Genomic DNA, 51,330 nt, shown 5'->3' with positions numbered 1-51,330 from the left:
CCGCGCCGGCGGCACCGCCGCGGCCGGGACGCCCGCGCGCTGCAGCCCGAATTCGAACCGTTCCAGCAGATTGGCGGCATGGCGCAGCAGATCGGCCTGCCTCTCGCCCTGAACCGTGGCCAGACGGTCGGCATAGGCCAGGACCGGCTCGGCCAGGCGGGCGATCAGCGCCGCATCCGAGACCGGCGCCGCCACTAAAGCCGTCCTTCCGCCTTCCAGGCGCGCAGGGTTTCCTCGCCCACCTCGAAATGCATCGAATCCTCGCGGTTATAGGCCGCGCCCCAGAACCAGCCTTCATCGTTGAAATATTCGGCCAGGATCAGCAGGCCGAACTGGGTGCCGCCATCGGCGAAACCGTCAAGCTGACCCTCCAGCGTCAGGTCGATCGCCGTGCCCCAGGAATGGTTGGAAATCGAGGTGGTCGAGCCGCGGATGTTGCGCACGCACAGCGCGCCCGCGGTGCCGACCTTGGCATAAATGTCGGGATCGCTTGCCTTAAGCCGGTCCAGCACCCGCTGCAGACTGTCCAGCGCAGGCTTCAGCATGGTCACGGTGATCGGGCCGACGCTTCGCTGTTCCAGCAGCGCCTTCAGTTGGGCATTGGTCATGCCCTGGCAGTCCTGCGAATAGCTGTCGCGCGGATTTCCCAGCAACTCCAGCATGGTGCGGTTGCGCGGCTGGGTGATGTCCTTGTTGAAGCGGGTCTTGGCCAGCTTCATCTGCTCGGTCAGGTCTTCGGTCGCGGGGTTTTCGAAATCCTCGTCGGGCAGCAGGGCCGAGGGATCAACCGGCGTCAGAGCCTCGGCGCCGCCGGCATCGGTGCCGCCAGGCGGCGGCTCGGGCGAGGGAAGGGCGGGGGCGCGATTGGCCAGCAGGCTCAGATCCTCGCGCAGGCGCTGCAGATCCTGGGCCTGGCCCTCGGCGCGGGCGGTTTCCTCGGCCAGGGCGGTTTCCAGCGCTTTCGCCCGGTCTTCCAGCCGCTGCAGCCGCAATTCGGCGGCGCTGTCGGCCGTGTCGATCAGCACGGTCACCACGGCAAAGGCGATGGCGGCCACGACCGTGCCGATGGCGACGATGACGGGCCCGATCAGCGTGCCGCGTGCCATTGCCTAGCCCGCCACCAGATCGACCACGATGACCGAGACATTGTCGGGCGCGCCTTCATCCAGCGCGCGGCGGATCAGCGCGGTGCAGGCATCCAGCGCATCGCCGCCCTGCGCCAGGATCGTCTCGATCACCGTCTCGTAGACGCAGCGCGGCAGCCCGTCGGAGCACAGCATCAGCCGGTCGCCGATCATCAGCGGCACGGCGGCATGATCGACCTCGATCTCGGGTGCTGCGCCGACGGCGCGGGTGATCACGCTGGCCTCGGGGTGGCTTTCGGCATCCGCCGCGGCCAACTCGCCCCGGTCGACCATGCCCTGCACCACGGTGTGGTCATGGCTGAGCATGCGCAGCCTGTGCCCGCGCAGCAGATAGGCGCGGCTGTCGCCCGCCCAGGCCACATGCGCGACGCCCTGGTCGATGAACAGCGCGCAGACCGTGGCACCCATGACGCGGGCGCCCCTTTCGCGGGCGGCGATGCGCACGGTGGTGTTCGCCCGCTCGATCGCGTCTTCCAGCGCCTCGGGCGGATCGGTGCCATCGGCAATCGCGGCCAGGGCGTCGATGGTGATGTCGGCCGCGTCGGCCCCCCCTTCATGCCCGCCCATCCCGTCGGCCACCGCCCACAGAATGCCCGAGGGATCGGCGAGGATCGCGTCCTCGTTCTGGGCCCGCACCCGGCCCCGATGCGTCAACCCTGCGCCTTTCGGAAGGGGCAGGGGCCCGGCGCCGGGCCGGGGCAGGATGGTGACGGGCTGGATCATCGCGGCGCCGGCCTGTCAGAGCAGGGCGCCCGGCGCAGGCCCGGCCGCGGCCGGGGCGTAAGGAAAACGTGATCCATGGCAAATGGCCCGGGGCAATGGCTGTGATTGAAAACAGGGTCAGGCTAGCATAGGATCACAAGGCGTTTAACAACAAATTTTGGACCAAAGTCATGCGTCATCTTCTGCTTTCCGCTGCGGTGGTAGGCCTGGTCGCGACTGTTCAGGTCGCGTGGGCCGAGTCTCTGACAGACGAAGAAATCCTCGAACGTTTCCTGATCCAGCGCGACGCCTATACGGCGGTGAAGACCGGCAAGGGCAAGACCCGCGGTCTGACCATCGTGACCATCGAAGACCTGGACCCCTCGGGCGCGCTGAAGGGCAAGTCGGCCGAGGTCGCCGATGCGGGCGGCACCGATGCGGGGGCAGGCACGGGCACCGGAACGGGCACGGGCGAAACCGGGCCGGTCGTCGCCAGTGACGGGCCGGTGCTGGACACGCCCTCGACCGATGACGCGGGCGGTGTCGTCGTCGCGGGAACTGAGGCCGATCCGGCCAAGGCCGGCGACGGGCCGGATGTGATCCTGGCCGCCAATGCGGAGTCGCCCATCGACCCCGGCCAGGTCGGGCTTCTGCCCGAAGATCTGCAGGTGAATGTGCGCATCAGCTTCGACTACGATTCCGCCCTGATCAAAGCCGACCAGATGCAGGTGATCGCGCAGATGTGCCGGGTGATCGAGGCCAGCGACATCAAGCTGTTCCGCATCATGGGCCATACCGATTCCGCCGGCTCGGACGCCTATAACGAACGGCTGTCGCTGCTGCGGGCCGAAGAGGTGAAGCGCAAGCTGGAAGACTGCGGCATCGCGCCCGACCGGCTGCAGGCCATGGGTCTGGGCGAGCGGTTCCTGTATGACAAGGACGATCCCCAGGGCCGCGAAAACCGCCGCGTGGAATTCCAGGCGATGAGCTGAGCGATCGGGGGGCGCCCCCGATCTGCCGCCGCCCGCCCGGGCGCGGCCTTGCGCCCCAAGGCGCAGACCCGAACCGGCGGCAAGGCGCATTTGCGCCCGTGGTTCGGCTTGATTTTCAAGGAAATCTTCGCGGTGATCCCGGCCTCGGCCTGTCACCGCTTTGTCTGGAGCGGGCGATGAGATTCGAACTCACGACCCTAACCTTGGCAAGGTTATGCTCTACCCCTGAGCTACGCCCGCACTCCGTGGCGCAGTAGATATCGCGGCGCGCAGGGGGATGCAAGAGCCGATATTGAAGGAAAATCAACAAGATGGGGCGAGGTGCGAAAAGCAGAAAGGGCGCCCCTTGGGCGCCCTCTGGCAGGTCCGACTGGAGCGGGCGATGAGATTCGAACTCACGACCCTAACCTTGGCAAGGTTATGCTCTACCCCTGAGCTACGCCCGCACCGGTTGGACAGGCGGTGATCTAGTAAAGCGCGGGCCGGGGCGCAAGGGGAAAACGACAACCGCCGGAATTTTTACCGCGCCCCCGGGGGAGGCGCGATTTTTCGGCGAAAAATCGGCTCACTCCAGCTCGACCAGCAGGTCCTTGGCTTCGATCTGGGTGCCGGGGGTCACATGCACGGCCTTGACGGTGGCGTCGCGGTCGGCATGCAGCCCGGTTTCCATCTTCATCGCCTCGATGGTCAGCAGCAGATCGCCCGCCCGCACCTTCTGACCGGGCTTGACCGTGACACTGGCCACAGCCCCCGGCATCGGCGCGCCCACATGCAGCGGGTTGCCCTCGGCCGCCTTGGGCCGGGCCGCCGTCTTGGCCTTCACCGCGCGGTTTGCGACCCGGATCACCCGGGGCTGGCCGTTCAGCTCGAAGAAGACCTTCACCTCGCCGTCTTCCGTCGTCTCGCCCACCGCCTGCAGCCGCACTTCCAGCGTCTTGCCGGGGTCGATCTCGGCGGTGATCTCTTCGCCCGGCTCCATCCCGTAGAAGAAGGTGCGGGTCGGCAGCACGCGCACCGGGCCATATTGGCGGTGGCGTCCCATGTAGTCGAGGAAGACCTTGGGATACATCAGATATCCGTTCAGATCCTCGTCATCGACCTTGAAGCCGTTCAACTCGTCCGACAGTTTCTTGCGCGTGGCTTCGATGTCGACGGGGGCAGCCAGCAGGCCGGGGCGGTCGGTGAAGGGCGTCTCGCCCTTCAGCACCTTGGCCTGGATCCCCTTGGGCCAGCCGCCATGCGGTTGGCCGAGATTGCCCTTCATCATGTCGACGACCGAATCCGGGAAGGCCACATCGGTCTTGGGATCCTCGACCTGGGCCCGGGTCAGCCCCTGCGCCACCATCATCAGCGCCATGTCGCCCACCACCTTGGACGAGGGTGTGACCTTCACAATATCGCCGAACATCTGGTTCACATCGGCATAGGTCTGCGCCACTTCCTGCCAGCGGTCCTCCAGCCCCAGGCTGCGGGCCTGGGCCTTCAGATTGGTGAACTGGCCGCCGGGCATTTCGTGCAGGTAGACTTCCGAGGCCGGCGCCTGCAGCCCGCTTTCGAAGGCGGCATATTGCGCGCGGACATGTTCCCAATAGCCCGAGATTTCGCGGATCGCGGCCATGTCCAGCCCGGTGTCGCGTTCGGTATGGCGAAGCGACTCGACGATGGAGCCGAGGCAGGCCTGCGAAGTGCCGCCCGAGAAGGCATCCATCGCGGCATCGACCGCATCCACGCCCGCATCGCAGGCGGCCAGAACCGTGGCCGCGGCGGCGCCCGAAGTGTCATGGGTGTGGAAATGGATCGGCAGGCCGACTTCCTGCTTCAGCGTGCGGATCAGCTGGCGGGCGGCGGCGGGTTTCAGCAGGCCCGCCATGTCCTTCAGCCCCAGGATATGGCTGCCGGCCGCCTTCAGCTCTTGCGCGCGGGCGACGTAATATTGCAGGTCGTATTTCGACCGGGCCGGATCCAGCAGATCGCCGGTATAGCAGACCGTGCCTTCCAGAACCTTGCCCGTCTCCAGCACCGCATCCATGGCGACGCGCATGTTTTCAACCCAGTTCAGGCTGTCGAACACGCGGAACACGTCGACCCCGGTCTGGGCGGCCTGTTTGACGAAGGCCTGCACCACATTGTCGGGGTAATTGGTGTAGCCCACACCATTCGCCCCGCGCAGCAGCATCTGGGTCATCAGGTTGGGCATGGCGGCGCGCAGATCGCGCAGGCGCTGCCAGGGGCATTCCTGCAAGAAGCGATAGGCCACGTCGAAGGTGGCGCCGCCCCAGCATTCGACGCTGAACAGCTGCGGCAGGTTGGCCGCATAGGCGGGTGCCACCTGGATCATGTCGATCGAGCGCATGCGCGTGGCCAAAAGCGATTGATGGCCGTCGCGCATCGTGGTGTCGGTGACCAGAAGCTTCTTCTGCGCCTTCATCCAGTCGGCAACCGCCTGCGGCCCGTGCTGTTCCAGCAGGTTGCGCGTGCCCATCGCCGGCTCGGCCCGCGGCTTCGGCACTTTGGGCGGCTTCACCTCGGCCGGAGGCTTCACCCGGCCCGTGGTCTCGGGATGCCCGTTCACCGTGATATCGGCGATATAGGTCAGGATCTTGGTCGCCCGGTCGCGCCGCTTCTTGAAATGGAACAGCTCGGGCGTCGTGTCGATGAACTTCGTCGTGTAGCTGTAATCCAGGAAAGTGGGGTGTTTCAGCAGGTTGATGACGAATTCGATATTCGTGGCCAAGCCGCGGATGCGAAACTCGCGCAGGGCGCGGTCCATCCGGCTGATCGCCTTTTCCGGGGTCTGGGCATGGGCCGTGACCTTGACCAGAAGCGAATCGTAATAGCGGGTGATCACGCCCCCCGCATAGGCCGTGCCGCCATCGAGGCGAATGCCATTGCCGGTGGCAGAGCGATAGGCGGTCAGGCGGCCGTAATCGGGGATGAAGTTGTTCAGCGGGTCTTCGGTCGTCACACGGCATTGCAGGGCGTGACCGTTCAGCTTCACCTCGTCCTGGCTGGCAACGCCGGTCGCCTCGGGCAGGGTCTTGCCTTCCTCGATCAGGATCTGGGCCTGGACGATGTCGATCCCGGTCACCTCCTCGGTGACGGTATGTTCGACCTGCACCCGGGGGTTCACCTCGATGAAGTAGAACTTGCCCTCGTCCATATCCATCAGGAATTCGACGGTGCCGGCGCATTCGTAATTGACGTGCTGGCAGATGCGCTTGGCCATGGCGCAGACGTCTTCGCGCTGTTCCTGCGTCAGATAAGGCGCGGGGGCGCGTTCGACGACCTTCTGGTTCCTACGCTGCACCGTGCAGTCGCGTTCCCACAGGTGCCAGACATTGCCCTGCCGGTCGCCCAGGATCTGCACTTCCACATGGCGGGCGCGCTGGATCATCTTTTCCAGATAGCCCTCGCCATTGCCGAAGGCGGCCTCGGCCTCGCGCCGGCCTTCGCGGACCTTGGCCTCCAACTCGTCTTCGGACAGGATCGGCCGCATCCCGCGCCCGCCGCCACCCCATGAGGCTTTCAGCATCAAGGGATAGCCGATCGTGGCGGCTTCGGCCTTGATCGCGGCGAAATCCTCGCCCAGCACTTCGGTCGCCGGAATGACCGGCACGCCCGCGGCGATGGCGACCTTGCGCGCGCTGGCCTTGTCGCCCAAAGCGCGCATCGTCTCGGCCCGGGGGCCGATGAAGGTGATGCCGGCATTGTCGCAGGCTTCGACGAAATCGGGGTTTTCCGACAGCAGCCCGTAGCCCGGATGGATCGCATCGGCGCCGGCCATCTTGGCCACGCGGATGATTTCCGGGATCGACAGATAGGCGCCCACCGGCGACAGGCCGGTGCCGATCAGATAGGCTTCGTCCGCCTTGAATCTGTGCAGCGACAGCTTGTCTTCCTCGGCGTAGACGGCGACCGTCTTCTTGCCCATTTCATTGGCGGCGCGCATCACGCGGATGGCGATCTCGCCCCGGTTTGCGACCAGGATCTTCTTGAATTCGGGCATCGGACAGGTCCCCTCGTGGATGCAGACAGGCAGGCGCTGCCGGGGGTCAGCTTAGCGGTGCTGCAATGCAGCGCAAGCCATGCGCCGTCATCAATCTGCAAAGTTTGCGAAATATTCAGGCAGACTTTGCACGTGCAAAGGCGGCAGAAAAAGGCGCGCGACCCGGGGGCCGCGCGCCTGCCAGAGACCCCGGCGGGAGCGGCCGGTCCTCTGGTCGGGGCCGCTCTGCCGGCCCCGTGTCGCTTGGCGCGCCCGCGCTTGGGCGGCCTATTCGCCCTGCGGCGCCAGACGGTTGACCAGCAGCACCTCTTCCAGAATGAAGGTCAGCGCCAGCCCGGTCAGGCACAGGCCCAGGCTGATCCAGAACACCGGATGCAGGCTGAGGCTGACCGCCTGGCCAATCGCCTCGCGCGCGGGCGCGTCCAGTCGGGCCAGCATCTGCGGGCCCATCTCGGCCACATCGACCGCCCCTTGCCCGGCCGCGGCCATCGCCGCCCCCACGCCACCCGCGAAGATCGCCCCGTACAGCGCCACCGCGACCGATCCGCCGACCTGGCGGAACATCAGCCCCGCCGCGGTGGCCGTGCCGATCTGCTGGCGCGGCACCGTGTTCTGCACCGCGGTCGTCACCACCGGGAAGATCGTGCCCATGCCGCTGCCCAGCAGGAACAGCGCCAGCCACAGCAGGGGCGAGGGCGTCTCGGGCGTCAGCTGGGTCAGGATCAGCAGCCCCAGCGCCGCCAGGGTCAGGCCGATCTGCGGCAGGATCCGGTATTTGCCGGTCCGCCCCATATAGCGGCCCGAGATGGTCGACAGGGTCAGGATGCCGGCGGTCATCGGGATCATCTCCCAGCCCGACTGGGTGGGCGTGGCGCCCTTGGCGATCTGCAGATAGACCGGAATGAAGGTCAGCGTGCCGAACATCATCGCGCCGGCGACAAAGCCGATGGCCGAGGTGACGTTGAACACATTGCTGCGAAACAGCGACAGCGGCAGAACCGGCTCGGCCGCCCGCGCCTCGACCCAGAGAAACAGCAGCAGCGCCGCCGCCGTCAGCCCGATCAGCCCCAGCGCCAGCGGGCTGCCCCAGGAAAAGCTGCGCCCGCCCAGCGAGGTGACCAGCACCAAGGCCCCCAGCCCCAACGCCAGCAGCGCCGCTCCGGCATAGTCGATCCGGTGGTCGACCCGCGCGGTCTGGGCGTGGAAGAACAGGATGAAGCCCGCAAGCGCCAGAAGCCCGAAGGGCAGGTTGATGTAGAAGATCCAGTGCCAGCTGGCGACCTCGACGAACCAGCCGCCGATCAGCGGGCCGATGACCGAGGACACGCCGAAGACGCCGGCGAAGACGCCCTGGATCTTGCCGCGGTCCTGGGGCGGGATCACGTCGGCGATGATTGACAAAGCCAGCACGAACAACCCGCCGCCGCCCAGGCCCTGCACCGCGCGGGCGCCGATCAGAAAGCCCATCGACTGCGCCATCCCGCACAGGACCGAGCCCAGCAGGAAGATCGAGACCGAGACGATCACCATGGTGCGCCGGCCGTACAGGTCGCCCAGCTTGCCATAGATCGGCGCGACCACGGTCGAGGCCAGGATATAGGCGGTGACGACCCAGCTGAGATGCTCCAGCCCGCCCAGATCGGCGACGATCGTGGGCAGGGCGGTGGCGACGATGGTCTGGTCCAGCGCGGCCAGCAGCAGAAGCACCGCGACCGAGGCGATGACGACGCGGGTCGAGCTGGCCCCCTGAACGGCGGCGGGGGGCGCGGCCTCGGAGGCCTGTTGGGGCGGCCGAGCGGAAGATGGCTGGGACATGAAGACCTGCAAGGGATGAGGGCTTGCACGGCAAAAGCCGCGCGCGGGCTGCGGCGAGACATGCCGTCACGCAAGATATATGTCAACCGCATATATTTGTGGTAAGCAAATAATTGACATGCGCAGGGCTTTGCCGCATGTCGGCTGCATGACCGATCCGACGTCCGTTCCCCAGCCCGTCCTTCAACATCGGGCCGAAGCCGCCCGTGCCCTGGCCGATGCCGGCTTTGCGCCCGAGGCGATCGAGGCCCTGCTGGCCTTCGATGCCGAACATTTCCTTTATGTCCGGCGGGTGATGAAGGGCGACATCCCGCAATCGCTGATGCGCGAGCTGGGGGCCGGCATCGAAGTGTCGCAGTTTCATGCGATGTCGGCGATCCTGCGCATCCGCTCGGGCTATGGGCGGGGGGCGCCGGCCGAGCCGACGGTGGGGCTTCTGGCCGAAGAGCTGTGCGTCGATCCTTCGCGCGCCAGCCGCATCGCCGCCGATCTGGTCGAACGCGGCCTGATCACCCGCGGCGTCAGCCAGGAAGACGGCCGCCGCTCGATCCTGGTGCCGACCAAGGCGGCAACGGCGCTGATGCAGGATTTCCTGCGGGTGAAATGGCAGCGCAATCTGCGGATCTTCCAGGATTGGAGCGCCGAAGACATTGCCGCTTTCGCCCGGCTGTTTGCGCGTTACAATGAAGGGGTGGGCCGGAATTACCCGCTTTAGGCGGGGTGTGCCCCCCGCCGCGTCGTTCCGACGCCCCGTCCCGAAAGGCCGACCGATGACGATCACCCATGCGGACGAGTTGGATGGCCTGAAGGCGATCGGCCGGATCGTGGCGCGCACGATGCACAGCATGGCCGCCGCGATGGAGCCGGGCATGACCACGCGCGAGCTGGACGGGATCGGTCGTGCGCTGCTTGACCGCGAAGGCGCGATCCCGGCGCCCGAGGCGACCTATGGCTTCCCCGGCGCCACCTGCATCAGCGTGAACGAAGAAATCGCCCATGGCATTCCGGGCGAGCGGGTGCTGGCCGATGGCGATCTGGTGAATATCGACGTCTCGGCCTCGAAAGACGGCTTCTTTGCCGATACCGGCGCCACGTTCCGGCTGGGCAAGGTGACGCCCGCGCTGGACCGGCTGTGCCGCGACGGCAAGCGCGCGACCCAGATCGGCATCGCCCAGGTCGGCGCGGGCCGCCCGCTGGCCGGGATCGGCGCCGCGATCGGGCGGTTCGCCCAGGCGCGCGGCTATACGCTGATCCGCAACCTTGCCAGCCATGGCGTGGGCCGCGCCCTGCATGAAGAGCCGGGTGAAATCGCCACCTGGCCGACAAGGGGCGACCGGCGGCAGATCCATCGCGGTCTGGTGCTGACGGTCGAACCCTTCCTGTCGCAAGGCGGGCTTTGGGCGCGCGATGGCGCCGATGACTGGACGCTTTACGCCCAGCCAGCCGCGCCGGTGGTGCAATACGAACATACCGTCGTCGCGACCGAGCGCGGGGCGCTGGTGGTGACGCTGCCCTGATCCGGGCCCGGCGGCGCCTGGGCCGCGTCCCGGCGCGCTGCGGTGGCGAAATCCTGAACAATCCGAGAACAGCGCTTTTCACTTCCGCCCCGGGCGGCTAGACTTGCGCCCCATGAGCGCCTGGGACGACCCCGATTCCGAATCCACCGCCTTCGAGGCGGCCGTACCACTGTCGCAACGCGCCCTGGCGGCGCGGCCTGCGCCCTATCTTGACGACCTGAACCCTGCCCAACGCGCCGCGGTCGAGGCGCTGGATGGTCCGGTCCTGATGCTGGCCGGGGCAGGGACGGGCAAGACCAAGGCGCTGACGGCGCGGATCGTGCATCTGCTGGCGCTGGGCAAGGCGCGGTCGAATGAGATTCTGGCCGTGACCTTCACCAACAAGGCCGCGCGCGAGATGAAGGATCGCGTCGCCCGCATGCTGGGCGGCGGGGGCGAGGGCCTGCCCTGGATGGGCACCTTCCACTCGCTTTCGGTCAAGATCCTGCGCCGCCATGCCGAGCTGGCCGGGCTGAAGCCGAATTTCACCATTCTCGACACCGATGACCAGCTGCGTCTGCTGAAACAGCTGATCCAGGCCCGCAACATCGACGACAAGCGCTGGCCGCCGCGCCTGCTGGCCGGGTTGATCGACGGCTGGAAGAACCGCGCGCTGACGCCCGACCGCGTGCCCTCGGCCGAGGGCAGCGCCTATAACAACATCGGGACCGAGCTTTACGCCGAATATCAGGACCGGCTGCGCAGCCTGAACGCCACCGATTTCGGCGATCTGCTGCTGCATTGCGTGACGATCTTCAAGGCGCATCCCGATGTTCTGGCCCAGTATCAGCGCTGGTTCCGCTATATCCTGGTCGACGAATACCAGGACACCAATGTCTGCCAGTATCTGTGGCTGCGGCTTCTGGCCCAGGCGCACCGGAACATCTGCTGCGTGGGCGATGACGACCAGTCGATCTATGGTTGGCGGGGCGCCGAAGTGGGCAATATTCTTCGCTTCGAAAAAGATTTCCCTGGCGCACAAGTTATCCGGCTGGAACAGAATTACCGCTCGACCCCGCATATCCTGGCCGCGGCCTCGGGGGTGATCTCGGCCAATGCCGGGCGTCTGGGCAAGACGCTGTGGACCGAGGCCAAGGCGGGCGAGAAGGTGCGGCTGATCGGCCATTGGGATGGCGAGGAAGAGGCGCGCTGGATCGGCGAGGAAATCGAGGCGATCCAGCGCGGCACCCGCGGCTGGGCGCCGGTGGGGCTGAACGGCCAGGCGATCCTGGTTCGCGCCAGCCACCAGATGCGCGCCTTCGAAGACCGCTTTCTGACCATCGGCCTGCCCTATCGGGTGATCGGCGGCCCGCGCTTCTACGAACGCCAGGAAATCCGCGATGCGATGGCCTATTTCCGGCTTGCCGTCTCGCCCGACGATGACCTGGCCTTCGAGCGGGTGGTGAATGTGCCCAAACGCGGCCTGGGCGACAAGGCGGTGCAGCGGATCCAGCTGGAGGCGCGGCAGAACGGGCTGACGCTGGTTGATAGCGCGCGGTCTCTGTTGGCCTCGGGCGGGTTGGGCGGGCGCGGGGCCAACCAGCTGCGCGGCTTCTGCGACGGGGTCGAACGCTGGCATGACGCGATCCGCAATGCGCGGCCGCCTTTGGCCGATCAGCTGATCGAGCCTTTGCTGCCCGACACGCCCCCCGCCAATGATCTGACCCATGTCCGGCTGGCCGAGGTGATCCTTGAGGAATCGGGCTATGTCTCGATGTGGCAGAACGACAAGACGCCCGAGGCCGAGGGGCGGCTGGAAAACCTGAAGGAACTGGTCAAGGCGCTGGAACAGTTCGACAGCCTGCAGGGCTTTCTGGAACATGTCAGCCTGATCATGGACAATGACAGCGAGGATGCGACCGAGAAGGTCAGCATCATGACCCTTCACGCGGCCAAAGGGCTGGAATTTCCGGTGGTCTTCCTGCCGGGCTGGGAAGACGGGCTGTTCCCCAGCCAGCGCAGCATGGACGAATCCGGGCTGAAGGGCATCGAAGAGGAGCGCCGCCTCGCCTATGTCGGCATCACCCGCGCAGAATGGCTGTGCACGATTTCCTTCGCCTCAAATCGCCGGGTCTATGGCCAGTGGCAAAGCCAGCTGCCCAGCCGCTTCATTGACGAACTGCCCGCCGATCATGTCGAGGTGCTGACCCCGCCGGGCCTGATGGGCGGCGGCTATGGCGCGGCGGCGCCGGCCTTTGGCGGGATGGGCTCCAGCCTGGAAGACCGCGCGACGCGGGCCGATGTCTATAACTCGCCCGGTTGGCGGCGCCTTCAGGATCGCCAGGCCAGCCGTCCGGTCAGCCCCCCGCGTGAGGCCAGATCGGTGACGATCGACCTGGAAGCCGACAGCGCCTATACGGTGGGCGAGCGGGTCTTCCATGTGAAATTCGGTTATGGGCGGGTGACCGGGATCGAAGGCGACAAGCTGGACATCCGCTTCGACAAGGCGGGCGAGAAGAAGATCGTCGCGCGCTTCGTGATGCCCGCCGATATGGGCGACGAGATCCCGTTCTAAGCCGCGGCGCCGGGATTTTCGAAAATCCCGGCCAATTTTCTTCGAAGAAAATTGCAAATTCCTGCGCAGGAATTTGCGCCCTAACCCCGCCGGGCCAGCCTTTCGCTGCCATGCAGCGCCAGCCCGGCCAGCAGGCCCCAGAAGGCCGCGCCCACGCCCAGGAAGGGCACGCCCGCCGCGGTGACCGCCAGGGTCAGCGCCGCGGCGAAGCGGTCGGTCGGGGCGGCCATGGCGGTTGCCAGCGCGCCGGTCAGCGGGCCCAGCAGCGCCAACGCCACCAGCGCCAGCATCACCTCGGCCGGCAGGGCCGCCAGCAGCGCCAGGATCGCAGGCGAAAACAGCCCCAGCCCCAGCCAGATCGCGCCATAGGCCAGGCCCACGCGCCAGCGCTGGTCCTTGTCGGGATGCACATCGGGCCCCAGGCAGATCGCCGCGGTGATCGCCGCCATCGAAATCGTATGCGCGCCGAACAGCCCGATCACCGCCGAGAGCCCGCCCGTCACCCCCAGGGCCGAGCGCACCGGCGGCTCGTATCCGGCGGCGCGCAGCGTGGCGAAGCCGGGCAGGTTCTGTGAGGCCATGGTGACCAGATACAGCGGCAGGGCCAGGCCCACCGCCACGCCGGGATCGAAGCTGGGCGGGATGAAGGTCAGGCGCGGCAGGGGCAGGCTCAGCGCCGGCCAGGCCGCAGCCCCCAGGCCGAAGGCCAGCGCCAGGCCCAGCCCCAGCGCCGCGATCACCGCCAGGGCCGGGTTGCGCAGCCGCACCAGCAGGAAGACCGCCAGCATCGGCAGCACCAGCGAAGGCGCGGCCTTGGCGGCGGCAGCCCCCTTCAGCACGAAGGGCAGCAGCACGCCCGCCAGCATGCCCCCGGCAATCCCGTCAGGGATCAGCGCCACTGCGCGCCCCAGCGGCCGCAGCGCGCCGGTCAGCGCGATCATGAGCCCGGCCAGGACAAAGGCGCCCACGGCCTCGGCCATGCTGATCCCCTCGGTCGCCGCCACCAGCGCGGCGCCCGGCGTGGACCAGGCCAGCACCACCGGAATCCGGTGCCGCCAGGACAGGAAGGCCGAGCCCACCGCCTTGCCCAGGCAGATCGCCAGCACCCAGCTGGCCGTCTGCCCGGCGCTGGCCCCCACCGCCGCCGCGGCCGACAGGACCAGCGCGATGGTGGATCCATAGCCCACCAGCGCCGCCACGAAGGCGGCCGAGATCATCGAAATGCGCATGTCACCGGCCTTTCGGCTGGCGACTATCGGGGGCTTGCTGCCTGGCCGCAAGGGGGGAAGGCGGCAGGGAAAGCAGGGAAAGACGAGGGGGGAGGGGATGCGGCGGTGCCGAGGGAGGAGGAGAGGCACCGCCGCTGTGCTCCAGCGGCCCGAGGGAGGAGGAGAGGGCCACCGAAATCCTGGCCCGTTGCCGGGCCGAAAGGGGCGCGACGGTGCCAGGGAGGAGGAGAGGCACCGTCGCTGTGCTCCAGCGGCCCGAGGGAGGAGGAGAGGGCCGCCGAAACTCTAGCCCGTTGCCGGGCCGAAAAGGGGCGCGACGGTGCCAGGGAGGAGGAGAGGCACCGTCGCTGTGCTCCAGCGGCCCGAGGGAGGAGGAGAGGGCCGCCGAAACTCTAGCCCGTTGCCGGGCCGAAAAGGGGCGCGACGGTGCCAGGGAGGAGGAGAGGCACCGTCGCTGTGCTCCAGCGGCCCGAGGGAGGAGGAGAGGGCCGCCGAAATGCTGGCCCGTTGCCGGGCCGAAAGGGTGGCAGCGGTGCCAGGGAGGAGGAGCGGCACCGCTGCGCTGATCAGACTGCCCCGAGGGAGGAGGAGAGGGGCCGCCGATAGCTTGGCCCGTTGCCGGGCCGGAAGAGGGTGCGGCAGCCCCAGGGAGGAGGAGGGGGCTGCCGCTGTTTCGAAGGCCCGAGGGAGGAGGAGAGGGCCACCGAACCGGATCGGGGCCAGGGCCCCTTATGGAAAGCGCGGCGCCGCCAGGGAGGAGGAGCAGCGGCGCCGCTTGCTATGGGAACCCCGAGGGAGGAGGAGAGGGGTCCCTGCAATCAATCTCGTCGGCCTTAGCGGCCGTAGGCAGCCTCGCGGGCGATGTCGACCAGCGAGACGCGCGAAATGCCCAGATCGGCAAGTTCACGGTCGCTCAGCTGGCGCAGCTCCGACAGGGTGCGCGTGTAGACCCGGCGGCGCGCAAGCGCCGCGCCGAGGCCGGCGAAGAGGCCGGAAAACCGTTCGGCTTGACGGGGTGCGATGGCGCGGGTGGAGGTTACGTAAGCCATGATGCTCTTGCCTTCGATTTCGTCTGATGCAGCTTTCTGCCGCTCTGTTAGGGGTAACATGCGCCTTTTGCTGCAACTGCACAATAGACACATCCCGCAATGCTGCCATGCGGCGAGGGCATGGCTGGGGTGCACGGAAACGTGATTTATTTCAGCGGCTTTGATGAATTCCTGATCTTTCGATAAACCCGAAGCGGCGCGGATTCAAAGCGCTATCAAAGCTCTGCCCTTGCCCTTTGCTGGAAAATTCGGGCCTTATGCCCATGTCGCCATCCGAGGGCATCGGAGGGTGCAACGCGCAGGGCCTTGCCCTGACCTAGGGGAAGGGACGGCCATGGCGGTGAACCGGGAAGAGGTGATGGGGGTTCTGGCGGGGATTGCCCTGCCGGGGGGCGGCACGCTGGTGTCGCGCGATCTGATTCGCGCCCTGTCGGTCGAGGCGGGCGCCGTGCGCTTCGTGATCGAGACCGCCTCGCCCGACGAGGCGCGCGCCCTGGCGCCGGTGGAGCGGGCGGCCGAAGCGGCGCTGCGGGCGCTGCCCGGGGTGGCCTCGGTGCAGATCGTGATGACCGCGCATGGCCCCGCGCCCAAGGCGCCGCAGTCCGGGCCGGCCCCCAGCCTGAAGATCGGCGGCCATCCGACCCCGCAAGAGGGCGGGCCGCAGAAGATTTCGGGCATCGACCGGATCATCGCCGTCGCCTCGGGCAAGGGCGGGGTGGGCAAATCGACCGTGGCCTCGAACCTGGCCGTGGCGCTGGCGCGGCAGGGGCGGCGGGTCGGGCTGCTGGATGCCGATATCTACGGACCCAGCCAGGCCAAGATGATGGGCGTCTCGAAACGCCCGGCCTCGCCCGATGGCAAGCTGATCGAGCCCCTGCACGCCCATGGCGTCACCATGATGTCGATGGGGCTGCTGCTGAAGGAAGACGAGGCGGTGGTCTGGCGCGGGCCCATGCTGATGGGCGCCTTGCAGCAGCTTCTGGGTCAGGTGCTGTGGGGCCAGCTGGATGTGCTGATCGTCGATCTGCCGCCCGGGACGGGCGATGTGCAACTGACCCTGTCGCAGCGCGCCCGGCTGACCGGGGCGCTGGTCGTGTCGACCCCGCAGGATGTGGCGCTTCTGGATGCGCGCAAGGCCATCGACATGTTCGACAAGCTGAAAGTGCCGATCCTGGGGCTGATCGAGAACATGTCGATGTTCATCTGCCCGAATTGCGGCCATGAAAGCCATATCTTCGGCCATGGCGGCGTGGCGGCCGAGGCGGCGCGGCTGGGCCTGCCCTTCCTGGGCGAGTTGCCCCTGGCGCTGGAAGTGCGACAGGCGGGCGATGCCGGAACGCCGGTGGCGGCGGGCGAGGGGCCCAATGCCGAGGCCTATGCGCGCCTGGCCCACCGTCTGATCGCGGGCGGCATGGGCTGAGCGCGATTTTTCGTCGAAAAATCGCCGCCCGCCTCAAACGCTTCGGCTAAAGGCGCCGGCGCAGCCGGGCCTGGATTGGCGGGATGATGCCCCCGACCATGCCGGCAGCCCTTGCGGGCACCGGCCCGGCGCTGGTGCGCCGCGCTGTGTGGCTATGTTCCTGAATTCTGTGCAGACCGACCGCGTGACCTCTGCGGCCGAAGCGTCGGCTTGGGTCGGCAGTCTGCCGGCTGACCTTCTGTCGCCGGCGGCGCGGGGGCCCGACGGCTGCGCGCCGGCAGGGGCGGTTGACCGGCCTGGCTCCGGCCTGGGCTGGGAATTCATGGGAAGGGCGCGGTCGCGAATCAGCGGGGCCGGGATTTCATGGGAAACGCCCCCCGATTTCGCCCGCCACCGCCCGGATTCCGCGCCTTGCGCTGCCTCTGCCGGGCGGTGTTCCCGGTATGGGCTACGCGCCATCGCCACCCGCTGAAAAAAATCGGGATGGTATGGGAAAAATCGGGCGGGCCTGAATCCCACTAGATCTAGCCAATCGCGGGGCTGTGAACCCTAGAGATTGTCTCGTGAGCAGGGTCAATCGCCACAAAATGCTGGAATCTGGGCCAGGCTGGCACAAGATCTCGGGGTGCTACCCGAAAAATCCCATTGAAAACCATCCGATCCCATGGCATCCCTGTGTCATCGAAAGACGGAACGGGCAAGCGAAAGCCAGGGGCGGCATACAAGACCCCGAACAAGGCGAAGACGGCAGTTTCATACAGGCAGCCCCTTTCATCTGACGACACGAATCCAGAGCGCGGGCGAGCAGACATCTCCCCCAGGTGGCGCGCGCAGCTGGACGCCCAGCGATGGGACAGCGGCGGATCGGGTAGTGGCAGCAACCCGATCCGCCCATTTCCATTCCGGCGGATCGCAGAAATTCAAACCTCGGGGGAGACAGGCAGGCCAAGGCCCATGGGCGAGGCATTTCGAGGCGAATTCTACCAGAAGGTAGATGCGAAGGCGAGGGTCTCGATCCCGGCCGCCTTCCGCCGCATTCTCGAAGCCGAAGACCCGGCCACCGCCGATTTCCCCCGCCCGCGCGTCTATATGGTCTATGGCGGCAAGAACCGCGATTTCGTCGAATGTTATTCGAAGGCCGGAGCCGACTGGCTGGCCGCGGAAATCGAGGCGATGGAACTGGGATCGAAAGCCCGCGACCGCGCCGAGCGCGACATGATCAGCCGCTCCGTCATGGTCGAGATCGAGCCCGATGGCCGCATCGTCCTGCCCGCGCAGGTGCGCGCGAAGCTGGGCCTCGGCGATGGCCCGGTCGAGGCGGCGTTTGCCGGCTTCACCAACCGTTTCAAGCTGTTCCGCCGCGATGTCTATGACGCCCAGTTCGAAGATGAGGACGAGGACGACGATGTCGACGCGCTGACGCTGATCGGCCGCGCCAAGAAGGAGCGGGGAATGTGATGCAATCCCGCGACGTGCTGCCCGCGCGAGATCCTCACATCCCGGTTCTTCTGCAACCGCTTCTGGCCGCTGTGGCGCCGGTGACCGGGCTTTGGGCCGATGGCACCTTTGGCGCCGGTGGCTATGCCCGCGGGCTGCTGGCGGCCGGCGCGACCCGGGTGATCGGCATCGACCGCGATCCCTTGGCGCATCAGATGGCGGCGGGCTGGATCGGCGACTATGCCGGCCGGCTGGAGCTGCGCCAGGGCACGTTTTCCGATCTCGACACGCTGGCGGGCGAGGCGCTGGATGGGGTGGTGCTGGATCTGGGCGTGTCCTCGATGCAGCTTGACCAGGCCGAACGCGGCTTTTCCTTCCAGAAGGACGGGCCTCTGGACATGCGGATGAGCCAGTCGGGCCCCTCGGCCGCCGATCTGGTCAATGGCGCGGGCGAAGAGACGCTGGCCGATATCCTGTATCATTACGGCGAGGAACGCGCCTCGCGCCGGATCGCGCGGGCGATCGTGACCGCGCGCGCCCAGGCGCCGTTCACCACCACGCTTCAGCTGGCCGAGATCGTCGCGCGCCAGCTGCCGCGGCCGAAGCCGGGCGAAAGCCATCCGGCAACCCGCAGCTTCCAGGCCCTGCGCATCGCGGTGAACACCGAGTTTCAGGAACTGGCCGCGGGGCTTTGCGCCGCCGAACGGGCGCTGAAGCCCGGCGGGCGGCTGGCGGTCGTGACCTTCCACAGCCTGGAAGACCGGATCGTGAAGCGGTTTCTGCAATTGGCCTCGGGCTCGGAACCCGCGGCCAACCGCTATGCGCCCGCCCGGGCCGAGACCGCGGCGCGCTTTGTCCTGACGCCGAAGAAGGCCATCGGCCCCGATGCTGCCGAACTGGCCGCCAATCCGCGCGCCCGCAGCGCCAAGCTGCGTGTCGCCACCCGCACCGAGGCGCCCGCGCGCGCGCTTGCCCCCGCCGATCTGGGCATTCCCGATCTTGGCACCGATCCCGCTTTTGGCCGCAAAGGACGCCGCTAAGCCATGCGCCCCGTTCTCTTCGTCCTGTCCTTCCTGTCGCTGATTGCCCTGGGCTTCTGGGCCTATCGCGAGAATTATGCCACCCAGGCCGCGCTGCGCGAGGTGCGGGGCCTGCAGCGCCAGATCGCCGATCTGCGCGAGTCGCTGTCGGTGCAGCGGGCCGAATGGGCCTATCTGAACCGTCCCGACCGCCTGCGCGAGCTGGTGGACCTGAATTTCGACGCGCTGGGCCTTCTGCCGATGGACCCGACCCAATTCGGCGCCGCGGCCCAGGTCTCGTATCCGGTGCCGGAAGTGCCGGCGATCAAGGGGCCGATCGACGTTCAGGGCGAATTGGGCGCCGTGGCCGATACGGCCGCCGCGTCGGCCGAAGCGGCCGCCGCCGCCGCAGAAGAGGGGCTTTGACATGCGCGCACCGCTTCGTCCGCTTGCCAGCATCCTGCGCGCCCGCGAAAGGGGCGAGGATCCGAACCTGATCGAGGCCGAGAATCTTCGCCTGCGCCATGAGGCGCTGCATGAAAAGACCCAGCGCCGCGCCGCGCGCCGGCTGGGGCTGATGGCGTTGGCTTTCTCTTGCGCCTATCTGACCATCGGTGTCCGCATGGGCCATCTGGCCGCCTCCGAGCCGGTCGAGCCGGTGGCCTCGGCCGCGGGGGCCGAGATCATGGCGCAGCGCGCCGACATCACCGACCGCAACGGCCGGATCCTGGCCACCAACATGACGACGCATGCGCTTTACGCGCATCCGCGCGACATGGTCGATCCGAAGGGCACGGCGAAGAAGCTGCAAGAGATCTTCCCCGAACTGGACGCCGCCGCGCTGGAGCGCCGCTTTACCGATGGGCGCGCCTTCGTCTGGGTGCGCAAGGTCCTGTCGCCCGAACAGATGCAGAAAGTGCATGAGATCGGCGATCCGGGCCTGCTGTTCGGCCCGCGCGAGATGCGGCTTTATCCCAATGGCTCGCTGGCCGCGCATGTGCTGGGCGGCTATGCCTTCGGCGCCGAGGGCGTGCATTCGGCCGAGGTGATCGGCACGGCCGGGATCGAGAAGGCGATGGATGCCCGCCTGCGCGATCCGGCCGAGGCCGGCGCGCCGCTGACCCTGTCGCTGGATCTGTCGGTGCAGGCCACCGTCGAAGAGGTGCTGGGCGCCGGCATCACCATGATGAACGCCAAGGGCGGCGCCGTCATCCTGATGGATGTGCGCACCGGCGAGATCCTGGCCCTGGCCTCGGCCCCGACCTTCGATCCGAATGACCGGCCGGTGCCGCTGGTGGGCAAGAATGACGAACCCTCGGACAGCCCGCTGTTCAACCGCGCGGTGCAGGGCGTCTACGAGCTGGGCTCGACCTTCAAGATCTTCGCCGCCGCCCAGGCGATGGAACTGGGCCTGGTCGGCCCCACGACCATGGTCGATGCCAATGCGCCGATGATCTGGGGCAAGCACCGGATCAAGGAATTCGAGAACCACAATTACGGCCCGCTTCTGTCGGTTTCGGACGTGATCGCCAAATCCTCGAATGTGGGGGTGGCGCATATCGCACTGATGATCGGGCCGCTGCGCCAGCAGGCCTTCCTGAAATCGCTGGGCTTCTTCGAGCCGACGCCGCTTGAACTGATCGAGGCGCCGGGCGCCAAGCCGCTGATCCCGAAGAAATGGCCCGAGATCGTCACGATCACCACCTCTTACGGCCATGGCATGTCGGCCAGCCCCATGCATCTGGCCGCGGCCTATGCCGCGATCGCCAATGGCGGCATCTATGTGAAGCCGACGCTTTTGAAGCAGGACGGGCCCGCCAAGGGCCACCGCGTCCTGTCCGAACAGGTGGCGGCCGAGGCACGCAAGATGCTGCGCCGCGTGGTCACCGACGGCACCGCCTCTTATGGCGAAGTTCCGGGCTATGAGGTGGCGGGCAAGACCGGCACCGCCGACAAGCCGAAGCGGTCGGGCGGCTATTACCACGACAAAGTGATCAACACCTTCGCCTCGATGTATCCGGCCTCCAATCCGAAATACGTGCTGATCGTCACCCTCGACGAGCCCGTGAATACGATGGGTCCGGTGCCGCGCCGCACTGCCGGTTGGACGGCCGTGCCGGTCGCGGCCGAGATCATCCGGCGCACCTCGCCGCTTTTGGGGCTGCGGCCCCAGGTTGCGCAGGCGACGGGAGTTGAGCTAACTGCCGCCAGCAACTAGCGGGGGCCGGAATGGCGTCGGGAAAGCGGCTCTCTGAACTGGGTCTGAAGGCGCGGGCCGGGCGCGATCCGGTGCTGAGCGGGATCACCCTGGACAGCCGGGCCGCAGGCCCGGGCATGCTGTTTGCGGCCCTGCCGGGCAGCGCGCGCCATGGTGCGGAATTCATCGAAACGGCGCTGGCGCAGGGGGCGGTGGCGGTGCTGACCGACACGGCCGGTGCGGCGCTGGCGGCCCCGGTGCTGGCCGGCTCCGAGGCGGCGCTGGTGGTTGCCGATGACCCGCGCGAGGCGCTGGCCTATGCCGCGGCCCTGTGGTTCGGCGCCCAGCCCCCGGTGATGGTCGCGGTGACCGGCACCAATGGCAAGACCTCGGTCGCCACCTTCACCCGGCAGATCTGGCAGGCGCTGGGCCGCAGCGCGATCAATATCGGCACGACCGGGGTTGAAGGCGACTGGACCGCGCCTTCCGCCCATACCACGCCCGACACGATCACGCTGCACCGCATGCTTTCCCAGGCCGCGGCGGCGGGCGTGACCCATGCCGCAATGGAAGCCTCCAGCCACGGGCTGGACCAGCGCCGGATGGAAGGGGTGCGGCTGGCCGCGGCCGGCTTTACCAACCTGACCCAGGATCACCTCGACTATCACGGCACGATGGAGGCCTATCTGCAGGCTAAGGCCGGGCTTTTCACCCGGCTTCTGCCGCCCGAGGGCGTGGCGGTGGTCAATCTTGACGGCGCCCGCGGCTCGGCCATTGCCGAGATCGGGCTGGACCGCGGGCTGGGCGTGATGACCGTGGGCAAGGGGCAGGGGGCCGACCTGCAGATCGCCGCGACCCGCCCCGATGCGACGGGCCAGGAAGTGCGCTATCTCTGGCAGGGCCAGGCCTTCCAGACCCGGCTGAACCTGATCGGCGCCTTCCAGGCCGAGAATGTGGCCCTGGCCGCCGGGCTGGCGATTGCCGCGGGCGAAAGGCCCGATGCGGTGCTGGGCGTGCTGCCGAAGCTGACCGGGGTGCGGGGCCGGATGCAACTGGCCGCAACCCGCCGCAACGGCGCCACGGTCTTTGTCGACTACGCCCATACGCCCGATGCGATCGCCACCGCTTTGCGCGCGCTGCGCCCGCATGTCATGGGCCGGATCGCGGTGGTCTTCGGCGCCGGCGGCGACCGCGACCGCGGCAAGCGCCCGCTGATGGGCCAGGCCGCGCGCGAAAACGCCGATCTGCTTTACGTCACCGATGACAATCCGCGCAGCGAAGATCCGGCGACGATCCGCGCCGCGATCCTGGCCGCCTGCCCCGACGCGCATGAGGTGGGCGACCGCGCCGAGGCGATCCTGCGCGCGGTCGACGCGCTGCAGCCGGGCGACGCGCTGCTGATCGCCGGCAAGGGCCATGAGACCGGCCAGGTGATCAAGGGCGATGTCTTCCCCTTCGACGATGTCGAACAGGCCTCGATCGCCGTCGCCGCGCTGGACGGGGTGATCTGATGTCCACCCGCCTTGCCCTTGCCCTGCGGCTGCCAGCCTTCCTCTCTGCAAAAATATCCTCGGGGGTCCGGGGGCAGACAGCCCCCGGCGCCTACCGTCCCGTCCCGCGTCAGAGGGCCCTGTCATGACCCCGCTCTGGACCTCTGCCGATGCTGCCGCCGCCACCGGCGGGCGCGCGCCCACCGACTGGGCGGCCACCGGCGTCTCGATCGACACCCGCACGCTGAAGCCGGGCGATCTGTTCGTGGCGCTGAAGGATGTGCGCGACGGCCATGATTTCGTGGCCCAGGCGCTAGCCAAGGGCGCCGCCGCCGCACTGGTCAGCCGCCGGCCCGAAGGCGTCGCCCCCGATGCGCCGCTTCTGATCGTCGATGACGTGCTGCAGGGGCTGGCCCGGTTGGGCGCCGCTGGGCGGGCGCGGACCCGGGCGCGGGTGATCGGCGTCACCGGCTCGGTCGGCAAGACCTCGACCAAGGAAATGCTGCGCGACGTGCTGTCGGGCCAGGGCCGGACCCATGTGGCCGAAGCCAGCTACAACAACCATTGGGGCGTGCCGCTGACGCTGGCGCGGATGCCGGCCGACACGGATTATGCGGTGATCGAGATCGGCATGAGCCATCCGGGCGAGATCGCGCCCCTGGCCCGCCTGGCCCGCCCGCATGTGGCGATGATCACCACGATCGCGCCGGCCCATCTGGAGGCCTTCGCCAGTGTCGAGGCGATCGCGGCCGAGAAAGCCTCGATCTTCCAGGGGCTTGAGCCGGGCGGCGTGGCTGTGATCAATGCCGATCTGCCGACCACGCCGCAACTTGTCGCCGCCGCCCGCGCGGCTGGCGCGACCCCCGTCACCTTCGGCGCGGCCGAAAGCGCCGACTGGCATCTGACCGAGACCCGGCTCTGCGCCGAGGCGACCGTCCTGCGCGCCAATCATGGGGCGCAGACCTTCCTGTTCAAGGTGGCCTCGCCGGGGCGGCATTTCGCGCTGAACGCGCTGGGCACGCTGGCCGCCGCCGCGGCACTGGGCGCCGATCCGATGATCGCCGCGCATGACATCGCCCGCTGGTCGCCGCCCGCCGGCCGTGGCCTGCGCGAGCGGATCCAGCTGGACATCGTCGAGGAAACCTTCTTCGACCTGATCGACGACGCCTTCAACGCCAATCCCGTCTCGCTGGCCGCCGCGTTGGACGTGCTTCTGGCCGCCCAGCCCACCGACGGCATCGGCCGGGTGGGCGGCGGGCGGCGCATCGCCATTCTGGGCGACATGCTGGAACTGGGCCCCGACGAGATCGCCATGCATCAGGCCGTGGCGCGCCATCCGGGCCTGGACGGCATCGCGCAGATCCATTGCGTCGGCCCCCGGATGCGGGCCCTGCACGACATCCTGCCGCGGCGCCAGCAAGGGCTTTGGGTCGCCACCGCCCCCGAACTGGCCGCGCGGGTGCGCGGGCTGATCGATGCGGGCGATGTGGTGCTGGTCAAGGGCTCCAAAGGATCGAAAGTCAGCCTCGTGGTCGAGGCGCTGAAGAAGCTGGGCCAGGCCCAGCCTGCACGGGAAGGGACCGAGTGAATGCTGTTCTGGCTTGCCGAACTCTCCGATAACGGAGGGTTCTTCAATCTCTTCCGCTACATCACCTTCCGGGCGGGGGCAGCTTTCGTCACGGCGCTGGTCTTCGGCTTCCTGTTCGGCCGGCCGCTGATCGACCTTCTGCGCCGCAAGCAGGGCAAGGGCCAGCCGATCCGCGATGACGGGCCGCAAAGCCATTTCGCCAAGGCCGGCACGCCCACGATGGGGGGCTTGCTGATCCTGTCGGCGCTGATGTTCTCGACGCTGCTCTGGGCGCGGCTGGACAGCCCCTATGTCTGGATCGTGGTGCTGGTGACGCTGGCCTTCGGGCTGATCGGTTTTGCCGATGACTATGCCAAAGTGTCCAAGCAGAACACCAAGGGCGTCTCGTCCAAGGTGCGGATGCTGCTGGGCCTGCTGATCGCGGCGCTCGCCACCTATGCGGCGGCGCGCTTCCACCCCGACGATCTGACCAACCAGCTGGCCTTCCCTTTCTTCAAGAATGCGCTTTTCAACCTGGGCATCTTCTTCGTGCCCTTCGGCATGATCGTGATCGTCGGCGCGGCCAATGCGGTGAACCTGACCGACGGGCTGGACGGGCTGGCGATCATGCCGGTGATGATCGCCGCCGCCACGCTGGGGATCATCGCCTATACGGTCGGCCGGGTCGACTTCACCCAGTATCTTGAGGTGCATTACGTCCCCGGCACCTCCGAGATCCTGGTCTTCTGCGCGGCGCTGTTCGGGGCGGGCATGGGGTTTCTGTGGTACAATGCCCCGCCGGCGGCCGTGTTCATGGGCGATACGGGCAGCCTTGCCCTGGGCGGCGCGCTGGGCGCCATCGCCGTCTGCACCAAGCACGAGCTGGTGCTGGCGATCGTGGGCGGGCTGTTCGTGGTCGAGGCGCTGTCGGTGATCATCCAGGTCGCCTATTTCAAGCGCACCGGCAAACGGGTGTTCCTGATGGCGCCGATCCACCACCATTTCGAAAAGAAGGGCTGGGCCGAGCCGCAGATCGTCATCCGCTTCTGGATCATCTCGCTGATCCTGGCCGCGGCGGGTCTGGCGACGCTGAAGGTCCGCTAAGGCGGTGCGCGAGACCGAGCTTTACCCGGCGCTGAAGGCCTATCTGCAGGCCCAGGGCTACGCGGTGAAGGCCGAGGTCGGCGCCTGCGACATCCTGGCCCGCCGCGGCGACGAGCCGCCGGTGGTGGTCGAGATGAAGACCTCGTTCTCGCTGGCGCTGGTGCTGCAGGGCGTGCAGCGACAATCGCTGTTCGCCGATGTCTATCTGGCGGTTCCGGTTTCGGGCGCGAAGGGCTGGCGGCTGCGCTATCGCGACATCCTGGCCCTGTGCCGCCGGCTGGGCCTGGGGCTGCTGGCGGTCGATCCGGCGACGGGGGCGGTGACGGCGCATCTGGACCCGGCCGCCTATCAGCCGCGGCTGCGCACGCAACGGGCAGGGCGGCTTCTGCGCGAATTCGACCGCAGGGTGGGCGATCCGAACGAGGGCGGCGCGGCCGCGGTCAAGCGGATGACGGCCTACCGCCAGGACGCGCTGCGCTGTGCGGCGCATCTGGCGGAAAGCGGGCCCGGCGCCCCGGCCGCTTTGGCCCGCGCAACCGGCGTGGCCAAGGCCGCCGCGATCCTGCGCGCCGACCATTACGGCTGGTTCGAGCGCATCGCCCGCGGCAGCTATGCGCTGACCCCCAAGGGCCAGGCGGCGCTGGCCGAGCATGCGCCCGCCCTGGCTGAATTGAAGGCTGTCGCGCAGCCGCAGGTTTCCGATGACGCTTGAGACGCTGATCGCCGATTGGGGCCTGCCGGCGCTGTTCCTGGGCGGGGTCTTCGAAGGCGACGGCGCCGGCATGGTCGGCGGCGCGCTGGCCCATCGCGGCGCCTTCCCGCTGCCTTCGGCCTGGGCCGCGATCTCGGCTGGCGCCTTCCTGGCCGATCAGGTCCTGTTCCAGATCGCCCGCCGGCATCGGCAGATGCCCCGTCTGCAGCGCCTTGCCGCCACAGCCGCCGCCGCCCCGCTGCTGGCGCTGGCCGCCCGCCGCCCCGCGCTGGCCTCGATGTCCTTCCGCTTCCTCTTCGGCATGCGCACGATCGGCCCGCTGGTTCTGGGCCTGTCCGCCATCCCGGCACGGCTTTACCTGGTGTTCAACCTGCTTGCGGTGGCGCTTTGGGGCGCGCTGGTCACCGCGCTGGGCTATGGCGCCGGCCATGTGCTGGAGCAGCTGTTCGGCCGGCTGGACACGGTCCGGCATCTGGGTCTGATCCTCGGGCTGACCGCCGCCCTGCTGGCCGCTGCTGCGTTTCTGCATCACCGGCTGCGCCGCCGGCGCGAAAAACCCTGACGGGCTCTTCCCCCGCGCCTTGCCCCTTCCTATCTGTCGCCCGACGGCGCCCCCCACCCGCGGCGGCGCCTGACGGAGCGTTTTTGTCAGAGACTGTGTCCAGAGCCTGACGCCGGGGCGAAGCGGCGTTCGTGAACCCCCGGGATGTGCCCTGCGCGCCCCCGGCGGGCCTTTTCACGCCCAATCTGGACAGTCCCATGAATATCTCTCGCGCCGAGCAGCGCGTTCTCCATGTCCTCGCCCTGGGGGGCGAGATCCGTCATTTCCGCGACAGCCGCGGCCACATCACCGAAGTCCTGTGCCATACCCGTGACGGGATGGTCCTGTCGGACCTAACCCTGCCGCTGTTCCGCAGGCTCAGGCAAAGAAAGCTGATCGCCAGCAAGGAGGGCGGGCCCTACCGCATCTCATATCTGGGCCGGCGCTCGGTGCGCGGCCAGCTTGACAACCAGGGATAGCGGGCAGGGACAGAGCGGAAGGGCAGGGGGTCAAAACCCCTTCCCCCTTCCTCTCTGTTCAAATATCCCACGGGGGTCCGGGGGTGTGATACCCCCGGCTTTCCCTGCTCGGAGGCATGCGATGATCCCCGTCATAGGCTACACAGGCGCGAAACTCGCCGTTCTGGGTCTGGGCCGCTCGGGCCTTGCCACTGCGCGGGCGCTGCAGGCCGCGGGCGCCGAGCCGCTGTTGTGGGATGACAGCCCCGAATCCCGCGCCAAGGCCGAGGCCGAGGGCTTCACCCTGACCGACCTGACCCGTCACGGCGCCTTTGACGGCGTGGCCGCGCTGATCACCAGCCCCGGCATCCCGCATCTTTACCCCCATCCGAACAAGATCATCGGCCGGGCACTGGAACTGGGCATTCCGGTCGACAACGATATCGGCCTGTTCTTCCGCAGCTATGCGACGCCCGAATGGGACAATTTCGAGACCGCGCCCAAGGTCGTGACTGTCACCGGCTCGAACGGAAAATCGACGACGACGGCGCTGATCCACCATATCCTGCAGGTCGCGGGGCGGCCCACGCAGATGGCCGGCAATATCGGCACGGGCGTCTTGTCGATCGACCCCGCGCGGGATGGCGAGGTGGTGGTGCTGGAGCTGTCCTCCTACCAGACCGATCTGGCGCGCGCCCTGACCCCCGATATCGCCGTCTTCACCAATCTTTCGCCCGACCACCTGGATCGCCACAATGGCATGGGCGGCTATTTCGCCGCCAAGCGCCGGCTGTTTGCCGAAGGCGGCCCGGACCGGGCCGTGGTGGGCGTGGATGAGGTCGAGGGTCAGTTCCTGGCCAATCAGCTGGCCGAAGGCCCCGCCGATGACCGGGTGATCCGCGTCTCGTCGGGCACGAAGCTGGAAGGCTTCGGCTGGTCGGTCTTTGCCCGCAAGGGCTTTCTCGCCGAATGGCGGCGTGGGCGGCAGGTTGCCTCCATCGACCTGCGCGAGATCGCGGGCCTGCCCGGCGCGCATAACCACCAGAATGCCTGCGCGGCCTATGCCGCCTGCCGCAGCCTGGGCCTGGCGCCGAAGCTGATCGAACAGGCGCTGCACAGCTTTGCCGGCCTGCCGCATCGCAGCCAGCTGGTGGGCGAGCGGGAAGGGGTGCGTTTCGTCAATGACAGCAAGGCCACCAATGTGGACAGCGCCGCCAAGGCCCTGCAGGCCTTCCCGAAGATCCGCTGGATTGCCGGCGGTCTGGGCAAAGAGGGCGGCATCGCCGGGCTGGTGCCCTATCTGTCCTCGGTCGAGAAGGCCTATCTGATCGGCCATTCCGCCCGCGACTTTGCCCTGCAGATCGGCGAGACCCCGCATGAGATCTGCGAGACGATGGAGCGCGCCGTCGCCCGCGCCGCGGCCGAGGCCCAGCCGGGCGAGGTGGTGCTGCTGGCCCCCGCGGCGGCCAGTTTCGACCAATATCCGAATTTCGAAAAGCGGGGCGAGGATTTCACCGCTTTGGTCCGGGCGCTGATTGGCTAGGGCTGGCGGGCCGATGGTTCGGCTTTTCAGGATCCGGGGCTTGCCCCGCGGCGGGACACATGCGACGCCAGCGCATGGATGACGATCACGGCCATCGCGCGACCTATGATCGCAGCGCCGCCGACTGGCACGCGGCGCGGCATGGCAGCTTTCCCGAACGCGCCTGGATCGACCGGGTCGCGGCAGGGCTGACGCCCGGGGCGGCGGTGCTGGATCTGGGCTGCGGCTCGGGCCATCCGGTCGCGGCGCATCTTCTGGCCCGGGGCCATGCGGTGACCGGGCTTGACCTGTCCGACCAGATGCTGGCCATCGCCCGCGACGCCCTGCCCGCCGGGCGCTGGATCCAGGGCGACATGCGGCTTTTGGCCCTGAGCGAGGTCTTCGCCGCCGTGATCGCCTGGGACAGTTTCTTCCACCTGACCGCGGGCGAGCAGCGCGCCACCCTTGGCCGGATTTCCGCCCATCTGGCGCCGGGCGGCCAATTCCTGACCACGGTCGGCCCCGATGCCGGCACCGCCTGGGGCGCGGTCTCGGGCGGGCCGGTGCATCACGCCAGCCTCTCGCCCGCCGGCTATGCCACAGCGCTGGAAGAGGCCGGGATGATCCTGCGCCGCTTCATTGCAGAAGATCCCGACACGGCCGGGCGCAGCGTGATCCTGGCGCAGAAGCGCCGCTAGATCCGCAATTCCGCCGATGTTTCGGCCAAAAGCCGGGCCGAGGCCGCCAGCGCCCGTGTTTCCTGCGCGTCCAGTTCCGGGATCAATTCGCCCACGATGCCGCCCGCGCCGACGATCCGCGGCAGCGACAGCGTGGCGCCCGTCACCCCCGCCACTTCGGGCGTGCGGATCGACACCGACAGGACCGCACGCTCATTGCCGCCGATCGCCCGCACGATCCGCGCCAGACCGGCGCCGATGCCGAACCAGGTGGCGCCCTTGCCCTCGATGATCCGATAGGCGGCGCGGCGCACGCCTTCGTCGATCCCGGCCACCACTTGCGGTGTGATCGGCCGGCCGATCTGCTCGGCAAAGGCACGCACCGGCACCGTGCCCGCCCGCGCCGAGGACCAGGCCAGGACCTCGCTGTCGCCATGTTCGCCCAGCACATAGGCGTGGAAGGATTGCGGCGCCACGTCCAGATGGCGGCCGAGAAGGCTGCGGAACCGCGCCGTATCCAGAATGGTGCCCGAGCCGATCACCCGTTCGGGCGGCAGGCCCGACAGGCGGGTCGCGATATCGGTCATGATGTCGACCGGGTTCGTGGCGATCAGCAGGATCGCCTCGGGCGCGACCCGGCCGATCTCGCCCAGGATTGCCGCGAAGACCTGGGCATTGCGCTCCAGCAGCGCCAGCCGCGTCTCGCCCGGCTTCTGGCTGACGCCCGCAGCCAGGATCACCACCCGCGCGCCCTCCAGCGCCGCGATCTCGGCCGCGCGCACGGTGACCGGCGCGCCGAAGGGCACGGCATGGGCGATATCTTCGGCCTGGGCCTGGGCAAGGGCGGCGTTCTTGTCGCACAGAAGGATCTCGCTTGCCGCCCCGGTCATCGCCAGCGCGAAGCCCGCCTGGGCGCCCACCGCGCCCGCCCCCACGATTCCAACCTTCATCGCCGCCTCCGCTGGCTGTCCCTGGCCAGCCTGACAGGCCTTGCCCCCGCCGCGCAACCCCGCCTGCCGATTTGTCAGCACTTCCCGCCCCTTCGCGCCCGCGCCCGCCGCGGCGCCCCGATTTTTCGTCGAAAAATCGGCCCCCGCCCGGCCGGTTTTCACGAAGCCGTCAGGAGAATGGCGCTTTCCTCGCAGGGCAAATGCCGCTACAGTTTCGCCCAAGAGCCCGGGGGGAACATCCGGGCCAGAGGCAGAAATCAAGGCGGTATCCCCATGACTGAGATGGTCTATGGTTCGTCCCCTATTGCGGTGCGCGATCCTGTGCTGCCGCGCTGGTGGCGCACGATCGACAAGTGGTCGCTGACCTCGGTCTTCGTGCTGTTCGGGATCGGGCTGTTGCTGGGCCTGGCCGCCTCGGTGCCGCTGGCCAGCCGCAACGGGCTGGAACCCTTCTATTATGTGCAGAAACAGGCGACCTTCGGCTGCCTGGGCCTGGCCGCGATGCTGGGCATCTCGATGATGCCGCCGGGCATGGTGCGCCGGCTGGGGATCATCGGCTTCGCGGTGGCCTTCATCCTGGTCATGGTGCTGCCGGTGGTGGGCCAGGATCACGGCAAGGGTGCGATCCGCTGGCTGTCGATCGGCGGCTTCTCGCTGCAGCCGTCGGAATTCCTGAAGCCCGGCTTCGTCATCGTCTCGGCCTGGCTGATGGCCGCGTCGCAGGATCTGAACGGCCCGCCGGGCAAGCTGATCTCGTTCATCCTGCTGATCGCCGTGGTGGGCTTTCTGGCCATGCAGCCCGATTTCGGCCAGTCGGCGCTGGTGGTCTTCGCCTGGGGCGTGGTCTATTTCACCGCCGGCGCGCCGATGCTGCTGATCGGGGTGATCGGCGGGTTGGTCGCCACGGCCGGCATGGTCTTCTACAATTCCTCGGAACACTTCGCCCGCCGCATCGACGGCTTCCTGTCGCCCGATGTCGATCCGCGCACCCAGCTGGGCTATGCCGCCAATGCGATCCAGGAGGGCGGCTTCTTCGGTGTGGGCGTGGGCGAGGGGCAGGTGAAATGGTCGCTGCCCGATGCGCATACCGACTTCATCATCGCCGTCGCGGCCGAGGAATACGGGCTGATCCTGGTCCTGTTCATCCTGGGCCTGTTCGGGGTCATCGTCGCCCGCTCGCTGATCCGGCTGATGGCCGAGCGCGACCCGTTCACCCGGCTGGCCGGGGCCGGTCTGGCGGCGGTCTTTGGCGTGCAGGCGATGATCAACATGGGTGTTGCGGTGCGGCTGCTGCCCGCCAAGGGCATGACGCTGCCCTTCGTGTCCTATGGCGGCTCGTCGGTCATCGCAGGCGGGATCACCGTCGGCATGCTGCTGGCGCTGACCCGGTCGCGCCCGCGCGATCGCATGGCCGAGATCTTCCGCCGCGGCCCTGCCGCCGGAGGGCGCTGATGGCCGAGCGGCTTCTTCTCATCGCGGCGGGCGGCACCGGCGGGCATATGTTTCCCGCCCAGGCGCTGGCCGAAGCGATGCTGGCGCGGGGCTGGCGGGTGAAGCTGTCGACCGATGACCGCGGCGCGCGCTATGCCGGCGGCTTTCCTGACGCTGTCAAGATTGAACGCCTGTCCTCGGCCACCTTCGCGCGGGGCGGGGCGCTGGCCAAGCTGGCCGTGCCCTTCCGCATCGCGGGCGGCGTCATCGCGGCCCTGTGGTCGCAGCTGACCGACCGGCCCGCCGTGGTGGTGGGCTTTGGCGGCTATCCGTCGATCCCGGCGCTGACGGCTGCGGTGATCCTGCGCCGACCGCGGATGATCCATGAACAGAATGGCGTCTTGGGCCGGGTCAATCAGATCTTTGCCAAACGGGTGCAGAAGATCGCCTGCGGCACCTGGCCCACGACCCTGCCCGAAGGGGTGGAAGGCGTGGCGACCGGCAATCCGGTGCGCCAATCCGTGCGCGACCGCGCCGGGGCGCCCTATATCGCGCCCGGCGATTATCCGATGAGCCTGGTGGTCATCGGCGGCAGCCAGGGCGCGCGCATCCTGTCGGATGTGGTCCCGGCCGCGGTGGCGCTGCTGCCCGCCGATCTGCGCGCCAATCTGCGCGTGGCCCATCAGGCGCGCGACGAAGATGCCACCCGCGCCGAGGCCGCCTATGAGGCGGCGGGTGTTCTGGCCGAGATCGCGCCCTTCTTCACCGACATTCCCCGTCGCCTGTCCGAGGCGCAGCTGGTGATCAGCCGCGCCGGCGCCTCGTCCATCGCCGATATCTCGACCATCGGCCGGCCCTCGGTGCTGATCCCCTATGCGGCGGCGGCGGCCGATCACCAAAGCGCCAATGCCCGCGGCCTGTCCGAGGCCGAGGCGGCGATCGTGATCCCGGAAAACCGGCTTGACGCGGCCACGCTTGCGGCGCAGATGGCGTCGGTTCTGCAAGACCCCGAAGGGGCCGAGCGCATGGCTGCCAATGCGCGGGCGGCCGGACGTCCCGATGCGACGGAACGGCTTGTCGCGCTGGTTGAAGAGTTGTCAGGAGACCCCGCATGAACGCCGCCGCGACCAAACTGCCGCTGGAACTGGGACCGATCCATTTCGTCGGCATCGGCGGCATCGGCATGTCGGGCATTGCCGAAGTGCTGATCACGCTGGGCTATCGGGTGCAGGGCTCGGATGCCAAGGCCTCGAAGATCACCGACCGGCTGGTCAAGCTGGGGGCCGCGTTTTTCGAGGGCCAGCGCGCCGAAAACCTGGGCGAGGCCGCGGTGGTGGTGATTTCCTCGGCGATCAAGAAGGGCAACCCGGAACTGGAGGAGGCGCGGCGCCGCAAGCTGCCGGTGGTGCGCCGGGCCGAGATGCTGGCCGAGCTGATGCGGATGCGGTCGAACATTGCCGTGGCCGGCACGCATGGCAAGACCACCACGACCACCATGGTGGCCACGCTGTTGGACAAGGGCGGCTTCGATCCGACCGTGATCAATGGCGGCGTGATCCATGCCTATGGCTCGAATGCGCGGGCCGGGGCAGGGGAATGGATGGTGGTCGAGGCCGACGAATCCGACGGCTCGTTCAACCGCCTGCCCGCGACGATCGCCATCGTCACCAATATCGACCCCGAGCATATGGAACATTGGGGCACGATCGAGAACCTGCGGAAGGGCTTTCTCGATTTCGTCTCGAACATTCCCTTCTATGGCGTGGCGGTCTGTTGCACCGACCATCCCGAAGTGCAGGCGCTGGTTGGGCGCGTCACCGACCGGCGGGTGGTGACTTTCGGCTTCAACACCCAGGCCGATGTGCGTGCGGTGAACCTGTCCTTCGAAAATGGCAATTCCCTGTTCGACATCCTGCTTCAGAACGAAGGGGAAGGTTCGAAAATTGAAGGCTGCACCCTGCCCATGCCGGGCAATCACAACGTCTCGAACGCCTTGGCGGCGGTGGCGGTGGCCCGGCATCTGGGGATGAAGAAGGATGAAATCCGCGAGGCGCTGGCGGGGTTCGCCGGCGTCAACCGCCGCTTCACCAAAGTCGGTGAGGTGAATGGCGTCACCATCATCGACGATTACGGCCATCACCCGGTGGAAATCGCCGCGGTGCTGAAGGCAGCCCGTCAGGCGGTGTCGGGCCGGCCCGGGGCGCGGGTGATCGCGGTCCATCAGCCGCACCGCTATTCGCGCCTGTCGAACCTGTTCGACGATTTCTGCACCTGTTTCAACGAGGCCGATGTCGTGGCCATCGCCGAGGTCTATGCCGCCGGCGAAGACCCGATCCCCGGCGCCAGCCGCGACGATCTGGTGGCGGGGCTGATCGCGCATGGCCATCGCCATGCCCGCGCGGTGATCGACGAGGCCGATCTGGCGCGGCTGTTCCGCGAACAGACAAGGCCGGGCGATATCTTCGTCTGCCTGGGCGCAGGGACGATCTCGGCCTGGGCGAATGCGCTGCCGGCGAAACTGCTGGGGAAAGCCGCATGATGCGGGACGACCGGGTCCGGCGCCGCCAGAACGCGCCTGCGCGTTCTGCAAATGCCTGCGACGGAATTTTTCACCGTCCGGGCCGGAAAGGGGCGCTGCAATGATGCCGCTTGCCTTGGCCTGTCTGTGGCTGATCGCCGCCAATCTGATCGCCATGCTGCCCTCGCGCGATCAGCATCTGCGCGCGGCCTATGGGCTGATCAGCATCGGAATTCCTTTGCTGGGCTGGGTCACCTGGGATCAGGGCCCGCTTCTTGGCCTGGCCTTCCTGACCGGCGGCGTGTCGGTCCTGCGCTGGCCGGTGCTGCTGTTCTGGCGCCGGCTGGGCCGCCCGCATCGCACCCCGGCCGAGTAATCCCCCACACGCTTTCCTTGCGTCAACGGTTGACCGCGCCCGTCGCGGGCGGCAGTGTGCCGGCGCAAGAAAGACCCAGAAGGGGGGGATTCCGTCATGCCTGTCGATGCGCCTGCCGCCTCGCATGAAGACGAGGATTGGGAACCCTTCGGCCGGCCGCTGTTCGGCGATCCCTCGGTGCGGGCCCTGTCGCGGGTGGGCGTCGTCGATGTGGGCTCGAACTCGGTGCGGATGGTGGTCTTCGATGGCGCCGCGCGCAGCCCCGCCTATTTTTACAATGAAAAGATCATGTGCGGTCTGGGCAAGGGCATGGCCGAAACCGGCCATCTGAACCCCGAAGGCCGCACCCGCGCCCTGTTGGCGCTGAAGCGGTTTTCGCTTCTTGCCCGCGGCATGGGAATCGACCCGCTGACGGTCGTGGCCACCGCCGCCACGCGTGAGGCGCTGGACGGGCCGGCGTTTCAGGACGAAGTCACCCAGACGACCGGCCTGAAGCTGCATGTGATCGATGGCGAGGAAGAGGCGCGGCTGTCGGCGCAGGGGGTGCTGCTGGGCTGGCCCGATGCCAAGGGCGTGGTCTGCGACATCGGCGGCAACTCGATGGAACTGGCGCGGATCGGCGATGGCCAGGTCGGACGCAGGATCTCGACCCCGCTTGGGCCCTTCCGGCTGTTGCAGATGGAGGGCGGGCCGAAGAAGCGGCAGGCCCATATCAGCACGCTTCTGCGCGCGGCGCAGGCGCAGCTGAAGGCCAAGGGCGAGCGGATCTATCTGGTCGGCGGCTCGTGGCGGGTGATCGCCCGGCTGGATATGGAGCGGCGCAACTATCCGCTGCTGGTCTTGCATGAATACCGGATGACCCCGGAAAGCCTGCTGGACACGCTGGACTGGATCGCCGCCTCGGACCTGGCGCTGCTGCGCGCCCGCACCGGCACCTCGCCCGAGCGGATGGAACTGGTGCCGCTGGCCTGCGAAGTGCTGCGCGAGATCGTGACGCAGCTGAAACCCTCGGAAATCGACGTCTCGGCCTATGGGATCCGCGAGGGGCTGCTGTATGAGCAGATGCCGGAAAAGCTGCGCGCCCGCGATCCGCTGATCGAGGCGGCCCGGGTGACCGAACAGACCCAGGCGCGGATCCCGGGCTTTGGCCGCAAGCTGTACGATTTCCTGCTGCCGCTGTTCAAATCCGCCCCGCCGGATCGGCAGCGGCTGATCAAGGCGGCCTGCCTGTTGCATGACACGACCTGGCGCGCCCATCCCGATTACCGGGCCGAGGCCTGTTTCGACAATGCGACCCGCGCCAATCTGGGAGGCCTGGATCATCCCGGCCGGGTCTTCCTGGGGCTGGCGCTGCTGCATCGCTACAAGAACAGCCGCTCGGGCAGCCGGATGGAGGCGATCTTCCGCCTGCTTTCGGAAGAGGACATCCGCCAGGCCGAAGTGCTGGGCAAGGCGATGCGCTTTGGCGCCATGTTCTCGGTCGGCGATCCGGCGCGGGCGGGGGAACTCAGCTGGCAGCCGCGCAAGAAGGTGCTGGGGCTGCGCCTGACCGAAGAGGGCGTGGGGCTGTTCGGCGAAGTGGCGCAGGCGCGCTTTGCCTCGCTGGCGCTGGCGCTGAAGGCGCAGACCAAGGTCACGCTGGGCAAGTCCGTGTGATGGGCTGGGCCGCGTGATGGATTGGGCCTTCGACCACTTCGCCATTGCCGCCGAAAGCCTGGCCGACGGCGTGGCGCGGGTGGAACAGGCCTTGGGCGTGCCGCTGGCCGGCGGCGGGGCGCATCCGTTGATGGGCACGCATAACCGGCTGCTGGGGCTGGGCGATCTGTATCTTGAGGTGATCGCGATCGACCCCGCGGCCCCGGCGCCCGGCCGGCCGCGCTGGTTCGACCTGGACCGTTTCGCCGGCCCGCCCCGGATCACCAACTGGATCGCGCGCTGCGACGATCTGGCCGCGGCGCTGGCCAAGGCGCCGCCGGGCAGCGGCACGGCCCTGTCGCTGACCCGCGGCGATCTGCGCTGGCAGATGGCGGTGCCCGAGACGGGGCTTCTGCCCTTTGACGATGCTTTCCCGGCGCTGATCTGCTGGCAGGGCAAGCTGCATCCGGTGCAGATGCTGCCCGACAGCGGCCTGCGGCTGCAGCGGCTGGAGATCGCCCATCCCGAGGCCGCAGCGCTGGCCCGGGCGCTGGAGGGCCGGATTGCCGACCCGCGCGTGGTGGTGGTGCAGGGCCCGCACAAGGCGATGCGCGCCACTTTCGACGGCCCGCAGGGGCGCCGCGTGCTGGAATGATCCGCCCCGCGACCTTTGCCGATGCCGCGGCCCTGGCCGATCTGTGGAACCCCTGGATCACCGGGACCGCGATCACCTTCAACTCGGTGCCGAAATCGCCCGAGGACATCGCCGCGATGATCGAGGCCCGCCAGGCGGCGGGGCATGCGTTTCTGGTGGCCGAAGACCGCGAGGGCGGGCTTGCGGGCTTTGCCAGCTATGCGCAGTTCCGCGGCGGCGCGGGCTATGCGCGCTGCATGGAGCATTCGGTGATCCTGGCGCCGGGCGCGCGCGGGCACGGCCTGGGGCGGGCGCTGATGCAGGCGGTCGAGGCGCATGCCCGCGCCGCGGGGGCGCATCTGATGGTTGCCGCCGTGTCGGGCGAAAACCCCGATGGCCGCGCCTTTCACGAAAGGCTGGGCTACCGGCTGGTTGGGACGGTGCCCGGCGCGGGCTGGAAATTCGGCCGCTCCATGGATCTGTGGCTGCTGTCGAAAGCGCTTTAGGCGGCGGCTGGGCGCGTCAACGTCCGCGTGATCGGGCTGAAATGCGGCCCTTGCGGCCCGTGACAGTGCCTGCCCGCCCGCCTATGATTTCGCCGTCATGTCGATCTGGACCCGCATCTCTGCCGCCCTTGCGGCACTTGCCAATGGCGAGCCGCTTTCGGTGGTGTTCGACCGGCTGCGCGGCGCATCCGTGCCCGAGCAGTCGGTGGGCTTCACCATCGCCATCCTGGCGCTGGGGGCCAAGATGGCCAAGGCCGATGGCGAGGTCAGCCGTGCCGAGGTGACGGCCTTTCGCCGCATCTTCACCCTGCCGCCCGAGGAAGAGGCGCATGCAGCCCTGGTTTTCAACCTGGCCCGGCAGGATGTGGCGGGCTTTGACGCCTATGCGCGCAAGATCGCGGCGCTGTTCAATCCGCAGGGCGCGAAGATCTGCGCAGACAGCCATTCGCTGCTGATCGACATCCTGGAAGGGCTGTTCACCATCGCCTTGGCCGATGGGTCCTATCACGAGGTCGAAGACGCCTTTCTGGCCCATGTGGCGCAGATCTTCGGTCTGGACGAGCCCTGTTTCCGCGCCGTCCGCGCCCGCCTGGTCGAGGGCGCGCCGCGCGACCCCTATGATGTGCTTGGCATTCCGCGCGACGCTTCGCTGGCGCAGGCCCGGGCCGCCTGGCGCGCGCTGGTCAAGGACAGCCATCCCGATGCGATGGTGGCCCGCGGCGTGCCGCCCGAGGCGCTGAAACTGGCCGAGCGGCGGCTGATGCTGGTCAACACCGCCTGGCGCGAGATCGAGGCGCGCGAGGCGGCATGACCGATGCGGCCGCGCCTGTCCCCCGACCCGCGCGGCCGCTGCGTCTGGCGACCTACAATGTCGAATGGTTCAATGCGCTGTTCGACGATCGCGGCCGGCCCTGGGACGATGCCGAACCCTCGGCCCGCTACCAGATCACCCGGGCGCAGCAGCTGGGCGCGCTGGGGATCGTGTTCTCGGCGCTGGATGCCGATGGGGTGATGGTGATCGAGGCGCCCGACACCAATTCCCGCCGCTCGACCGTGACGGCCTTGCAGAATTTCGCCGGGATGTTCGGATTGCGGACAAGGGCGGTGATCCACGGCTTTTCCTCGGAAACCGAGCAGGAGATTGCCTTCCTCTACGATCCCGACCGTCTGGTGGCCGAACATGCGCCGCTGGGCCCGCCCGCCACCACCGCGGGCCTGACCCAAAGCCCCGGCGTGCCGCGCTTTGACACCGCCTTCCGCTACGATCTGGACACCGACACCGCGCCGGAACTGATCCGCTTCTCCAAGCCGCCGCTGGAACTGGCCATCACCACCTCGGCCGGGCTGCGGCTGCGGCTGATCGGGGTGCATGCCAAATCCAAGGCCCCGCATGGCGCCGGCACGCCAGACCAGATCATGCGCCTGTCGATCGAGAACCGGCGCAAGCAGCTGGCGCAATGCATCTGGATCCGGGCGCGGGTGCAGGAACAGCTGGCGCGCGGCGACAGTCTGATCGTGATGGGCGATTTCAACGACGGGCCGGGCCTGGATGAATATGAACGGCTTTTCGGCCATTCCGGGGTGGAAATCGTGCTGGGAACCGAGGCCGAGCCGAAGCTGCGCCTGACCGATCCGCATGCGGCGATGGCCTTGCAAAGCCGGGTGGCGATGGCGCCGACGACGGCGCGCTTCTGGCATGGGCCGAAGAAACGCTGGTTCGAGGCGCTGCTGGATTTCGTCATGGTCTCGCCCGATCTGGCGGCGCGGGCGCCGGACTGGCGGATCTGGCATCCGTTCAACGACCCGTCCTGCGCTGCCGTGCCCGAATTGCGCGAGGCGCTGCTCCAGGCCTCGGATCATTTCCCGGTCAGCGTGGATCTGCCGGGGCTTTAGGACCGGCGGTGTCGTGATTTGCGCCCGTTGCACAGCGTGCCCATATTGGGGGCAAGCGATGTGAACGTGTCAGAGGGAATGCCCATGCCGAAACCCTTTTCCGCCCGACAGGCCCGGACCGGCCGCACCTCCCGCCTGCCGCGCGCCGGGGGGCTGGCGCGGGTCGGCCTGACCTCGGCCCTGGCGGTTGCCGCCGCGCTGAGCGTCACCTTGCCCGCGCCCCTGCCGGCCCGCGCCGAAAGCGCGGCGCCCGAACTGCCGGCCGAGGAGGGCGGCGAAGAGGGGGCAGGTCCGGCCGAGATCGGAAGCTCGCTTTTCGAACAGGGGGCGAAGCTGATGTTGCGCGGGCTGATGGAAGAGATGGACCCCGCCCTGGGCCAGATGCAGGGCGCGCTGGATGCGATCGGCCCGGCAATGGAAGAGCTGGGCCCGCGGCTGAAGGAATTGGCCGCGCTGATGGGCGATGTCGGGAATTACGAAGCGCCCGAGCGGCTGCCGAATGGCGATATCCTGATCCGCCGCAAGCCCGACGCCCCGCCGGCGCCCGCCCTGCCGGACGAGAAGTTCACCCCCGCCCATCCCGGCCCGAAAGGCGAGATCGACCTGTAAGCCGGAAGGCGGCTGCGGGCGAAGACCCCGAATTTTCGACGAAAATTCGGGGTCCAGGGGTCACGCCGCCGGGCGCAGCAGATCGAGGATCTCTTTCGCCGCCGCCGGAATATTGGTTCCCGGCCCGAAGATCGCCTTCACCCCGGCCGCTTTCAGGAAATCGTAATCCTGCTGCGGAATGACGCCGCCGCAGATCACGATGATATCCTCGGCGCCCTTTTCCTTCAGCGCCTCGATCAGCTTCGGCGCCAGGGTCTTGTGCCCGGCAGCCTGGCTGGAAATGCCGACGACATGCACGTCATTGTCGATCGCATCCTGTGCCGCTTCCTCGGGCGTCTGGAACAGGGGCCCCACATCGACGTCAAAGCCGATATCGGCAAAGGCGGTGGCGATCACCTTGGCGCCGCGATCGTGCCCGTCCTGGCCCATCTTGACCACCAGCATGCGCGGCCGCCGGCCCTCGGCCTCGGCAAAGGCCTCGACATCCTTCTGGATCTGGGCAAAGCCCGCGTCGCCCTCATAGGCCGCGCCATAGACGCCGGCCAATGTCTTCACCTCGGCCCGATGCCGGCCAAACACCTTTTCCATAGCGTCCGAGATCTCCCCGACCGAAGCCCGCGCCCGGGCTGCCGCCACCGCGGCTTCCAGAAGATTGCCGCCCTCGCTGGCGCGGCGGGTCAGTTCCGCCAGCGCCGCCGCACAGGCGCCCTCATCGCGCGCGGCGCGCGTGGCCTGCAGCCGCGCGATCTGCGCCTCGCGCACCTTGACATTGTCAATATCCAGGATGTCGATCGGGTCCTGCTTCGCCAGCCGATATTTGTTGACCCCGACGATCACCTCTTCGCCACGGTCGATCATCGCCTGGCGCCGCGCCGCGGTTTCCTCGATCCGCAGCTTCGGCATGCCCGAGGCCACGGCCTTGGTCATGCCGCCCATCGCCTCGACCTCCTCGATCAGCGCCCAGGCCTTTTCGGCCAGCTCCGCCGTCAGGCTTTCGACGTAATAGGACCCCGCCAGCGGATCGACGACATGGGTGATCCCGGTTTCCTCTTGCAAGATCAGCTGGGTGTTCCGGGCGATCCGGGCGCTGAATTCCGTGGGCAGGGCAATGGCTTCGTCCAGTGCATTGGTGTGCAGTGACTGCGTGCCGCCCAGGGCCGCCGCCATCGCCTCATACGCGGTGCGGATCACGTTGTTATAGGGGTCCTGTTCCTGCAAGCTGACGCCCGAGGTCTGGCAATGGGTGCGCAACATCAGGCTGCCGGTCTTCTTCGGATCAAACTCCTTCATGATCCGCGTCCACAATTGCCGCGCCGCCCGCAGCTTGGCCGCTTCCATGAAGAAATTCATGCCAATCGCGAAGAAGAAGCTCAGCCGCCCGGCGAAATCGTCGACATTCATGCCGGCATTGATCGCCGCGCGCACATATTCGCGCCCGTCGGCCAGCGTATAGGCCAGTTCCTGCACCAGGTTCGCGCCGGCTTCCTGCATGTGATAGCCAGAAATCGAGATCGAGTTGAACTTGGGCATCTCTTTCGAGGTGTATTCGATGATGTCGGCGATGATCCGCATGGAGGGTTCGGGCGGATAGATATAGGTGTTCCGCACCATGAACTCTTTCAGGATGTCGTTCTGGATCGTGCCCGACAACAGGCTGCGATCGACGCCCTGTTCCTCGCCCGTGACGATGAAATTCGCCAGGATCGGGATCACGGCGCCGTTCATGGTCATGGAAACGCTGATCTTTTCCAGCGGGATCCCGTCGAACAGGATCTTCATGTCCTCGACCGAGTCGATGGCCACGCCCGCCTTGCCCACATCGCCCACGACGCGGGGATGGTCGCTGTCATAGCCGCGGTGCGTGGCCAGATCGAAGGCCACCGAAACCCCCTGCTGCCCGGCGGCCAGCGCCTTGCGGTAGAAGGCGTTCGATTCCTCGGCGGTCGAAAAGCCGGCATATTGCCGGATCGTCCAGGGCCGGCCGGCATACATCGTCGCCCGCACGCCGCGGGTAAAGGGCGCCACGCCCGGCACCTCGCCGATCTGCGGCAGCCCGTCCAGATCCTCGGCCGTGTACAGCGGCTTGACCGCGATGCCTTCCAGCGTGTTCCAGGTCAGGCTCTCGGGCGAGGCGCCCTTGAGTTCCTTGGTGGCCAGCGCCTCCCAAACCTTCTTGTCCGCCATGATCAACCCCTCGCTTTGCCGCAGGCCGCGGCCCTTCGGCGCTTGGGCTTTGCCGCGGTCTGCCCTATATCGAAGGCATGAAGTGCCGCTTGCATCGCCGTTCCCTTATCCTTGTCGCGGCACTTTGGCCGCTGAGCCGCGCCGTGGGGGCCGAAACCCCCGAAGCCGCCCCCTTCGCCCCCGTTCCTGCCGCGCAGGTGGTGGAGGCCGATCTTCTGTTCCTGCGTCGCCCGGTCGCGGTTTTCGCCGACAGTCCGAACGACCCGAATTTCACCCGCCAGATGGAGCTTCTGGCGCGGTATTACGACGATCTGGCCGCGCGCGACGTGATCCTGATCATCGACACCGATCCGGCCGCCATGTCCGACCTGCGACGCAAGCTGCGGCCGCGGGGCTTTTCGCTGGTCCTGATGGACAAGGACTGGAAACCCTCGATCCGCAAGCCGCTGCCCTGGGACGGGCGCGAGATCATCAATTCCATCGACAAGATGCCGATCGCGCGCAGCGAGGCGCTGGAGAAGAACCCCGCCGGGCGGTGACGCGGAGTTTTCGAAAACTCCGCGCCGGAGCCTTCAAAGGCTCCGGTCCGATTTCTTCGAAGAAATCGGCGCGGCGCTTGCCCCATCATTCGAACTCCATGATCACATCGTCGACCTTCAGGCTTTCGCCGGCCTTGGCCTTGATCTTCTTCACCACGCCGCGGCGTTCGGCCTTGAGGATGTTCTCCATCTTCATCGCTTCCACCGTGGCCAGGGCCTGGCCTTCCTGAACCTCCTGGCCTTCCTCGACCGCCAGTTTCACCACCAGGCCGGGCATCGGGCACAGCAGGTATTTCGAGGTGTCGGGCGGCAGTTTTTCCAGCATATGGCCGGCCAGAGCCTTCTGCCGCGGGCTTTGCACATGCACTTTCAGATCCGCGCCGCGCAGCCGCATGCGGAAGCCCATCGGGATCTTGCCGACCTTGATCGCCATATCCTCGGCGCCCACCGTCAGCTTGGCCAGGGGCTGGCCCGGCACCCAGTCGCTTTCCACCCGCAGCGCCTGCCCATCCTCGAAGACCACGGTCGAGCCCTCGGGATCGGCCTTGATCTTCACCGCGAAGGCCTGGCCCTGCAGCGTCACCACCCAATCGTCGCCGACCCGGCGCGAATGGTTGTCCATCGTGCCCGAAATCCGGGTGCGCCGGATTTCCGCCACCCGGTTCATCGCCGCCGCCGCCGCCGCGACCCGGCACAGCTGGGCCTCGTCCAGCACCGCGCCCTGGAAGCCGTCGGGATATTCCTCGGCGATGAAGGCGGTGGTGATGTTGCCACTGGTAAAACGCGGATGATCCATCACGGCGCCCACGAAGGGCAGGTTATGGCCGATGCCTTCCACCTCGAACGTGTCGAGCGCGAGCCGCATCTCTTCGATCGCGGCGGCGCGGTCCTTGCCCCAGGTGCACAGCTTGGCGATCATCGGGTCGTAGAACATGCTGATCTCGCCGCCCTCATAGACGCCGGTATCGTTGCGCACGATGCCGCCGCGGGGCGTTTCGCCCTCGACCGGCGGGCGGTAGCGGGTCAGCCGGCCGATCGAGGGCAGGAAGTTGCGATAGGGGTCTTCGGCGTAAAGCCGGCTTTCCATCGCCCAGCCGTTGATCTTCAGGTCCGATTGCGCGAAGGGCAGCTTCTCGCCATAGGCGACGCGGATCATCTGTTCCACCAGATCGACGCCGGTAATCAGTTCCGTCACCGGATGTTCGACCTGCAGGCGGGTGTTCATTTCCAGGAAATAGAAGTTCCGGCTGCCATCGACGATGAACTCCACCGTGCCGGCGCTGGTATAGCCCACGGCCTTCGCCAGGGCGCAGGCCTGCTCGCCCATCGCCTTGCGGGTCGCTTCGTCCAGGAAGGGCGAGGGCGCCTCTTCGATAACCTTCTGATTGCGGCGCTGGATCGAGCATTCGCGTTCATGCAGATAGACGCAATTGCCGTGCTTGTCGGCCAGGACCTGGATCTCGATATGGCGCGGCTGGGTCACGAATTTCTCGATGAAGATCCGGTCGTCGCCGAAAGACGCCGCCGCCTCGTTCTTCGAGGATTGAAAGCCTTCGCGTGCCTCGGCCTCGTTCCAGGCGATGCGCATGCCCTTGCCGCCGCCGCCCGCGCTGGCCTTGATCATCACCGGATAGCCGATTTCCGCCGAGATCTTCGCTGCCTCGTCGGCATCGGCGATCAGGCCCATATAGCCCGGAACGGTCGAAACCCCGGCCTCCTGCGCCAGTTTCTTCGAGGTGATCTTGTCACCCATGGCTTCGATGGCGGGCGAGGGCGGCCCGATGAAGACCACGCCCTCGGCTTCCAGGGCGGCCGCGAAATCGCGCCGCTCGGACAGGAAGCCATAGCCCGGATGCACGGCCTCGGCGCCGGTCTGGCGGATGGCTTCCATGATCTTGTCGATGACAATATACGACTGCGCGGCCGGGGGCGGGCCAATATGCACGGCCTCGTCGGCCATCTTCACATGCAGCGCATTGCGGTCGGCATCGGAATAGACCGCCACCGTCTTGATGCCCATCTTGCGCGCCGATTTGATCACGCGGCAGGCGATCTCGCCCCGGTTGGCGATCAGGATCTTCTTGAACATGGCTCCCCCTCAGGTCTTTGCCCGGGCCAACGGGCGAATGAAAAAAGGGGCCGGCCGGGCTTGTCAGCCCGGGCGACCCCGTGGGTGTGGCTTTGGAACCGCCCGCAGGCGGCGGTCAGATCAGTAGCGCGATTGGCAGGGCGGCAGGCCCAGCTCAATGCCGCAGCTTGCAACGCCGGCCAGGCCGCCGATGACGGCGCCGGTGACCATGTCATTGTCGGTGACATCGGCAAGCAGCGCGCCGGTTGCGGCGCCGGCCAGGCCGCGCGAAGTCGGGTCCTGCATGCAGCCGGCAAGCGGCGCGGTGAGAAGGGCGAAAAGAAGAACGGTCTTGCGCATGATGAACTGCCTCGTTTCGTGGTTGTTATTGCGCCAGAGTCTAGCGCAAAGCACCGCGAATCCAAAGGCTTTCCGTGCCCGATCACAAAATCGGCAGCAATCTGCCAGCCCTGTGCCGCGGCGCCCCGGAAGGGCGACCCGACCCGCAGGGGGACGGATCGCCGAGAGGAAGAGGGACGTATCGCAAGGCTCTGTGCGCCCGGCAGGGACGGGCCGGCCGACAGATGGCCAGACTGGCGCGCCGCGCGCCGCCCCGCAAGCCGCAAGCGGGCGCCGGTCGGGCGCTCGGCAAAGGCCTGCCGGAACGGGGCTGCGCGCGGCGGGATCATGCCTGATCCTCGTCGTCGTCATCGCCCCAGTCGAAGGCCGGCGCATCGGCCGGCGGATCGAAGACCTCGGGGAAAGCGGCGCGCGCGCGCGCCACGTCGATCTTCAGCAGCGCCTCATAGGAGCTGGGATCGAAGGGATCCTCGGCCGGTACGACCTCGCGGCCGAACAGCCAGGACAACCTGCCAGCGTCAAGATTGCCGCGTTCGAACGGGTCTTCGCCGAAATGCGCCCAAAGCGCCGCCATGAAGGCGGTATCGGCCCGACGGTCCATCGCCTTGCGGTCCTTGAACCGCTCGCGCCGGATGATCTTGGTCGCGCCCTCTTTCAGATTGGCGCGCCGGATGGTGAATTGGAAATCGGTATTGGGCAGCCGCCCGGGAAAACCGCGATGCTTCAGCATGGTCCCACCTGTGTGTAGGGGGCCTGCCGGTCGCGGCACGGGGGGCCCGGCGGACGCGGCCGCCAGGCCCGCGCCGGGTTCTTACTTGTACTTGCCGGTGTAGGTCGGCTCGACGGTGACAGCACCGCTGTCGACAACGACGGGCTCTTCCTTCTTGGCGCAAGCAGCAACCGTGGTGAGAGCCACGAGAGCAACGATAGCGATGGTCCGCATATTAGCCTCCGATACGAATCAATGCGAGTGGCCGCACCATAGAAGCGCGCCCGCACCGGAGCAAACGAGATCGTGAGGCAATGAGCGGCACATTGCTGCGCTGCCGCAAGAAACAGGGCGGGCCCCCGCGCGGCACGCGCCGCGGCCCGCCCCTGGGTATTACTTGTACTTGCCGGTGTAGGTCGGTTCGACCGAAACGGGCTCGTCCACATAGACGACTTCCGCTTCTTTCTTGGCGCAAGCGGCCAGGGCCGCGGCAGCGGCCAGAACCAGGACAAACTGTTTGCTCTTCGACATCCTCGACTCCATCGTTCTTGGTGGGGGGCTGTGACAAGGCCAGGCCCGGACCGCCCCCATTGCGCATGTTCGGCCGCCGATTTGCGGCCTGGGCCGATCATAGCCCAGTTTTCGCCGATTTGACATTGCATGCGGCCCAAGTTGGCCGCCTGTGACTCGGATACATCACGCGCGGGCGAAAGCTGTGAAGATTCAACCAGATGTAGTGTCATCTTCAGAACATCTCCCAGATGCAGGCATCGTCTTTCGGGGCATAGGCCTCGAAAAACTGCACGGCGTCGGGGGCGGGCTCGCCAAAGGGCAGGGCGCGGTCGGCCAGCGAGATCACGATCTGCTGCGGCGCGGGCACGGTGCCGGCGATGCGGGGCAGGGCATAGCTTTCGCACAGCGCCTGCATGTCGGCGGTCCAGGTCTCGGACTCGCCGGCCTTCAGCCCGGGTACGACAAAGCGGAAACGCGCCGTCGCGCCTTCGCTGCCCGGGGCATTGGTGATCACGTCCAGCGCCTGCACCGCGCGCCCCGAGGGCACCGGCACCAGATCGCCGCCCGCCGCGGGGGGCGTCTCTTCGTCGCAGGCGCCCGCGGCCAGCAGAAGGCTGGCAGCGGCGGCGGCGGCAAAGCGGCGAAAGGGCGGCATGGCGCGGGCCTTCAGAGCGGGATGTTGTCGTGCTTCTTCCAGGGGTTCGCCAGCTTCTTGCCCCGCAGCGAGGCAAAGGCGCGGGCGACGCGGCGCCGGGTGGACCGCGGCTGGATCACCTCGTCGATAAAGCCCTTCTCGGCCGCGACGAAGGGATTGGCGAAGCGGTCTTCGTAATCCTTCGTCCGTTCGGCGATCTTGTCCTTGTCGCCCAACTCGCTGCGATACAGGATCTCGACCGCCCCCTTGGCGCCCATCACCGCGATTTCGGCGGTGGGCCATGCATAGTTGAAATCGCCGCGCAGATGCTTGGACGCCATCACGTCATAGGCGCCGCCATAGGCCTTGCGGGTGATCACCGTGACCTTGGGCACCGTCGCCTCGCCATAGGCGAACAGCAGCTTCGCCCCGTGCTTGATGACGCCGCCATATTCCTGGCTGGTGCCCGGCAGGAAGCCCGGCACGTCGACGAAGGTCAGGATCGGAATTTCGAACGCATCGCAGAAGCGCACGAAACGCGCGGCCTTGCGCGACGAGTCGATGTCCAGGCAGCCCGCCAGCACCATCGGCTGATTGGCGACGACGCCGGTGGTCTGGCCCTCGATCCGAATGAAGCCGGTGATGATATTGCCGGCATAATCCTTCTGGATCTCGTAGAAATCACCCTCGTCGGCGACTTTCACGATCAGCTCTTTCATGTCGTAGGGCTGGTTGGGATTGTCGGGGATCAGCGTATCCAGGCTGGATTCTACCCGCGCCGGATCGTCGAAGAACGGCCGCACCGGCGCCTTCTCGCGGTTGTTCAGCGGCAGGAAATCGAACAGTCGGCGAATTTCGACCAGCGCTTCTACGTCGTTTTCAAAGGCGCCATCGGCGACCGAGGATTTCTTGGTATGGGTCGAGGCGCCGCCCAGTTCCTCGGCGGTGACGACTTCATTCGTCACCGTCTTCACCACATCGGGGCCGGTGACGAACATGTAGGAAGAATCCTTCACCATGAAGATGAAGTCGGTCATGGCGGGCGAATAGACCGCGCCGCCCGCGCAGGGGCCCATGATGACCGAAATCTGCGGCACCACGCCCGAGGCCATGATGTTGCGCTGGAACACTTCGGCATAGCCGGCCAGCGAGGCCACGCCTTCCTGGATCCGTGCGCCGCCAGAATCGTTCAGCCCGATCACCGGCGCGCCGTTCTGCATCGCCATGTCCATGATCTTGCAGATCTTCTGGGCGTGGGTTTCCGACAGAGAGCCGCCGAAGACAGTGAAATCCTGGGAAAAGACATAGACCATGCGGCCGTTGATCGTGCCCCAGCCGGTCACCACGCCGTCGCCGGCGGGCCGGTCGGCCTCCATGCCGAAATCGGTGCAGCGATGGGCGACGAACATGTCGAATTCTTCGAAGGAGCCCTCGTCCAGCAAGAGGTCGATCCGTTCGCGTGCGGTCAGTTTGCCCTTGGCATGCTGAGCCTCCACGCGCCGCGCACCGCCCCCGGCCCGCGCCGCGTCCCGGCGGGCCTCAAGCTGGGCCAGAATATCCTTCATCGTCGCCTCCCCCGCTGCCGGGGCCAGATTCTGCCCCGGAAATCAGCGCGACCATAGCGAGGCGGCAGCTTTCGGCAAAGCGGAAAGCGGAAAATTTGCAAATGATTGGCAGAGTTGGTCGTGCGAATTGAATAGTTGCAAATTTGCGCGCCGTCGGGCCGGAGCGGGGCGCGATCCTTCGACGAAGGATCGCTGGCGGATCTTCGTCGAAGATCCGCCCTCGCTCACGCTTCCAGCGCTTCCAATTCGTCGATGAAGCCCGCGATCATCGACAGGCCCTTGTCCCAGAATTTCGGATCGCTGGCATCCAGGCCAAAGGGCGCCAGCAAGTCCTTGTGATGCTTGGACCCGCCGGCCTTCAGCATGTCGAAATACTTCGCCTGGAAGTCGGGCAGCCCGTCGGCATAGGCGGCGTAAAGCGCGTTCACCAGCCCGTCGCCAAAGGCATAGGCGTAGACATAGAAGGGCGAGTGGACGAAATGCGGCACATAGGCCCAGAAGGTCTCGTAGCCATCCATGAAGTCGAAGGCATCGCCCAGCGACTGGGCCTGAACCGACATCCACAGGGCGTTGATGTCGTCGGGGGTCAGTTCGCCCTCGGCCCGGGCGGCATGCAGTTTGCATTCGAAATCGTAGAAGGCGATCTGGCGCACGACCGTGTTGATCATGTCCTCGACCTTGTTGGCGAGAAGGGTCTTCTTCTCGGCCGGGGTCCTGGCCTGATCCAGGAGGCGGCGGAAGGTCAGCATCTCGCCAAAGACCGACGCCGTTTCGGCCAGCGTCAGGGGCGTTGACGACAGCAATTCACCCTGGCCCGCGGCCAGAACCTGATGGACGCCGTGGCCCAGCTCATGCGCCAGCGTCATCACGTCGCGCGGCTTGCCCAGATAGTTCAGCATCACATAGGGATGCACCGTCGTCACCGTCGGATGGGCGAAGGCCCCGGGCGCCTTGCCGGGCTTCACCCCGGCATCGATCCAGCCCTTTTCGAAGAAGGGCCTGGCCAGATCGGCCATATCAGGCGCGAAGGCGGCATAGGCGCCCAGCACCGTCTCTTGCGCCTCGGCCCAGGTCACGGTCTTCGGGGTTTCGATCGGCAGGGGGGCGTTGCGGTCCCAGACCTGCAGCTTTTCCAGCCCCAGCCATTTCGCCTTCAGCCGGTAATAGCGATGCGACAGTTTCGGATAGGCCGCGACCACCGCGTCGCGCAGCGCCTGCACCACCTCGGGCTCGACATGGTTCGCCAGATGGCGCGCGGTCTGCGGCGTCGGCATCTTGCGCCAGCGATCCTGGATTTCCTTTTCCTTGGCCAGCGTGTTGTGGACGCGGGCGAACAGCTTGATATGGCGGTCGAACACCTCGGCCAGCGCCCGCGCCGCGGCCTCGCGCTTGGTGCGCGCGGGGTCGGTCAGCAGGTTCAGCGTGGCTTCCAGGTTCAGCTCTTCCGCTTCACCCGCGACCGTGAACATCAGCCCGGCCATGGTTTCGTCGAACAGCTTGTTCCAGGCGCTGGCGCCGACGACCGAGCTGTCATGCAGGAAGCGCTCCATCTCGTCCGACAGCTGATGCGGCCGCATCGCGCGCAGGCGGTCGAAGACCGGCTTGTAGCGCGCCAGATCGGCATTCGCCGCCAGAAGCCGCGCCAGATGGTCGTCGTCCAGCCGGTTGAATTCCAGGGACCAGAACACCAGGGGCGTGGTGAATTCGGTCACTTTGCCTTCGGCATCGGCCATGAACTTGGCGCGCTCGCTGTCCATGGTGTTCTGGTAATAGCGCAGGCCCGCATAGGACATGATCCGCCCGGCGGTGATGTCGATCTGTTCGTAGTCCTGCACCGCCTTCAGCAGGCCCGCGGCATCCAGCGTGGCCAGCTTGCCTTCGTAACCGGCGGCGAAATCGGCGCAGGCCTGTTCCAGCCAGTCCATGTCGCGGGCGAATTCCGGCGCATCGGGGGCGGGATAAAGGTCGCGCAGGTCCCAGTCGGGCAGGGCGCCGAACGCTCCGGCCGAGGCATTGGCATCGAAGACGGGGCGGGGAAGCGGCAGGGGCATGGCGGACCTTTCATGTCGGACGGTTGTTATCTAGGCGCGCGGGGGGCGGCTGCGCAAGGCGCGCGGGTATTGCACGCATTCTTAGCGATTGCCGTCATAATGGGCGCGGGGCCAGGCGCAGGCGGCACGGCGCGCCCGCGCGGCCCCAGATCCGCGTGCAGATCGCGCTGCATTGCAGCATGATCGCCGCGGGAGGCCGGGATCGCAGCGAGGATGCCATGATCGAACTTGCCTTCATCGCCTGTCTGTCGGCCGAGCCTTCGGCCTGCGAAAGAAAAAGCCTGGTCTTCGACGATGTCTCGGCGATGACCTGCCTTATGGGCGCCCAGCCCGTGCTGGCCGACTGGATCGGCACCCACCCGCAATGGCGCATTGCCCGCTGGTCCTGCCAAAGCCTGCGCGCGGGCGGGCAAGAGGCCTAGGGCGCCGGGCCCTCGGGCGCGGCCAGCAGCGCGCGCAGGCTGTCCAGCGTGTCGATTTCCGCGACGGGCTTGTCGCGGCGCCAGCGCAGCATCCGCGGAAAGCGCAGGGCGATGCCCGACTTGTGCCGCGGGCTGGCGGCCATGCCTTCAAAACCCAGCTCGAACACCAGTTCCGGCGGCACCCTCCGCACCGGGCCGAAGCGTTCGAGCGTATGGGCCTGCACCCAGCGGGTGATCTCGGCGAATTCGGCATCGGTCAGGCCGGAATAGGCCTTGGCAAAGGGCACCAGCGCCTCGCCATCGCGGACGGCAAAGGTGAAATCGGTGAACAGCGCGGCGCGGCGGCCATGGCCCGCCTGAGCGTAAAGCATCACCGCATCGACCGTGTAGGGGTCGAGCTTCCATTTCCACCAATCGCCCCGCTTGCGCCCGGTGAAATAGGGGCTGGCGGCGCGTTTCAGCATCAGCCCCTCGGCCAGATTCGCCCGCGCTGTGGCGCGCAGGTCAGCCAGCGCGGCCCAGTCGGTCACCGGCAGCAGCGGCGAGGCGCCCAGCGGCAGGCCGCGCGGCAGCCGGGCCA

Annotated in this window: 47 protein-coding genes and 2 tRNA genes; 29 read left to right on the top strand and 20 right to left on the bottom strand. The window is 67.5% G+C overall.

What is annotated here, in order from left to right; genetic code table 11:
• From K1Y73_RS08635 to K1Y73_RS08625, 3 genes are all read right to left on the bottom strand, one after another.
• Positions 1–195, bottom strand: a 195-nt coding sequence (locus K1Y73_RS08635) for a hypothetical protein (RefSeq protein ID WP_225027883.1), incomplete at its 3' end; no start/stop codon positions are given.
• Positions 195–1,106, bottom strand: coding sequence for a M15 family metallopeptidase (locus K1Y73_RS08630; RefSeq protein ID WP_225027882.1), 912 nt, complete (start codon positions 1,104–1,106; stop codon positions 195–197). The genes K1Y73_RS08635 and K1Y73_RS08630, both read right to left, overlap by 1 nt.
• Before the next feature lie 3 nt (positions 1,107–1,109).
• Positions 1,110–1,868, bottom strand: coding sequence for a PP2C family protein-serine/threonine phosphatase (locus K1Y73_RS08625; protein WP_225027881.1), 759 nt, complete (start codon positions 1,866–1,868; stop codon positions 1,110–1,112).
• 170 nt (positions 1,869–2,038) lie between these two features.
• Here K1Y73_RS08625 and K1Y73_RS08620 point away from each other — a divergent pair, with 170 nt between their 5' ends.
• Positions 2,039–2,839, top strand: coding sequence for an OmpA family protein (locus tag K1Y73_RS08620; protein WP_225027880.1), 801 nt, complete (start codon positions 2,039–2,041; stop codon positions 2,837–2,839).
• Positions 2,840–3,004: 165 nt separating this feature from the next.
• On the opposite strand, the gene K1Y73_RS08615 is transcribed toward K1Y73_RS08620, so the two are convergent.
• From K1Y73_RS08615 to K1Y73_RS08600, 4 genes are all read right to left on the bottom strand, one after another.
• Positions 3,005–3,079 (bottom strand) — tRNA-Gly (locus tag K1Y73_RS08615).
• Positions 3,080–3,210: 131 nt separating this feature from the next.
• A tRNA-Gly gene (locus K1Y73_RS08610) sits at positions 3,211–3,285 on the bottom strand.
• A gap of 119 nt (positions 3,286–3,404) precedes the next feature.
• Positions 3,405–6,845, bottom strand: coding sequence for a pyruvate carboxylase (locus K1Y73_RS08605; protein WP_225027879.1), 3,441 nt, complete (start codon positions 6,843–6,845; stop codon positions 3,405–3,407).
• Between the two features lie 267 nt (positions 6,846–7,112).
• Positions 7,113–8,660, bottom strand: coding sequence for an MDR family MFS transporter (locus K1Y73_RS08600; protein WP_225027878.1), 1,548 nt, complete (start codon positions 8,658–8,660; stop codon positions 7,113–7,115).
• Positions 8,661–8,808: 148 nt separating this feature from the next.
• Here K1Y73_RS08600 and K1Y73_RS08595 point away from each other — a divergent pair, with 148 nt between their 5' ends.
• The 3 genes from K1Y73_RS08595 to K1Y73_RS08585 all read left to right on the top strand — a co-directional run bounded on the left by K1Y73_RS08595 (position 8,809) and on the right by K1Y73_RS08585 (position 12,731).
• On the top strand, positions 8,809–9,375 hold the full coding sequence (locus tag K1Y73_RS08595) for a MarR family winged helix-turn-helix transcriptional regulator (RefSeq protein ID WP_225027877.1): 567 nt from the start codon (positions 8,809–8,811) through the stop codon (positions 9,373–9,375).
• Positions 9,376–9,430: 55 nt separating this feature from the next.
• A complete protein-coding gene (gene map, locus K1Y73_RS08590) occupies positions 9,431–10,177 on the top strand; it encodes a type I methionyl aminopeptidase (RefSeq protein WP_225027876.1) in 747 nt (248 codons plus the stop codon).
• A 112-nt stretch (positions 10,178–10,289) separates the two neighbouring features.
• Complete coding sequence (locus tag K1Y73_RS08585) at positions 10,290–12,731, top strand: ATP-dependent helicase (RefSeq protein WP_225027875.1); 2,442 nt, start codon at positions 10,290–10,292, stop codon at positions 12,729–12,731.
• A gap of 80 nt (positions 12,732–12,811) precedes the next feature.
• On the opposite strand, the gene K1Y73_RS08580 is transcribed toward K1Y73_RS08585, so the two are convergent.
• Entirely contained in the window at positions 12,812–13,960 is a 1,149-nt protein-coding gene (locus K1Y73_RS08580; protein ID WP_263626564.1) for a benzoate/H(+) symporter BenE family transporter, read from the bottom strand.
• Between the two features lie 833 nt (positions 13,961–14,793).
• Positions 14,794–15,009 (bottom strand): DUF1127 domain-containing protein, encoded by a 216-nt coding sequence (locus K1Y73_RS08575; RefSeq protein ID WP_225027874.1) that lies wholly within the window; start codon positions 15,007–15,009, stop codon positions 14,794–14,796.
• Between the two features lie 334 nt (positions 15,010–15,343).
• On the opposite strand from K1Y73_RS08575, the gene K1Y73_RS08570 reads away from it, so the two are divergent.
• From K1Y73_RS08570 to K1Y73_RS08510, 13 genes are all read left to right on the top strand, one after another.
• Positions 15,344–16,429, top strand: a complete 1,086-nt coding sequence (locus K1Y73_RS08570) for an Mrp/NBP35 family ATP-binding protein (RefSeq protein WP_225027873.1) — start codon at positions 15,344–15,346, stop codon at positions 16,427–16,429.
• A gap of 954 nt (positions 16,430–17,383) precedes the next feature.
• Entirely contained in the window at positions 17,384–17,887 is a 504-nt protein-coding gene (locus tag K1Y73_RS08565; RefSeq protein WP_225027872.1) for a division/cell wall cluster transcriptional repressor MraZ, read from the top strand.
• Complete coding sequence (gene rsmH / locus K1Y73_RS08560; RefSeq protein ID WP_225027871.1) at positions 17,887–18,906, top strand: 16S rRNA (cytosine(1402)-N(4))-methyltransferase RsmH; 1,020 nt, start codon at positions 17,887–17,889, stop codon at positions 18,904–18,906. The genes K1Y73_RS08565 and rsmH overlap by 1 nt, the downstream gene beginning before the upstream one ends.
• A 3-nt stretch (positions 18,907–18,909) precedes the next feature.
• Positions 18,910–19,311 carry a cell division protein FtsL gene (gene ftsL / locus K1Y73_RS08555; RefSeq protein WP_225027870.1) on the top strand — a complete coding sequence of 134 codons (402 nt, stop codon included), beginning with the start codon at positions 18,910–18,912 and terminating at the stop codon, positions 19,309–19,311.
• 1 nt (position 19,312) lies between these two features.
• Positions 19,313–21,103: a peptidoglycan D,D-transpeptidase FtsI family protein gene (locus tag K1Y73_RS08550; protein WP_225027869.1), complete on the top strand. Its 1,791-nt coding sequence runs from the start codon at positions 19,313–19,315 to the stop codon at positions 21,101–21,103.
• 11 nt (positions 21,104–21,114) lie between these two features.
• Positions 21,115–22,593 (top strand): UDP-N-acetylmuramoyl-L-alanyl-D-glutamate--2,6-diaminopimelate ligase, encoded by a 1,479-nt coding sequence (locus tag K1Y73_RS08545; RefSeq protein ID WP_225027868.1) that lies wholly within the window; start codon positions 21,115–21,117, stop codon positions 22,591–22,593.
• Positions 22,594–22,717: 124 nt separating this feature from the next.
• Entirely contained in the window at positions 22,718–24,160 is a 1,443-nt protein-coding gene (locus K1Y73_RS08540; protein ID WP_225027867.1) for a UDP-N-acetylmuramoyl-tripeptide--D-alanyl-D-alanine ligase, read from the top strand.
• The gene (gene mraY, locus K1Y73_RS08535; RefSeq protein WP_225027866.1) at positions 24,161–25,243 is read left to right on the top strand and encodes a phospho-N-acetylmuramoyl-pentapeptide-transferase; all 1,083 of its coding nucleotides are present in this window, start codon (positions 24,161–24,163) and stop codon (positions 25,241–25,243) included. It abuts the gene before it with no gap.
• 4 nt (positions 25,244–25,247) lie between these two features.
• Positions 25,248–25,955 (top strand): DUF2161 domain-containing phosphodiesterase, encoded by a 708-nt coding sequence (locus tag K1Y73_RS08530; protein WP_225027865.1) that lies wholly within the window; start codon positions 25,248–25,250, stop codon positions 25,953–25,955.
• Complete coding sequence (locus tag K1Y73_RS08525) at positions 25,945–26,517, top strand: DedA family protein (protein WP_225027864.1); 573 nt, start codon at positions 25,945–25,947, stop codon at positions 26,515–26,517. The genes K1Y73_RS08530 and K1Y73_RS08525 overlap by 11 nt, the downstream gene beginning before the upstream one ends.
• A gap of 197 nt (positions 26,518–26,714) precedes the next feature.
• Positions 26,715–26,975 (top strand): YjhX family toxin, encoded by a 261-nt coding sequence (locus tag K1Y73_RS08520; RefSeq protein ID WP_225027863.1) that lies wholly within the window; start codon positions 26,715–26,717, stop codon positions 26,973–26,975.
• A 121-nt stretch (positions 26,976–27,096) separates the two neighbouring features.
• Positions 27,097–28,497, top strand: a complete 1,401-nt coding sequence (gene murD / locus K1Y73_RS08515; protein WP_225027862.1) for a UDP-N-acetylmuramoyl-L-alanine--D-glutamate ligase — start codon at positions 27,097–27,099, stop codon at positions 28,495–28,497.
• A 59-nt stretch (positions 28,498–28,556) separates the two neighbouring features.
• Positions 28,557–29,174: a class I SAM-dependent DNA methyltransferase gene (locus K1Y73_RS08510; RefSeq protein ID WP_225027861.1), complete on the top strand. Its 618-nt coding sequence runs from the start codon at positions 28,557–28,559 to the stop codon at positions 29,172–29,174.
• Here K1Y73_RS08510 and K1Y73_RS08505 read toward each other — a convergent pair.
• Positions 29,171–30,103 carry an L-lactate dehydrogenase gene (locus K1Y73_RS08505; protein ID WP_225027860.1) on the bottom strand — a complete coding sequence of 311 codons (933 nt, stop codon included), beginning with the start codon at positions 30,101–30,103 and terminating at the stop codon, positions 29,171–29,173. The genes K1Y73_RS08510 and K1Y73_RS08505 overlap by 4 nt on opposite strands.
• Before the next feature lie 273 nt (positions 30,104–30,376).
• On the opposite strand from K1Y73_RS08505, the gene ftsW reads away from it, so the two are divergent.
• From ftsW to K1Y73_RS08455, 10 genes are all read left to right on the top strand, one after another.
• The gene (gene ftsW / locus K1Y73_RS08500; protein ID WP_225027859.1) at positions 30,377–31,555 is read left to right on the top strand and encodes a putative lipid II flippase FtsW; all 1,179 of its coding nucleotides are present in this window, start codon (positions 30,377–30,379) and stop codon (positions 31,553–31,555) included.
• A complete protein-coding gene (locus K1Y73_RS08495; protein ID WP_225027858.1) occupies positions 31,555–32,649 on the top strand; it encodes a UDP-N-acetylglucosamine--N-acetylmuramyl-(pentapeptide) pyrophosphoryl-undecaprenol N-acetylglucosamine transferase in 1,095 nt (364 codons plus the stop codon). The genes ftsW and K1Y73_RS08495 overlap by 1 nt, the downstream gene beginning before the upstream one ends.
• Positions 32,646–34,073, top strand: coding sequence for a UDP-N-acetylmuramate--L-alanine ligase (gene murC / locus K1Y73_RS08490; protein ID WP_225027857.1), 1,428 nt, complete (start codon positions 32,646–32,648; stop codon positions 34,071–34,073). Before K1Y73_RS08495 ends, murC begins: the two co-directional genes overlap by 4 nt.
• Positions 34,074–34,173: 100 nt before the next feature.
• Complete coding sequence (locus K1Y73_RS08485) at positions 34,174–34,428, top strand: DUF2484 family protein (protein ID WP_225027856.1); 255 nt, start codon at positions 34,174–34,176, stop codon at positions 34,426–34,428.
• A gap of 96 nt (positions 34,429–34,524) precedes the next feature.
• Positions 34,525–36,084 (top strand): Ppx/GppA family phosphatase, encoded by a 1,560-nt coding sequence (locus tag K1Y73_RS08480; RefSeq protein ID WP_225027855.1) that lies wholly within the window; start codon positions 34,525–34,527, stop codon positions 36,082–36,084.
• Positions 36,085–36,100: 16 nt separating this feature from the next.
• The gene (locus tag K1Y73_RS08475; protein WP_225027854.1) at positions 36,101–36,718 is read left to right on the top strand and encodes a VOC family protein; all 618 of its coding nucleotides are present in this window, start codon (positions 36,101–36,103) and stop codon (positions 36,716–36,718) included.
• On the top strand, positions 36,715–37,203 hold the full coding sequence (locus K1Y73_RS08470) for a GNAT family N-acetyltransferase (protein ID WP_225027853.1): 489 nt from the start codon (positions 36,715–36,717) through the stop codon (positions 37,201–37,203). Before K1Y73_RS08475 ends, K1Y73_RS08470 begins: the two co-directional genes overlap by 4 nt.
• A gap of 97 nt (positions 37,204–37,300) precedes the next feature.
• Positions 37,301–38,014: a molecular chaperone DjiA gene (locus K1Y73_RS08465; protein WP_225027852.1), complete on the top strand. Its 714-nt coding sequence runs from the start codon at positions 37,301–37,303 to the stop codon at positions 38,012–38,014.
• Positions 38,011–39,096: an endonuclease/exonuclease/phosphatase family protein gene (locus K1Y73_RS08460; protein WP_225027851.1), complete on the top strand. Its 1,086-nt coding sequence runs from the start codon at positions 38,011–38,013 to the stop codon at positions 39,094–39,096. Before K1Y73_RS08465 ends, K1Y73_RS08460 begins: the two co-directional genes overlap by 4 nt.
• 84 nt (positions 39,097–39,180) lie before the next feature.
• Complete coding sequence (locus K1Y73_RS08455) at positions 39,181–39,705, top strand: hypothetical protein (RefSeq protein WP_225027850.1); 525 nt, start codon at positions 39,181–39,183, stop codon at positions 39,703–39,705.
• 60 nt (positions 39,706–39,765) lie between these two features.
• Here the strand turns inward: K1Y73_RS08455 and scpA are convergent, their stop codons facing one another.
• A complete protein-coding gene (scpA, locus tag K1Y73_RS08450) occupies positions 39,766–41,889 on the bottom strand; it encodes a methylmalonyl-CoA mutase (RefSeq protein ID WP_225027849.1) in 2,124 nt (707 codons plus the stop codon).
• Between the two features lie 89 nt (positions 41,890–41,978).
• Here scpA and K1Y73_RS08445 point away from each other — a divergent pair, with 89 nt between their 5' ends.
• Positions 41,979–42,428, top strand: a complete 450-nt coding sequence (locus K1Y73_RS08445) for a DUF4174 domain-containing protein (protein ID WP_225027848.1) — start codon at positions 41,979–41,981, stop codon at positions 42,426–42,428.
• Between the two features lie 85 nt (positions 42,429–42,513).
• On the opposite strand, the gene K1Y73_RS08440 is transcribed toward K1Y73_RS08445, so the two are convergent.
• The 8 genes from K1Y73_RS08440 to K1Y73_RS08410 all read right to left on the bottom strand — a co-directional run bounded on the left by K1Y73_RS08440 (position 42,514) and on the right by K1Y73_RS08410 (position 50,328).
• Positions 42,514–44,517, bottom strand: coding sequence for an acetyl-CoA carboxylase biotin carboxylase subunit (locus tag K1Y73_RS08440; RefSeq protein ID WP_225027847.1), 2,004 nt, complete (start codon positions 44,515–44,517; stop codon positions 42,514–42,516).
• Between the two features lie 120 nt (positions 44,518–44,637).
• Positions 44,638–44,856: a hypothetical protein gene (locus K1Y73_RS08435; RefSeq protein ID WP_225027846.1), complete on the bottom strand. Its 219-nt coding sequence runs from the start codon at positions 44,854–44,856 to the stop codon at positions 44,638–44,640.
• Positions 44,857–45,181: 325 nt separating this feature from the next.
• Complete coding sequence (locus K1Y73_RS08430; RefSeq protein WP_225027845.1) at positions 45,182–45,586, bottom strand: hypothetical protein; 405 nt, start codon at positions 45,584–45,586, stop codon at positions 45,182–45,184.
• Between the two features lie 81 nt (positions 45,587–45,667).
• Positions 45,668–45,799: a hypothetical protein gene (locus tag K1Y73_RS22015; protein ID WP_263626563.1), complete on the bottom strand. Its 132-nt coding sequence runs from the start codon at positions 45,797–45,799 to the stop codon at positions 45,668–45,670.
• A gap of 159 nt (positions 45,800–45,958) precedes the next feature.
• Positions 45,959–46,096, bottom strand: coding sequence for a hypothetical protein (locus K1Y73_RS08425; protein WP_225027844.1), 138 nt, complete (start codon positions 46,094–46,096; stop codon positions 45,959–45,961).
• Positions 46,097–46,310: 214 nt separating this feature from the next.
• Positions 46,311–46,733 (bottom strand): DUF6497 family protein, encoded by a 423-nt coding sequence (locus tag K1Y73_RS08420; protein WP_225027843.1) that lies wholly within the window; start codon positions 46,731–46,733, stop codon positions 46,311–46,313.
• A gap of 11 nt (positions 46,734–46,744) precedes the next feature.
• Positions 46,745–48,277, bottom strand: a complete 1,533-nt coding sequence (locus K1Y73_RS08415) for an acyl-CoA carboxylase subunit beta (RefSeq protein WP_225027842.1) — start codon at positions 48,275–48,277, stop codon at positions 46,745–46,747.
• Between the two features lie 224 nt (positions 48,278–48,501).
• Complete coding sequence (locus tag K1Y73_RS08410; protein WP_225027841.1) at positions 48,502–50,328, bottom strand: M3 family oligoendopeptidase; 1,827 nt, start codon at positions 50,326–50,328, stop codon at positions 48,502–48,504.
• 218 nt (positions 50,329–50,546) lie between these two features.
• Here K1Y73_RS08410 and K1Y73_RS08405 point away from each other — a divergent pair, with 218 nt between their 5' ends.
• A complete protein-coding gene (locus tag K1Y73_RS08405) occupies positions 50,547–50,750 on the top strand; it encodes a hypothetical protein (protein WP_225027840.1) in 204 nt (67 codons plus the stop codon).
• Here the strand turns inward: K1Y73_RS08405 and K1Y73_RS08400 are convergent.
• Positions 50,747–51,330, bottom strand: a 584-nt coding sequence (locus tag K1Y73_RS08400; RefSeq protein ID WP_451923580.1) for an ATP dependent DNA ligase, incomplete at its 5' end; no start/stop codon positions are given. The genes K1Y73_RS08405 and K1Y73_RS08400 overlap by 4 nt on opposite strands.

It is taken from the genome of Xinfangfangia pollutisoli, from assembly GCF_020179405.1.
Taxonomy (GTDB): Bacteria; Pseudomonadota; Alphaproteobacteria; order Rhodobacterales; family Rhodobacteraceae; genus Pseudogemmobacter; species Pseudogemmobacter pollutisoli.
The sequence above is the reverse complement of the archived record's forward strand: the minus strand, read 5'-3'. Positions and strand labels throughout refer to the sequence as shown.

What these genes read in the sequence shown, in the direction of transcription:
- K1Y73_RS08630 (WP_225027882.1), bottom strand. Translation starts at nt 1,106, where the DNA reads ATGGCACGCGGCACGCTGATCGGGCCCGTCATCGTCGCCATCGGCACG.
- K1Y73_RS08625 (WP_225027881.1), bottom strand. Translation starts at nt 1,868, where the DNA reads ATGATCCAGCCCGTCACCATCCTGCCCCGGCCCGGCGCCGGGCCCCTG.
- K1Y73_RS08620 (WP_225027880.1), top strand. Translation starts at nt 2,039, where the DNA reads ATGCGTCATCTTCTGCTTTCCGCTGCGGTGGTAGGCCTGGTCGCGACT.
- K1Y73_RS08605 (WP_225027879.1), bottom strand. Translation starts at nt 6,845, where the DNA reads ATGCCCGAATTCAAGAAGATCCTGGTCGCAAACCGGGGCGAGATCGCC.
- K1Y73_RS08600 (WP_225027878.1), bottom strand. Translation starts at nt 8,660, where the DNA reads ATGTCCCAGCCATCTTCCGCTCGGCCGCCCCAACAGGCCTCCGAGGCC.
- K1Y73_RS08595 (WP_225027877.1), top strand. Translation starts at nt 8,809, where the DNA reads ATGACCGATCCGACGTCCGTTCCCCAGCCCGTCCTTCAACATCGGGCC.
- map (WP_225027876.1), top strand. Translation starts at nt 9,431, where the DNA reads ATGACGATCACCCATGCGGACGAGTTGGATGGCCTGAAGGCGATCGGC.
- K1Y73_RS08585 (WP_225027875.1), top strand. Translation starts at nt 10,290, where the DNA reads ATGAGCGCCTGGGACGACCCCGATTCCGAATCCACCGCCTTCGAGGCG.
- K1Y73_RS08580 (WP_263626564.1), bottom strand. Translation starts at nt 13,960, where the DNA reads ATGCGCATTTCGATGATCTCGGCCGCCTTCGTGGCGGCGCTGGTGGGC.
- K1Y73_RS08575 (WP_225027874.1), bottom strand. Translation starts at nt 15,009, where the DNA reads ATGGCTTACGTAACCTCCACCCGCGCCATCGCACCCCGTCAAGCCGAA.
- K1Y73_RS08570 (WP_225027873.1), top strand. Translation starts at nt 15,344, where the DNA reads ATGGCGGTGAACCGGGAAGAGGTGATGGGGGTTCTGGCGGGGATTGCC.
- K1Y73_RS08565 (WP_225027872.1), top strand. Translation starts at nt 17,384, where the DNA reads ATGGGCGAGGCATTTCGAGGCGAATTCTACCAGAAGGTAGATGCGAAG.
- rsmH (WP_225027871.1), top strand. Translation starts at nt 17,887, where the DNA reads ATGCAATCCCGCGACGTGCTGCCCGCGCGAGATCCTCACATCCCGGTT.
- ftsL (WP_225027870.1), top strand. Translation starts at nt 18,910, where the DNA reads ATGCGCCCCGTTCTCTTCGTCCTGTCCTTCCTGTCGCTGATTGCCCTG.
- K1Y73_RS08550 (WP_225027869.1), top strand. Translation starts at nt 19,313, where the DNA reads ATGCGCGCACCGCTTCGTCCGCTTGCCAGCATCCTGCGCGCCCGCGAA.
- K1Y73_RS08545 (WP_225027868.1), top strand. Translation starts at nt 21,115, where the DNA reads ATGGCGTCGGGAAAGCGGCTCTCTGAACTGGGTCTGAAGGCGCGGGCC.
- K1Y73_RS08540 (WP_225027867.1), top strand. Translation starts at nt 22,718, where the DNA reads ATGACCCCGCTCTGGACCTCTGCCGATGCTGCCGCCGCCACCGGCGGG.
- mraY (WP_225027866.1), top strand. Translation starts at nt 24,161, where the DNA reads ATGCTGTTCTGGCTTGCCGAACTCTCCGATAACGGAGGGTTCTTCAAT.
- K1Y73_RS08525 (WP_225027864.1), top strand. Translation starts at nt 25,945, where the DNA reads ATGACGCTTGAGACGCTGATCGCCGATTGGGGCCTGCCGGCGCTGTTC.
- K1Y73_RS08520 (WP_225027863.1), top strand. Translation starts at nt 26,715, where the DNA reads ATGAATATCTCTCGCGCCGAGCAGCGCGTTCTCCATGTCCTCGCCCTG.
- murD (WP_225027862.1), top strand. Translation starts at nt 27,097, where the DNA reads ATGATCCCCGTCATAGGCTACACAGGCGCGAAACTCGCCGTTCTGGGT.
- K1Y73_RS08510 (WP_225027861.1), top strand. Translation starts at nt 28,557, where the DNA reads ATGCGACGCCAGCGCATGGATGACGATCACGGCCATCGCGCGACCTAT.
- K1Y73_RS08505 (WP_225027860.1), bottom strand. Translation starts at nt 30,103, where the DNA reads ATGAAGGTTGGAATCGTGGGGGCGGGCGCGGTGGGCGCCCAGGCGGGC.
- ftsW (WP_225027859.1), top strand. Translation starts at nt 30,377, where the DNA reads ATGACTGAGATGGTCTATGGTTCGTCCCCTATTGCGGTGCGCGATCCT.
- K1Y73_RS08495 (WP_225027858.1), top strand. Translation starts at nt 31,555, where the DNA reads ATGGCCGAGCGGCTTCTTCTCATCGCGGCGGGCGGCACCGGCGGGCAT.
- murC (WP_225027857.1), top strand. Translation starts at nt 32,646, where the DNA reads ATGAACGCCGCCGCGACCAAACTGCCGCTGGAACTGGGACCGATCCAT.
- K1Y73_RS08485 (WP_225027856.1), top strand. Translation starts at nt 34,174, where the DNA reads ATGATGCCGCTTGCCTTGGCCTGTCTGTGGCTGATCGCCGCCAATCTG.
- K1Y73_RS08480 (WP_225027855.1), top strand. Translation starts at nt 34,525, where the DNA reads ATGCCTGTCGATGCGCCTGCCGCCTCGCATGAAGACGAGGATTGGGAA.
- K1Y73_RS08475 (WP_225027854.1), top strand. Translation starts at nt 36,101, where the DNA reads ATGGATTGGGCCTTCGACCACTTCGCCATTGCCGCCGAAAGCCTGGCC.
- K1Y73_RS08470 (WP_225027853.1), top strand. Translation starts at nt 36,715, where the DNA reads ATGATCCGCCCCGCGACCTTTGCCGATGCCGCGGCCCTGGCCGATCTG.
- K1Y73_RS08465 (WP_225027852.1), top strand. Translation starts at nt 37,301, where the DNA reads ATGTCGATCTGGACCCGCATCTCTGCCGCCCTTGCGGCACTTGCCAAT.
- K1Y73_RS08460 (WP_225027851.1), top strand. Translation starts at nt 38,011, where the DNA reads ATGACCGATGCGGCCGCGCCTGTCCCCCGACCCGCGCGGCCGCTGCGT.
- K1Y73_RS08455 (WP_225027850.1), top strand. Translation starts at nt 39,181, where the DNA reads ATGCCGAAACCCTTTTCCGCCCGACAGGCCCGGACCGGCCGCACCTCC.
- scpA (WP_225027849.1), bottom strand. Translation starts at nt 41,889, where the DNA reads ATGGCGGACAAGAAGGTTTGGGAGGCGCTGGCCACCAAGGAACTCAAG.
- K1Y73_RS08440 (WP_225027847.1), bottom strand. Translation starts at nt 44,517, where the DNA reads ATGTTCAAGAAGATCCTGATCGCCAACCGGGGCGAGATCGCCTGCCGC.
- K1Y73_RS08435 (WP_225027846.1), bottom strand. Translation starts at nt 44,856, where the DNA reads ATGCGCAAGACCGTTCTTCTTTTCGCCCTTCTCACCGCGCCGCTTGCC.
- K1Y73_RS08430 (WP_225027845.1), bottom strand. Translation starts at nt 45,586, where the DNA reads ATGCTGAAGCATCGCGGTTTTCCCGGGCGGCTGCCCAATACCGATTTC.
- K1Y73_RS22015 (WP_263626563.1), bottom strand. Translation starts at nt 45,799, where the DNA reads ATGCGGACCATCGCTATCGTTGCTCTCGTGGCTCTCACCACGGTTGCT.
- K1Y73_RS08425 (WP_225027844.1), bottom strand. Translation starts at nt 46,096, where the DNA reads ATGTCGAAGAGCAAACAGTTTGTCCTGGTTCTGGCCGCTGCCGCGGCC.
- K1Y73_RS08420 (WP_225027843.1), bottom strand. Translation starts at nt 46,733, where the DNA reads ATGCCGCCCTTTCGCCGCTTTGCCGCCGCCGCCGCTGCCAGCCTTCTG.
- K1Y73_RS08415 (WP_225027842.1), bottom strand. Translation starts at nt 48,277, where the DNA reads ATGAAGGATATTCTGGCCCAGCTTGAGGCCCGCCGGGACGCGGCGCGG.
- K1Y73_RS08410 (WP_225027841.1), bottom strand. Translation starts at nt 50,328, where the DNA reads ATGCCCCTGCCGCTTCCCCGCCCCGTCTTCGATGCCAATGCCTCGGCC.
- K1Y73_RS08405 (WP_225027840.1), top strand. Translation starts at nt 50,547, where the DNA reads ATGATCGAACTTGCCTTCATCGCCTGTCTGTCGGCCGAGCCTTCGGCC.